At 70.1% G+C, this 57,671-nt stretch carries 51 protein-coding genes (1 of these 51 running past the window's edge); 15 read left to right on the top strand and 36 right to left on the bottom strand.

Annotated features, from left to right (window positions below; genetic code table 11):
* The 9 genes from AB0915_RS10935 to hisD form a co-directional block, all read right to left on the bottom strand.
* A protein-coding gene (locus tag AB0915_RS10935) for a helix-turn-helix domain-containing protein (protein ID WP_366690770.1) crosses the window boundary here: on the bottom strand, positions 1-541 show its 5' portion. 47 nt of this gene lie to the left of the window's left edge; 541 of the gene's 588 nt are visible here — the first part of the coding sequence; the start codon lies at positions 539-541; its stop codon lies beyond the left edge, outside the window.
* Between the two features lie 162 nt (positions 542-703).
* Positions 704-1,459, bottom strand: a complete 756-nt coding sequence (gene hisF / locus AB0915_RS10930) for an imidazole glycerol phosphate synthase subunit HisF (RefSeq protein ID WP_366690769.1) — start codon at positions 1,457-1,459, stop codon at positions 704-706.
* Complete coding sequence (locus AB0915_RS10925) at positions 1,456-1,854, bottom strand: RidA family protein (protein WP_366690768.1); 399 nt, start codon at positions 1,852-1,854, stop codon at positions 1,456-1,458. Before AB0915_RS10925 ends, hisF begins: the two co-directional genes overlap by 4 nt.
* Positions 1,851-2,579 (bottom strand): bifunctional 1-(5-phosphoribosyl)-5-((5-phosphoribosylamino)methylideneamino)imidazole-4-carboxamide isomerase/phosphoribosylanthranilate isomerase PriA, encoded by a 729-nt coding sequence (priA, locus tag AB0915_RS10920; protein ID WP_366690767.1) that lies wholly within the window; start codon positions 2,577-2,579, stop codon positions 1,851-1,853. The genes AB0915_RS10925 and priA overlap by 4 nt, the downstream gene beginning before the upstream one ends.
* Positions 2,579-3,220, bottom strand: coding sequence for an imidazole glycerol phosphate synthase subunit HisH (hisH, locus tag AB0915_RS10915; RefSeq protein WP_366137612.1), 642 nt, complete (start codon positions 3,218-3,220; stop codon positions 2,579-2,581). The genes priA and hisH overlap by 1 nt, the downstream gene beginning before the upstream one ends.
* An 11-nt stretch (positions 3,221-3,231) precedes the next feature.
* Entirely contained in the window at positions 3,232-3,399 is a 168-nt protein-coding gene (locus AB0915_RS10910) for a hypothetical protein (protein WP_358857998.1), read from the bottom strand.
* Entirely contained in the window at positions 3,396-3,992 is a 597-nt protein-coding gene (gene hisB, locus AB0915_RS10905) for an imidazoleglycerol-phosphate dehydratase HisB (RefSeq protein ID WP_277325685.1), read from the bottom strand. Before hisB ends, AB0915_RS10910 begins: the two co-directional genes overlap by 4 nt.
* Positions 3,989-5,110 (bottom strand): histidinol-phosphate transaminase, encoded by a 1,122-nt coding sequence (locus AB0915_RS10900; protein WP_366690766.1) that lies wholly within the window; start codon positions 5,108-5,110, stop codon positions 3,989-3,991. Before AB0915_RS10900 ends, hisB begins: the two co-directional genes overlap by 4 nt.
* Positions 5,107-6,429: a histidinol dehydrogenase gene (gene hisD / locus AB0915_RS10895; protein ID WP_366690765.1), complete on the bottom strand. Its 1,323-nt coding sequence runs from the start codon at positions 6,427-6,429 to the stop codon at positions 5,107-5,109. The genes AB0915_RS10900 and hisD overlap by 4 nt, the downstream gene beginning before the upstream one ends.
* A gap of 158 nt (positions 6,430-6,587) precedes the next feature.
* On the opposite strand from hisD, the gene AB0915_RS10890 reads away from it, so the two are divergent.
* The 4 genes from AB0915_RS10890 to ybaK all read left to right on the top strand — a co-directional run bounded on the left by AB0915_RS10890 (position 6,588) and on the right by ybaK (position 10,741).
* Entirely contained in the window at positions 6,588-8,189 is a 1,602-nt protein-coding gene (locus AB0915_RS10890; protein ID WP_366690764.1) for an oxidoreductase, read from the top strand.
* Positions 8,190-8,421: 232 nt separating this feature from the next.
* The gene (locus tag AB0915_RS10885; RefSeq protein WP_366690763.1) at positions 8,422-9,459 is read left to right on the top strand and encodes a hypothetical protein; all 1,038 of its coding nucleotides are present in this window, start codon (positions 8,422-8,424) and stop codon (positions 9,457-9,459) included.
* Positions 9,460-9,464: 5 nt separating this feature from the next.
* Positions 9,465-10,214, top strand: a complete 750-nt coding sequence (locus AB0915_RS10880; RefSeq protein ID WP_366690762.1) for an LON peptidase substrate-binding domain-containing protein — start codon at positions 9,465-9,467, stop codon at positions 10,212-10,214.
* Between the two features lie 17 nt (positions 10,215-10,231).
* Positions 10,232-10,741, top strand: a complete 510-nt coding sequence (gene ybaK, locus AB0915_RS10875; protein ID WP_366690761.1) for a Cys-tRNA(Pro) deacylase — start codon at positions 10,232-10,234, stop codon at positions 10,739-10,741.
* Positions 10,742-10,997: 256 nt separating this feature from the next.
* Here the strand turns inward: ybaK and AB0915_RS10870 are convergent, their stop codons facing one another.
* From AB0915_RS10870 to AB0915_RS10855, 4 genes are all read right to left on the bottom strand, one after another.
* The gene (locus tag AB0915_RS10870; protein WP_366690760.1) at positions 10,998-11,702 is read right to left on the bottom strand and encodes an ABC transporter permease; all 705 of its coding nucleotides are present in this window, start codon (positions 11,700-11,702) and stop codon (positions 10,998-11,000) included.
* A gap of 34 nt (positions 11,703-11,736) precedes the next feature.
* Positions 11,737-12,630 (bottom strand): ABC transporter permease, encoded by an 894-nt coding sequence (locus AB0915_RS10865; protein ID WP_366690759.1) that lies wholly within the window; start codon positions 12,628-12,630, stop codon positions 11,737-11,739.
* 19 nt (positions 12,631-12,649) lie between these two features.
* Entirely contained in the window at positions 12,650-13,624 is a 975-nt protein-coding gene (locus AB0915_RS10860) for an ABC transporter ATP-binding protein (RefSeq protein ID WP_366690790.1), read from the bottom strand.
* Positions 13,625-13,718: 94 nt separating this feature from the next.
* Complete coding sequence (locus AB0915_RS10855) at positions 13,719-14,972, bottom strand: NYN domain-containing protein (RefSeq protein WP_366690758.1); 1,254 nt, start codon at positions 14,970-14,972, stop codon at positions 13,719-13,721.
* Positions 14,973-15,195: 223 nt separating this feature from the next.
* On the opposite strand from AB0915_RS10855, the gene AB0915_RS10850 reads away from it, so the two are divergent.
* Positions 15,196-15,375, top strand: coding sequence for a hypothetical protein (locus AB0915_RS10850; protein ID WP_366690757.1), 180 nt, complete (start codon positions 15,196-15,198; stop codon positions 15,373-15,375).
* A gap of 88 nt (positions 15,376-15,463) precedes the next feature.
* Here the strand turns inward: AB0915_RS10850 and dnaE are convergent, their stop codons facing one another.
* On the bottom strand, positions 15,464-19,000 hold the full coding sequence (dnaE, locus tag AB0915_RS10845; RefSeq protein WP_366690756.1) for a DNA polymerase III subunit alpha: 3,537 nt from the start codon (positions 18,998-19,000) through the stop codon (positions 15,464-15,466).
* 169 nt (positions 19,001-19,169) lie between these two features.
* On the opposite strand from dnaE, the gene AB0915_RS10840 reads away from it, so the two are divergent.
* From AB0915_RS10840 to AB0915_RS10820, 5 genes are all read left to right on the top strand, one after another.
* The gene (locus tag AB0915_RS10840; RefSeq protein ID WP_366690755.1) at positions 19,170-20,495 is read left to right on the top strand and encodes a DUF2252 domain-containing protein; all 1,326 of its coding nucleotides are present in this window, start codon (positions 19,170-19,172) and stop codon (positions 20,493-20,495) included.
* A gap of 134 nt (positions 20,496-20,629) precedes the next feature.
* On the top strand, positions 20,630-21,361 hold the full coding sequence (locus tag AB0915_RS10835; RefSeq protein WP_366690754.1) for a hypothetical protein: 732 nt from the start codon (positions 20,630-20,632) through the stop codon (positions 21,359-21,361).
* A 45-nt stretch (positions 21,362-21,406) separates the two neighbouring features.
* Positions 21,407-22,222, top strand: a complete 816-nt coding sequence (locus tag AB0915_RS10830; protein WP_366690753.1) for a DsbA family protein — start codon at positions 21,407-21,409, stop codon at positions 22,220-22,222.
* A 69-nt stretch (positions 22,223-22,291) separates the two neighbouring features.
* Positions 22,292-22,483, top strand: a complete 192-nt coding sequence (locus tag AB0915_RS10825) for a hypothetical protein (protein WP_366690792.1) — start codon at positions 22,292-22,294, stop codon at positions 22,481-22,483.
* A gap of 286 nt (positions 22,484-22,769) precedes the next feature.
* A complete protein-coding gene (locus AB0915_RS10820) occupies positions 22,770-23,753 on the top strand; it encodes a zinc metalloprotease (protein WP_366690752.1) in 984 nt (327 codons plus the stop codon).
* A gap of 58 nt (positions 23,754-23,811) precedes the next feature.
* On the opposite strand, the gene AB0915_RS10815 is transcribed toward AB0915_RS10820, so the two are convergent.
* From AB0915_RS10815 to AB0915_RS10790, 6 genes are all read right to left on the bottom strand, one after another.
* On the bottom strand, positions 23,812-24,381 hold the full coding sequence (locus AB0915_RS10815) for a dienelactone hydrolase family protein (RefSeq protein ID WP_366690751.1): 570 nt from the start codon (positions 24,379-24,381) through the stop codon (positions 23,812-23,814).
* A 169-nt stretch (positions 24,382-24,550) separates the two neighbouring features.
* A complete protein-coding gene (locus AB0915_RS10810; protein WP_366690750.1) occupies positions 24,551-26,137 on the bottom strand; it encodes a Na+/H+ antiporter in 1,587 nt (528 codons plus the stop codon).
* Between the two features lie 41 nt (positions 26,138-26,178).
* Positions 26,179-26,658, bottom strand: a complete 480-nt coding sequence (locus AB0915_RS10805) for a GNAT family N-acetyltransferase (RefSeq protein ID WP_366690749.1) — start codon at positions 26,656-26,658, stop codon at positions 26,179-26,181.
* Positions 26,655-27,596 (bottom strand): RluA family pseudouridine synthase, encoded by a 942-nt coding sequence (locus AB0915_RS10800; protein WP_366690748.1) that lies wholly within the window; start codon positions 27,594-27,596, stop codon positions 26,655-26,657. Before AB0915_RS10800 ends, AB0915_RS10805 begins: the two co-directional genes overlap by 4 nt.
* Positions 27,597-27,619: 23 nt before the next feature.
* Entirely contained in the window at positions 27,620-28,240 is a 621-nt protein-coding gene (lspA, locus tag AB0915_RS10795) for a signal peptidase II (RefSeq protein ID WP_366690747.1), read from the bottom strand.
* 58 nt (positions 28,241-28,298) lie between these two features.
* Complete coding sequence (locus AB0915_RS10790) at positions 28,299-29,159, bottom strand: TraR/DksA C4-type zinc finger protein (RefSeq protein ID WP_366690746.1); 861 nt, start codon at positions 29,157-29,159, stop codon at positions 28,299-28,301.
* Positions 29,160-29,920: 761 nt separating this feature from the next.
* On the opposite strand from AB0915_RS10790, the gene ileS reads away from it, so the two are divergent.
* A complete protein-coding gene (ileS, locus tag AB0915_RS10785; protein WP_366690745.1) occupies positions 29,921-33,079 on the top strand; it encodes an isoleucine--tRNA ligase in 3,159 nt (1,052 codons plus the stop codon).
* Between the two features lie 288 nt (positions 33,080-33,367).
* Here the strand turns inward: ileS and AB0915_RS10780 are convergent, their stop codons facing one another.
* From AB0915_RS10780 to rsmH, 16 genes are all read right to left on the bottom strand, one after another.
* Complete coding sequence (locus AB0915_RS10780; protein ID WP_366690744.1) at positions 33,368-34,495, bottom strand: DivIVA domain-containing protein; 1,128 nt, start codon at positions 34,493-34,495, stop codon at positions 33,368-33,370.
* Between the two features lie 49 nt (positions 34,496-34,544).
* Positions 34,545-34,829 (bottom strand): YggT family protein, encoded by a 285-nt coding sequence (locus tag AB0915_RS10775; protein WP_037697102.1) that lies wholly within the window; start codon positions 34,827-34,829, stop codon positions 34,545-34,547.
* 70 nt (positions 34,830-34,899) lie between these two features.
* Positions 34,900-35,517 (bottom strand): cell division protein SepF, encoded by a 618-nt coding sequence (gene sepF, locus AB0915_RS10770; RefSeq protein ID WP_366690743.1) that lies wholly within the window; start codon positions 35,515-35,517, stop codon positions 34,900-34,902.
* A gap of 125 nt (positions 35,518-35,642) precedes the next feature.
* A complete protein-coding gene (locus AB0915_RS10765; protein ID WP_366690742.1) occupies positions 35,643-36,362 on the bottom strand; it encodes a YggS family pyridoxal phosphate-dependent enzyme in 720 nt (239 codons plus the stop codon).
* 6 nt (positions 36,363-36,368) lie between these two features.
* Positions 36,369-37,118, bottom strand: coding sequence for a peptidoglycan editing factor PgeF (gene pgeF / locus AB0915_RS10760; RefSeq protein ID WP_366690741.1), 750 nt, complete (start codon positions 37,116-37,118; stop codon positions 36,369-36,371).
* The gene (gene ftsZ / locus AB0915_RS10755) at positions 37,115-38,329 is read right to left on the bottom strand and encodes a cell division protein FtsZ (RefSeq protein WP_366135005.1); all 1,215 of its coding nucleotides are present in this window, start codon (positions 38,327-38,329) and stop codon (positions 37,115-37,117) included. The genes pgeF and ftsZ overlap by 4 nt, the downstream gene beginning before the upstream one ends.
* 275 nt (positions 38,330-38,604) lie before the next feature.
* The gene (locus tag AB0915_RS10750; RefSeq protein ID WP_366690740.1) at positions 38,605-39,393 is read right to left on the bottom strand and encodes an FtsQ-type POTRA domain-containing protein; all 789 of its coding nucleotides are present in this window, start codon (positions 39,391-39,393) and stop codon (positions 38,605-38,607) included.
* A gap of 50 nt (positions 39,394-39,443) precedes the next feature.
* Positions 39,444-40,538 carry an undecaprenyldiphospho-muramoylpentapeptide beta-N-acetylglucosaminyltransferase gene (gene murG, locus AB0915_RS10745; RefSeq protein WP_366690739.1) on the bottom strand — a complete coding sequence of 365 codons (1,095 nt, stop codon included), beginning with the start codon at positions 40,536-40,538 and terminating at the stop codon, positions 39,444-39,446.
* 6 nt (positions 40,539-40,544) lie between these two features.
* Positions 40,545-41,966, bottom strand: a complete 1,422-nt coding sequence (ftsW, locus tag AB0915_RS10740; RefSeq protein ID WP_366690738.1) for a putative lipid II flippase FtsW — start codon at positions 41,964-41,966, stop codon at positions 40,545-40,547.
* Between the two features lie 113 nt (positions 41,967-42,079).
* Entirely contained in the window at positions 42,080-43,498 is a 1,419-nt protein-coding gene (murD, locus tag AB0915_RS10735) for a UDP-N-acetylmuramoyl-L-alanine--D-glutamate ligase (RefSeq protein ID WP_366690737.1), read from the bottom strand.
* Positions 43,495-44,565 carry a phospho-N-acetylmuramoyl-pentapeptide-transferase gene (gene mraY / locus AB0915_RS10730; protein ID WP_366690736.1) on the bottom strand — a complete coding sequence of 357 codons (1,071 nt, stop codon included), beginning with the start codon at positions 44,563-44,565 and terminating at the stop codon, positions 43,495-43,497. The genes murD and mraY overlap by 4 nt, the downstream gene beginning before the upstream one ends.
* Positions 44,562-45,968, bottom strand: coding sequence for a UDP-N-acetylmuramoyl-tripeptide--D-alanyl-D-alanine ligase (murF, locus tag AB0915_RS10725; RefSeq protein WP_366690735.1), 1,407 nt, complete (start codon positions 45,966-45,968; stop codon positions 44,562-44,564). The genes mraY and murF overlap by 4 nt, the downstream gene beginning before the upstream one ends.
* A 4-nt stretch (positions 45,969-45,972) precedes the next feature.
* A complete protein-coding gene (locus AB0915_RS10720; protein WP_366690734.1) occupies positions 45,973-47,553 on the bottom strand; it encodes a UDP-N-acetylmuramoyl-L-alanyl-D-glutamate--2,6-diaminopimelate ligase in 1,581 nt (526 codons plus the stop codon).
* A gap of 165 nt (positions 47,554-47,718) precedes the next feature.
* Positions 47,719-49,719, bottom strand: coding sequence for a penicillin-binding transpeptidase domain-containing protein (locus tag AB0915_RS10715; RefSeq protein ID WP_366690733.1), 2,001 nt, complete (start codon positions 49,717-49,719; stop codon positions 47,719-47,721).
* Positions 49,720-49,723: 4 nt separating this feature from the next.
* Positions 49,724-50,266 carry a cell division protein FtsL gene (locus AB0915_RS10710; RefSeq protein ID WP_366690789.1) on the bottom strand — a complete coding sequence of 181 codons (543 nt, stop codon included), beginning with the start codon at positions 50,264-50,266 and terminating at the stop codon, positions 49,724-49,726.
* A 103-nt stretch (positions 50,267-50,369) separates the two neighbouring features.
* A complete protein-coding gene (gene rsmH, locus AB0915_RS10705) occupies positions 50,370-51,335 on the bottom strand; it encodes a 16S rRNA (cytosine(1402)-N(4))-methyltransferase RsmH (protein WP_366690732.1) in 966 nt (321 codons plus the stop codon).
* Positions 51,336-51,717: 382 nt separating this feature from the next.
* Between rsmH and AB0915_RS10700 the strand changes: the two genes are divergently transcribed.
* The 4 genes from AB0915_RS10700 to AB0915_RS10685 all read left to right on the top strand — a co-directional run bounded on the left by AB0915_RS10700 (position 51,718) and on the right by AB0915_RS10685 (position 57,384).
* Positions 51,718-52,281 carry a carbonic anhydrase gene (locus AB0915_RS10700; protein WP_366135015.1) on the top strand — a complete coding sequence of 188 codons (564 nt, stop codon included), beginning with the start codon at positions 51,718-51,720 and terminating at the stop codon, positions 52,279-52,281.
* Positions 52,282-52,521: 240 nt separating this feature from the next.
* Positions 52,522-53,574 (top strand): MoxR family ATPase, encoded by a 1,053-nt coding sequence (locus AB0915_RS10695; RefSeq protein WP_366690731.1) that lies wholly within the window; start codon positions 52,522-52,524, stop codon positions 53,572-53,574.
* Between the two features lie 23 nt (positions 53,575-53,597).
* The gene (locus tag AB0915_RS10690; RefSeq protein ID WP_366690730.1) at positions 53,598-54,962 is read left to right on the top strand and encodes a DUF58 domain-containing protein; all 1,365 of its coding nucleotides are present in this window, start codon (positions 53,598-53,600) and stop codon (positions 54,960-54,962) included.
* Between the two features lie 10 nt (positions 54,963-54,972).
* Positions 54,973-57,384 (top strand): DUF3488 and transglutaminase-like domain-containing protein, encoded by a 2,412-nt coding sequence (locus tag AB0915_RS10685; RefSeq protein WP_366690729.1) that lies wholly within the window; start codon positions 54,973-54,975, stop codon positions 57,382-57,384.
* Positions 57,385-57,671: the final 287 nt, after the last annotated feature.

Raw genomic sequence — 57,671 nt, 5'->3', positions numbered from 1 at the left:
GGCCTTCCGTGTCTCCGGCCTCGTCGCGGGCGCGGCCGAGTTGTTCGTACCGGTCGATGAGTTCGTGCACCTCACGGCTGAGCGCGGCGAGTTCGTCGGCGGTGAGCCGGGCCAGGTACTCGGAGCCGGAGGCGGCGCTGCGCCACTCCAGTGGCCAGCTCTGGGCCGAGTCGATGTAGCTGCGGTACAGCTCGACGTGCTGGTCGAACGAGAGCCGGCCGATGGCGGTATGCGTGGCGACCTTCTCGGGCGCGTCACTGAAATCCTCGGCATGGACGTTCAGCCCCTTCGAGGCCGGCTGCCACCAGCGCTCGCGGCCGTCCTTGCCCTGCTGCTCGGCCTCCTCGATCAGGCCGTGGTCGGCGAGCTTGCGCAGGTGGTAACTGACCAGCGAGACCGCCTCGTCGACCTGCTCGGCGAGCTGGGAGGCGGTGGCCTTACGGGAGATGTAGAGCGCCCGGTAGAGCTTCATCCGCAGGGGGTGCCCGAACGCCTTCAGGGTCTCCAGGTCCGAGATCCGGCGAGATTCGTTGCTTGCCATGCCCTCACCGTAGACGGGAAAGAAAAACTGCACAATCTTTATTGTGCAATAAAATTTGTGGAACCTCGGATACCACCCTGAGGCCGTGAGGGGACGGCCCGCAAAACGCCGATCGCCGGACGGGCCACAACGGCCCGTCCGGCGATCGATGGAGTACTGCGGTCAGCGGACCGGGTGCCCGGCCTCCCGCAGCGCGTCCTTGACCTCGGAGATCCGCAGATCACCGAAGTGGAAGACGGACGCGGCGAGCACCGCGTCGGCGCCTGCCGCGATGGCGGGTGCGAAGTGCGCGAGCCGGCCCGCGCCGCCGGAGGCGATGACGGGGACGGTGACGTGTGTGCGGACCGCCGCGATCATCTCGGTGTCGTAGCCGTCCTTCGTGCCGTCGGCGTCCATCGAGTTGAGCAGGATCTCGCCCGCGCCCAGCTCGGCGGCCCGGTGCGCCCACTCGACGGCGTCGATGCCGGTGCCCTTGCGGCCGCCGTGCGTGGTGACCTCGAAGGTGCCCGCGGGGGTACGCCGGGCGTCGACGGACAGCACGAGGACCTGCCGGCCGAACCGCTCGGCGATCTCCCGGATGAGGTCCGGGCGGGCGATCGCCGCGGTGTTGACGCCGACCTTGTCGGCGCCGGCCCGCAGCAGTTTGTCGACGTCGTCGGCGGTACGGACACCGCCGCCGACGGTGAGCGGGATGAAGACCTGCTCCGCGGTGCGGCGCACCACGTCGTAGGTCGTCTCCCGGTCGCCGCTGGACGCGGTGATGTCGAGGAAGGTCAGCTCGTCGGCGCCCTCGGCGTCGTACAGCTTGGCCATCTCGACGGGGTCACCCGCGTCGCGCAGGTTCTGGAAGTTGACACCCTTGACGACCCGGCCGTTGTCGACGTCCAGGCACGGGATGACACGTACCGCGAGACTCATTGCGCACCTTCCCGGTAGGCCTCGATCTCGACTTCGACGACCAGGCTGGGGTCGACGAAACCGGAGACGATGATCATGGAAGCGGCGGGGCGGACGTCATCGAACAGCTCCTTGTGGGCGCGGCCGACCTCGTCCACGTCCCGGGCGTGCGTGATGTACATCCGGGTACGGACGACGTCCTCGCGGCCCAGCCCCACCTGCTTCAGCGCGTCGAAAGCGACCTTGAAGGAGGCGACGGCCTGCTCGTACGGGCCGCCCGCGGAGATCTGTCCGTTGACGATCGACGTGCAGCCGGCGACCAGGACCAGCCCGTTCGGCAGCTGCACCGCGCGGGAGTAGCCGAACTTGTCCTCCCAGGGGGCGCCGGAGGAGATGCGGTTGACGGAGTCGGTCATCCGGAGACCACCTGCAGCGCCTCTTCGAGGGTGAACGCCTTCGCGTACAGCGCCTTGCCGACGATCGCGCCCTCGACACCGTCCGGCACGAGCGAGGCGATCGCCCGCAGGTCGTCCAGCGAGGAGACGCCGCCGGAGGCGACGACGGGCTTGTCGGTGACGGCGCAGACGTTCTTCAGGAGCTCCAGATTGGGGCCCTGGAGCGTGCCGTCCTTGGCGATGTCGGTGACGACGTAGCGGGCACAGCCCTCGGAGTCGAGGCGGGCGAGGGTCTCGTAGAGGTCGCCGCCGTCGCGGGTCCAGCCGCGGCCGCGGAGCGTCGTACCGCGGACGTCGAGGCCGACGGCGATCTTGTCGCCGTGCTCGGCGATGACCTTGGCGACCCACTCGGGGGTCTCCAGCGCGGCGGTGCCGAGGTTGACCCGGGTGCAGCCGGTGGCAAGAGCGGCGGCGAGCGAGGCGTCGTCACGGATGCCGCCGGAGAGCTCGACCTTGATGTCCATGGAGCGGGCGACCTCGGCGATCTGCGCCCGGTTGTCACCGGTGCCGAACGCGGCGTCCAGGTCGACGAGATGCAGCCACTCGGCCCCCGCCTTCTGCCAGGCGAGGGCGGCCTGCAGGGGGTCTCCGTACGAGGTCTCGGAGCCGGACTCGCCGTGCACGAGACGGACGGCCTGGCCGTCGCGGACGTCGACGGCGGGGAGGAGCTCAAGCGTGGTGGACATCAGAGTGTTCCGATCCAGTTGGTCAGCAGCTGGGCGCCGGCGTCGCCGGACTTCTCGGGGTGGAACTGGGTGGCCCACAGGGCGCCGTTCTCCACGGCGGCGACGAACGGCTCACCGTGGGTGGCCCAGGTGACCCGGGGGGCGCGGATCCTGGCGTTCGTGACTTCGAGGCTCCAGTCGTGCACCGCGTACGAGTGCACGAAGTAGAACCGGGCCTCGGGGTCGAGACCGGCGAAGAGCTCGGAGTCCTCGGGGGACCGCACGGTGTTCCAGCCCATGTGCGGGACGACCGGGGCCTTCAGCGGGGCGACGGTGCCGGGCCACTCGTCGAGGCCCTCCGTCTCCACGCCGTGCTCGATGCCGCGCTCGAAGAGGATCTGCATGCCGACGCAGATGCCCATCACGGGGCGGCCGCCGGAGAGCCTGCGACCGATGATCCATTCGCCGCGGGCCTTCTTCAGCCCCTCCATGCAGGCGGAGAACGCGCCGACGCCGGGCACCAGCAGCCCGTCGGCGTTCATCGCCCGGTCGAAGTCGCGGGTGATCTCGACGTCCGCGCCGACGTGGGCGAGGGCGCGCTCGGCGGAACGGACGTTACCGAAGCCGTAGTCGAAGACGACGACCTTCTTCTTCTCACTCACAGGTCGCTCCCTCAGTCCCAGAGTCCCTGGATCCGCATGACACCTGCGGCCAGGCTCATCACGGATGCGATCCCGAGCAGCACGATGACGCCCTTGGGCATCTTCTGCTTCGAAAAGGAGTAGACGCCGCCGGCCAGGAAGAGGCCGAGGACGATCAGAATGGTGTTGAGGCCGGTCACAGCGCGCCCTTCGTGGAAGGAAGAATTCCGGCAGCACGCGGATCGTGCTCACAGGCGTACCGCAGGGCGCGGGCGAGCGCCTTGAACTGGCACTCCACGATGTGGTGGGCGTTGCGGCCGTACGGGACGTGGACGTGCAGGGCGATCTGCGCCTGGGCGACGAACGACTCCAGGATGTGCCGGGTCATCGTCGTGTCGTACGAGCCGATCATCGGCGCGATGTTCTCCGGCTCGGTGTGCACCAGGTAGGGGCGGCCGGAGAGGTCGACGGTGACCTGGGCGAGCGACTCGTCCAGCGGGACGGTGCAGTTACCGAAGCGGTAGATGCCGACCTTGTCGCCGAGCGCCTGCTTGAAGGCGGCACCGAGGGCGAGGGCGGTGTCCTCGATCGTGTGGTGCGTGTCGATGTGCAGGTCGCCGTCGGTCTTGACCGTGAGGTCGAAGAGGCCGTGGCGGCCGAGCTGGTCGAGCATGTGGTCGTAGAAGCCGACCCCGGTCGACACATCGACCTTTCCGGTGCCGTCGAGGTTGACCTCGACGAGCACGGACGTTTCCTTGGTGGTGCGTTCCACGCGGCCTACGCGGGGGCTCATCCGTCGTGCTCCTTCTTGAGTTCGCGTACCGCATCGAGGAACGCGTCGTTCTCTGCCGGGGTTCCTGCGGAGACCCGCAGCCATCCCGGTACACCGTTGTCCCGGACCAGGACGCCCCGGTCGAGGATCTGCTGCCAGGCGGTGTGGCTGTCGGCGAAGCGGCCGAACTGGACGAAGTTGGCGTCCGAGTCCGTCACGTCGAAGCCGAGGGCGCGCAGTTCGGTGACGATCCGGTCGCGCTCGCTCTTGAGCTGCGCGACGTAGCCGAGGAGCGTGTCGGTGTGCTCCAGGGCGGCGAGCGCCGTGGCCTGGGTGACGGAGGACAGGTGGTACGGCAGCCGCACCAGCTGGACGGCGTCCACGACGGCCGGGTCGGCAGCGAGGTAGCCAAGCCGCAGACCGGCGGCGCCGAACGCCTTCGACATGGTGCGCGAGAGCACCAGGTTGGGCCGGCCCTCGATCAGCGGGAGCAGCGAGGGGTGGTGGCTGAATTCGCCGTACGCCTCATCGACGACGACCATCGAGGGCCTGGCGGCCTGGGCGGCGTCGTACAGCGCGAGGACGGTGTCGGCGTCGACGGCGGTGCCCGTGGGGTTGTTGGGCGAGGTGATGAAGGCGACGTCCGGCCGCTGTCCGGCGATGGCCTCGCAGGCCGCGTCGACATCGATCGTGAAGTCGTCCTTGCGCGGCCCGGAGATCCAGCCGGTGCCGGTGCCGCGCGCGATGAGGGCGTGCATCGAGTACGAGGGCTCGAAGCCGATCGCGGTGCGTCCGGGTCCGCCGAAGGTCTGCAGCAGCTGCTGCAGCACCTCGTTGGAGCCGTTGGCCGCCCAGACGTTGGCGAGACCGACCTCGTGCCCGGCGGTGCGGGTGAGGTAGCGGGCCAGTTCGGTACGGAGTTCGACGGCGTCCCGGTCGGGGTAGCGGTTGAGGTCGCGGGCGGCCTCGCGGACGCGCTCGGCGATGCGGTCGACGAGCGCCTCGGGGAGCGGGTACGGGTTCTCGTTGGTGTTCAGCCGTACGGCCACGTCGAGCTGGGGCGCGCCGTACGGGGACTGACCGCGGAGCTCGTCCCGGATCGGCAGGTCGTCGATACGGGTGGTGTCGCTGTTCGTCACTGCTGCGGAACCTTCCAACCGAACCGGGCCTTGAGAGCGGCGCCGTGGGCGGGGAGGTCCTCCGCCTCGGCGAGCGTCACGACATGGTGAGTGACCTCGGCGAGCGCGTCGCGCGTGTAGTCGACGATGTGGATACCGCGCAGGAAGGACTGCACGGACAGGCCCGAGGAGTGGCAGGCACAGCCACCGGTGGGCAAGACGTGGTTGGAGCCGGCGCAGTAGTCGCCGAGCGAGACCGGGGCCCACGGGCCGACGAAGATCGCTCCGGCGTTGCGGACCCGGTCGGCGACGGCGGCGGCGTCGGCGGTCTGGATCTCCAGGTGCTCGGCGGCGTACGCGTCGACGACCTTGAGACCGTCCTCCAGATCGTTGACCAGGACGATCGCGGACTGGCGGCCGGCCAGTGCGGGCTCGATCCGGTCGGTGACGTGTTTGGTCGCGGCGATCTGCGGCTTCAGCTCGGCCTCGGTGGCGGCGGCCAGTTCCTCGGAGTCGGTGACGAGGACGGCGGCGGCCATCGGGTCGTGCTCGGCCTGGCTGATCAGGTCGGCGGCGACGTGCACCGGGTCGGCGGTGGAGTCGGCGAGGATCGCGATCTCGGTGGGTCCGGCCTCGGCGTCGATGCCGATGCGGCCCTTGAGGAGGCGCTTGGCGGCGGCGACATAGATGTTGCCGGGACCGGTGACGAGGTTCACCGGGAGACACTCGGCCGTTCCGTACGCAAACATCGCGACGGCCTGGGCGCCACCGGCGGCGTACACCTCGTCGACGCCGAGCAGGGCGCAGGCGGCGAGGATGGTGGGGTGCGGCAGGCCGCCGAACCCCTTCTGCGGCGGGGAGGCGACGGCGATGCCCTCGACACCCGCCTCCTGCGCCGGTACGACGTTCATGACCACGGAGGACGGGTAGACGGAGCGCCCGCCCGGCACATACAGCCCGACGCGCTCGACGGGCACCCACTTCTCGGTGACGGTACCGCCGGGGACGACCTGCGTGGTGTGCGTGGTGCGGCGCTGCTCGTGGTGGACGAGGCGGGCGCGGCGGATCGACTCCTCCAGGGCGGCCCGTACGGCGGGGTCGAGCCGGTCCAGCGCCTCGGCGAGAGCCGCGGCCGGGACCCGGATCGAGTCGATGCGTACGCCGTCGAATTTCTCTCCCCACTCGATCACTGCCGCTGAGCCACGATGGCGTACGTCCTCGCAGATGGGGCGCACCGTCTCCAGTGCGGCTTCCACGTCGAACTCGGCTCGGGGCAGCAGGTCGCGCAGGTCGCCGCCCTCGGGGAGGGCGTTGCCGCGCAGATCGATTCGAGAGATCACACCCCAATTCTCTCAGACCGACTCCGACGGCAGTTCGCCCGTATCACTGGCTGATACCCACCCCGGCCGTCACGGCCGACTACTCCCGGCCACTCCTGACCACCGGCGTTCACACCGTCACCCAAAGGGAATAACAGCTGCAAGCGGAAGGGGCCCCGGTGACCGAACCGCAGGACAGCGAGATCCCGGACAGCCTCGGCGTGGCGGAACTGGGCATGTGGCGGGCGTTCCGGAACGGCAGCACCTACGATTTGCGCGCCCGCGACCCGATGCGGGACGACCCGTTCGCGCCGACGGTCTGGGGTGCCGAGCGCAGTGTGGACGCCCGTGTGGTCGCCCGGCTGCTGCTGAGCGGGCCGCCCGCCCGGCCGGGACGGGTCGCCGCGCTGAAGCTCCGGGGCATACGGATCACCGGGACCCTCGATCTCGCGGGCGGACGTGTCGCTCCGTACGTGGAGCTGACCGGCTGCCGCTTCGAGGAGGAGGTGGTGCTGCCGGAGTGTCACTTCACGACGTTTCGGATGGTCGGCTGCGCGATGCCGCGGCTGGAGGCGGCGCGGCTGCGCACCGAGGGCGATCTGCATCTGCCACGCTGCCGGATCGAGCGCGGGATCCGGCTCACCGACGCCCATATCGGCACCGACCTGCTACTGAACCAGATCGAGCTCGGGGCCGACCGACAGGGCCGGGCGCTCGCCGGGGACGGTCTGACGGTCGCGCAGGACCTGCAGGCGGAGATGGTCGAGACACGTGGCGAGCTGAGTCTGCGTGGTGCGAAGGTCGGCGGTTCGCTGAGTCTGCGCGGCAGCCGGCTGCGGGCGGGGCGTGGCCGGCGCGCACTGAACGCCCCGCAACTGACGGTGGAGCGGACGTTGTACATGACCGAGGCGTGGGTCAGCGTCGACACGGGGAACCTGGGCACCACTCCCCCGTACGGCGTCGTCATGGCCCAGGCCCCGGCGCACGGCACCCGGGCGCAGGTCTTCGAGTGCCGCGGCGGGGTACGGCTCGACGACGGGCGGTTCGGTGACGCGGTCGACCTGCACAAGGCCAGATTCGTGCTGGCGCCCCCCGAGGAACTGTCGCTGCGCCGGATCGTCACCCCGGAGCTGCGGTTCAACGCGGAACGACCGGAGGAGGGCCGGGTCGTGCTCAACGGCGCGAAGGTCGTCACGCTGATCGACGTGTCGACCAGCTGGCCGGGGCCGGGCGGGCTCGCGATGGGCGGTTTCGTCTACGAGAACCTCGTCCCGTACGGGCACTTCCCACTCTCCCGCCGCCTGGAGTGGCTGGCGGCGGCGACCCCCGAATACGTACCGGAGCCGTACGAACGGCTGGCGACGGTGCTGCGCAACTGCGGGGAGGACGCGGACGCCCGCGAGGTGCTGCTCGCCAAGCAGCGGCGCCGACGCGAGACGCTGCCGCCCGCCGCGAAGCTGTGGGGAATCCTGCAGGACTGGACGGTGGCGTACGGCTACCGGCCCGGGCGGGCCGCGGTGTGGATGGCGGTGCTGTGGGCGGCCGGGACGGTGGCCTTCTCGCAGTACGAGCCGGCGGCGATCAAGCGGGACGAGCACCCGGCGTGGAACGCGGCGCTGTACGCGCTGGATCTGCTGGTGCCCGTGATCAACCTCGGGCAGGACGGGTACTGGCGGATGGAGGGCGGCTGGCAGTGGGCGGCGGCCGCGCTGGTGCTGCTGGGGTGGATATTGGCCACGACGGTGGCGGCGGGCGCATCCCGGCTGCTGCGCCGCGGCTGACCGGGCACGGCCGGGACAGGCTGCCCTCGGCCCGCAGACAAGGGCCCGGTGGACACTCCGACGACCGGTCTCCCCCGGCCGACCAGCACGGACACCAATCACCGGAGCAAAATAATCAAGCCAGATTCCACCCCATCCTTTACTCTTTATTGACCCCACTCAGGGCAACCCGGGCCCTCGGCACCAAAGCTTCACAGTGCCCCTCTGGCGCCGCCTCGACCAGCGCTTTTCAATGATCTGCACCATGTCATTCCTTCGCGCCCTGCTCCGTACCGCGCGCATGATCCGGCACGCGCCACAGCTGTGCGCCGGACTGCCTGCGGACGATGAGGTGCTGCTCGACGCCCCCGACGGGCGGCTCTCCCCCGCGCTCGTCGCCGCCGCCCTCGGGGAGTACGAGCCGGCCGCCAAGCTCCTCGCCACCACCCGGGACGCCGCCGAATGGGAGAACCGCGACCGTTACCTCGGCCGGCTCGTCACCTTCGCCCGCCACCGCGACAGCTGGCTGACCGACTGGCTCGCCGCCGCCCCGCACGACCCGGACGCACTGCTCGTCAGGGCCGAGCTGGCGGTCCGGCGGGCCTGGGAGTCGCCGGCCCGCGCCGAGCAGCTGCGCGACGTGGCACCACTGATCACCGCGGCGGCCGAGAGCGATCCGCGCGACCCGGTGCCCTGGCGGCTCGCGCTCGACCACGCCCGCGGCACACATGCCCCGCACACCGCCTTCGAGGCGCTGTGGGAGCAGGCCGTCCGGCGCTCCTCGCACCACTACGGCTGCCATGTCGCGGCCCTGCAGTACCTCTCCGCCGCCTGGTTCGGCTCGCACCGCGAGTGCTTCGACTTCGCCGAACAGGCCGCCGAGGACTCGCTGCCCAGCTCGCTGGTGCAGGCGCTGCCGGTGCGGGCCGCGTTCGCGCTGCTGAGCGCCGGCCCCGAGGCACGGACCACATCGATGCTGGAGGAGCGGATCGACCGGGCTGCGGATCTGGCGATCGCGCTGTCCGCCACGTACGAGCCGGGCGATCCGTGGCCGGCCGAGGTCCGTAATCTGCTGGCGTACGTACTGGTCGTCCGGGGTCGCTGGGACGAGGCGCTGGAACAGTTCCGGCTGATCGGACCCCATGCGACGTCGTTCCCGTGGTCGCCGGTCTCCGACGATCCGCTCGGCCAGTTCCTGGACGTGCGGGACGGGGTGCGCCTCCAGGTGGCATCCGGGATGCCTTTGCGGTACCGGGCCGACCACGGCGGGTCGCGCGGCCATTACGCTTGACCGTTGTGACCACCGCTCGTCTGCCCCTCTTCCCGCTGAACGCGGTGCTGTTCCCCGGCCTCGTGCTGCCGCTCAACGTCTTCGAGGAGCGGTATCGCGCCATGATGCGCGAGTTGCTGAAGACCGATGAGGACGAACCGCGCCGCTTCGTCGTCGTGGCGATCCGCGATGGCCGCGAGATCGCTCCCACCGCTGCCGGAATGCCGGACGCCACCACGATGCCCTCCGCCACCGAGCGTGGTCCCGCGGACGGCTTCGGCCCCGATCCGATCCAGACGTTCCACCGGGTCGGCTGTGTCGCGGACGCGGCAAAGATCCGGGAACGCGCGGACGGCAGCTTCGAGGTCCTGGCGACCGGCACCACCCGGGTCAAGCTGCTCTCGGTCGACGCGAGCGGCCCCTACCTGACGGCCGAGGTCGAAGAGCTTGACGAGGACGCCGGCGACGAGGCGGGCGCGCTCGCCGAGGGCGTACTGCGGGCATTCCGCAGCTACCAGAAGCGACTGGCCGGAGCGAGCGAGCGTTCCCTGACGACGGGCGCGGAACTGCCGGACGACCCGTCCGTCGTCTCGTACCTGGTGGCCGCCGCCGCGGTCCTCGACATCCCGTCGAAGCAACGACTGCTGCAGGCCCCGGACACGGCGACGCGCCTGCGCGAGGAACTGATACTCCTGCGCTCCGAGACCGCCGTCCTCCGGCACCTGCCGTCCCTGCCCGCAGTCGACCTGACCAGGGCGCCGACCCACCCCAACTGATGCGAGGACCCTGCCCCGTGGCAAAGAAGCCGAAGAAGCACCAGCAGTCCGGCTCCGGCGGCACTCCGGCGACGGTCGCCCTGACCGCGGCGGGCACCCTCTTCACGACCCACGCCTACGAGCACGACCCGGCCTCCCCCTCGTACGGTGAGGAGGCGGCGGAAGCGCTGGGCGTCTCCCCCGACCGGGTCTTCAAAACCCTGGTGGCCGACGTGGACGGCACCCTGACCGTGGCGGTCGTCCCGGTGGCCGGTTCCCTGGACCTGAAGGCCCTGGCAGCGGCGGTCGGCGGCAAGCGGGCCGCGATGGCGGACCCGGTGGCGGCGGAACGCACGACGGGCTATGTACGGGGCGGCATCTCCCCCCTGGGCCAGCGGAAGCGGCTGCCGACGGTACTGGACGAGTCGGCGCAGTCCCACGAGACGATCTGCGTATCGGCGGGCCGCCGCGGCTTGGAGGTGGAACTGGCCCCGACGGATCTGGCGTCGCTGACGGGGGCGGTGTTCGCGGCCATCGGCCGGGCGTAGACCACGCGGCCCCGGGGCGCTCTCAGCCCAGGGGCATGCGCAGCCCGGGGTCGCTTCCCATCCCAGAGCGGTCGCGGCGCCAGGTCACTTCCAGGCCGGGGTCACACCCAGCCCGGGGTCACACCCAGCCCGGCGTCACACCCAGCCCGTCCGGCGACCCCGGACCGGGGTCCTGGGCAGAGCCCCGGCTGTGGGAAGGTGCGGGGTGAGGCCCCGCGCAGCGGCCCTACCCCCGTCGCCCCACCCGCCCCACTCCCTACGGCTTCGTCGGAGGCGGCGGCGAGGACGGAGCCGACGGCCCCGCCGAGCCCGCACCCCCCGGCCCAGCCCCCGGCACCCCCCAGACTCCCCACTCCGGCTCCGGTTCCCGCGGCCCGAACGCCGCGGTCAGCGCCAGATGAACGACCATCGCCGCCACCGACCAGGCCAGCAACGCACCCTTCGCGTGCAGGTCGAGCGGTGCATCGAACACCACGCCCTTGCCGACCTCCCGCGCATGGGCGACCACATCACGTTCCGGTCCGAGCCAGACGCCCACCCCCCAGGCCACCAGCGACCCGAGCAGCCCGCCCAGGGCGAGCCCCACGACCAGCGCGATCCCGCCACGTCGATGGAACCAGAAGGCCAGCGCCGCGGACACCGCCCCGAACGCGAGGGCGAGCAGCACGAACGTCCCGTCGCTCCCGATCGCCTCCTCGCCCTCGCTGTCCTTGAGGAAGACCGCATGGCTGTCGGAGATCAGCGGGACCCGCGGCGAGAGCCACAGCCACAGCAGGCCGAGCCCGAGGCCGGCCACCGTCAGCAGGACGGCGACGACAGCCGCCCGCCGCAGATCCGCCCGCGGATCGCGCTCCTCCTCAGCCCCCAGGAGGGTCCCGGGACCGGAGCCACCGCCCTTCGGCGGCGTCTGCCAGGGGTCATTGGGCGAAGGCTGGTCGGGCGGTGTCAGAGGTGCGCTCACCGTGCCATCGTGCCAGGCGCCCCCGTGCCGCGCCTCACCGGACCGCTGCCCTGCGGTACGCCCAGGTCGCCACGGCCAGTGAGAGGACACCGACGACGGCGCAGACGGCAAGATCGAGGACGACGACCGCCCAGTCGGGATGCGCGTCGAACGACCGCGACAGGGCCTCGACCCCGTACGTCGAGGGCAGCAGATCGCGCGCCCAGCCGATCGGCGCGGGCATCCGGGCGGCCGGCAGCACCCCCAGCAACAGCGCCGCCGACATGCCGAGCTGTCCCAGCAGTGTGGCGAGTTCCTGCCGGGGCGCGAGCAGTCCGAGCGCGGCGCCCAGCCCGGACAGCGCTGCCCCGGCGAGCGGAATGACGGCGACGAGCACCCACAGATGGGCCATCGGCAGCTGGAAGAGCACGCTTCCGGTGACCGCGGTGACGATCGTGCCGGGCACCGTGAAGGAGGCGTACGCCCCCGCCGCACCGAGCACCACCGCGGCGGGCGGTACCGGCAGGGTGGCGTAGTGGTCGAGTCCGCCGCCGGCCCGTAGCTGCCCGAAGTACTGGGCGAGCAGATTGAGCGCGACGAAGGCGACGACGAGAACGCTGGATCCGGCGACGACGGCCCGTGCCTCGGAGCCGCCGTCGACGACCCCGCGCATCAGGATCATGATCCCGACGGACTGGAAGGTCGCCACGAAGAGCAGCGGGATCCGGGCGACTCTGGCCCGGGACAGCTGGGCGCGGTAGACGGCCGCGAGCGAGGGAATCAGCCGGGCCCGCGGTGCCAGCGGCGCGACAGCGCCACCGAGGCGGTCCTCGGTACCGGCCTCGGCGGGAGAACCGCTTCCGGCCGTCGTTCGAGCACCGGCCGCGTCCGCAGGAACAATGCTCGTCACCTGGTGCTGCTCCCGTTCGGTCCCTGCCCGGCCGTACATCCGTACCCGATCACCGCGGTCATGCCTTCACCAGTCCCTGCGTAGCGTCCCCGCCGAGCGCCAGGTAGACGTCCTCCAGACTCGGCGTCGCCAGAGTGAAGTCGTCAAGTGCGGCGAACGCGGCTCCGCCGGTCACCGTGGCGACGGCCGCCCGTGCCTCGTCCGGCCCGAGCCGCAGCACCCAGCGGCGCCCCGACTCCTGCGCGGACTCCCGCAGCGCGGCCACCTCGGGAACGTCCAGCGGCGCGCGGTCGCGCCACACCAGCTCGACCCGGACCTCGCCCGCCACCCGCTCCTTGAGGCCGGTGGGCGTGTCGCAGGCGATGACCTTGCCGCGTTCGAGGACGGCGACCCGGTCGAGGACGGTCTCGGCCTCGATGACGTTGTGGGTGACCAGCAGCACCGTCGTACCGTGCTCGGCACGGCGTCGGTCGACGGCGGCCCAGACGGCGCGCCGGGCGACGGGGTCCATCCCGGTCGTCGGCTCGTCCAGGATGAGGACCGGTCGCTCCCCGACCAGGGTGGCGGCGAAGCAGGCGAGCCGCCGCTGCCCACCGGAGAGCTTCTTCAGGGGGCGCGCCGCGATGTCGGTGAGGCCGAGCTCTTCGAGTACGGCGTCGCGCGCGGCGCGGGCCTCCGGTACCGCGAGTCCGCGCAGCCGCCCGGTGGTCTCGGCGGCGAGCGAAACGGTCAGCTCGTCGAGGGCCGTGGACTCCTGCCCGAGGTAGCCGATCAGCCGGGAGGCCCGCTCGGGGTGGCGCACGAGGTCGTGCCCGAGCATCTCGACGCTGCCGGAGTCGGGCCGCATCAGCCCGGTGAGCTGGCGTACGAGGGTGGACTTGCCCGCGCCGTTGGGCCCGAGAAGTCCGAAGATCTCACCGCGTCGGACGTCGAGGCTGATCCCGTCGGTCGCGCGCACCTCGGGGGTGGCGGGTGTGCCGCGGCGGCCGCGGGCGGCGGGATAGGTCTTGACCAGATCACGCACCGCGCACACGGTCCCGGTCGCCGTCTGCGCCTGTGCTGTGCCCGTACTCACGAGGTACGAGGGTACGGGGTCGAACGCCTCTCATTGCGCCCGGGCTGCCGGACTACTCCACCGCGGGGGCGTGTTCGGCCGCCGCACGTACATCGATCTCGCGCCAGAAACCCGCCCGGATCGCGTATCGGTCGTGTTCGTCGATCTGGTCGTCCTTGTGGGCGAGCAGGCCGAACCGCGCCGCGTACCGCAGCAGCTCGCCGTCGATGCGGTGTGGGATCCGCGGGTACATGGTGGACAGCTTCTGCAGATGGACGGTGTCCGGCAGCCGTTCCATCCAGCGCCGGGCGAAGACCTGACCCACCTCGAACGGGTCGCCGCCGACCGTGGTGATGTCCTCCTCACGGTCCGCCCAGCGCTGCTCGGCGGAGGTGAGCTGGGCGAGAGTGGGCAGCGAGGCCGTCTCGGCGGGTTCGCCGAGTGGTCCGCCGCGCTCCATCCAGCCCTTGTCGGAGGACCAGCGCAGGGTCGCGGTCGCCGGGGGCTGCGCGGCGGCGATCGGGGTGCCGGGGCCGCGCAGGGTGCCCGCCAGATCCTTGGGGGTGGGGACGCCCCTGCCGGCGTGCGCGGCCGGGGCCTGCGCGGTGTCCTCGCCGGTGGCCGCCGCCGCGCCGTCGCGGGCGGCGGCCGCCTGGGCCTCCGAGGCGCGTTCGGCGGAGGCGGCGAGCGCTGCCTCGGGCAGCGGCGCGGAGAGGATCGCGGCGATCTCGGGGCGGGGTGCGGGGGGTGGGGCGCAGCTGCCGCCGTTGTCCTTGGCCCGCACGGCCTGGGTGATCCAGGCCCGGTCGAGCACCCGGCGTTCGTCGGCCTCGGCGACCAGGTCCTCGGACTGGTTGTAGTCGCCGTCGGCGGCCTGCACGGCCCAGAGATGGACAGCCACGCCGTGTTCCTTCGCGGACATCAGTCCGGGCAGCAGATCGCCGTCGCCGGTCACCAGGACGACATCGGAACAGGCGCGGTTCCTGGCCAGTTCGGTGAGTTCGGCGTGCATGGCGGCGTCGACGCCCTTCTGCGCCCAGCGCCCGTCACTGCGTGTGAGCGCGCCGAGCCTTACGGTCACCCTGGGCATGACGCGCAGTCTGCGGTGTTCGGGCTGCGGTACGCGGTCGGGGGCACCGTCGAACCAGTAGATCCGCAGCAGTGGCTGCTCCGTATCGGCTTCGGCTCGCTCGCGCAGGCCCTGAATCAGTGCCGCATGGTCGACGGTGATGCGGGAACGGGCGGGCTCTCCCGCCAGCAGACTCGCGGCTGCGCCCAGCAAGTAGCCGGCGTCCACCAGGACGACGCAACGGTCCACGCGTTCCACCCTCTTCCGGAATTCGGGAATGGGTTCTGCTCAGGGTTTCCTCGAAGTCTGCCCGACGGCGCGAGGGTTGACGGCCGGAACTCGATCATCGGCGTGGCGGAAGCGGAAAACGGCGCATCATACCCCTTCATTACGCACGGTAATGATCCAACATGCGCCGTATATGGCGGTATGTGAATCTGACAGCGGTCCTGGCCCCGAGATTCCGCACAGGAGGAACACCATGGCCAAGAACAAGAACCGCAAGCAGGGCAGCCAGCAGAACCGCACGTCCATACCGGAGCGCGGCGCGGAGGAGACGAAGTCGACGCCTTACGAGTCGCAGTCCCAGTCCCAGTCGCAAGCCCAGGGCAGCCCTGCTGATGTTGCCCGTAAGCATCAGCGGCGCTTCGGCCACAACTGACGGCCGACTCCGGCCCGGCCACAGGCCGGTAGCCGAGAGAGGCGCTCCCTCATCGCGGGGCGCCTCTCTCGTGCGTTGCGGCGGCCGCTCAGCCGGCCAGGCAGGACGGGCCGAGCAACACCTTCAGGTCACCGAAGAGCGCCGGGTCGGGCTGGACCCGGTGCCGGTCGAGCCGGAGGACGGTGGTCTTGCGGGGGCCCTGGAGCTTGATCCGTACCTCGGTGTTGCCCCGGTGGTTGCTGAGCACCTCGCCGAGGCGGGCGACCATCGGCGGGGTGACCCTGACCGTCGGGATGGTGAGTACCACCGGTGCGTTGGTCCCGGTCGACGAGAGGTCGGGGACCTGCATCTCCATGGCGACCAGCCGCGGAATGTCCTCACGCTTGTCGAGCCGTCCCTTGACGAAGACGACGGTGTCCTCGACGAGCTGGGTGGAGACCAGCTGGTACGTGGCCGGGAAGAACATGCACTCGATGGAACCGGCCAGGTCCTCGACGGTGGCGATGGCCCAGGCGTTGCCCTGCTTGGTCATCTTCCGCTGGAGTCCGGAGATGATGCCGCCGATGGTGACGATCGCCCCGTCGGCGTGTTCGCCGCCGGTGAGCTGGGAGATCGCCGCGTCGGACTTGTCGGTCAGCACGTGCTCGATACCGAAGAGCGGGTGGTCGGAGACGTACAGCCCGAGCATTTCGCGCTCCTGGGCCAGCAGGTACGACTTCTCCCACTCGATGTCGGAGAACTCGACGTCGAGCCCGAAGCCCGGCTCGTCGCTGTCCTCCTCGCCGCCGCCGAAGAGGTCGAACTGTCCCTCGGCCTCCTTGCGCTTGACCTGCACCACGTTGTCGATCATCGGCTCGTGGTGGGCGACGAGGCCCTTGCGGGTGTGGCCCATCTCGTCGAAGGCGCCGGCCTTGATCAGTGATTCGACGGTCCGCTTGTTGCAGACCACCGCCTCGACCTTGTCCAGGAAGTCGGGGAAGCTGCTGTACTTTCCCTTCGCCTTGCGGCACCGGATGATCGAGTCGACGACGTTCTGTCCGACGTTACGGATGGCCGTCAGCCCGAAGAGAATGACGTCGTCGCCCTGGGCGGCGAAGTTCGACTCGGACTCGTTGACGTTCGGCGGGAGCACCTTGATGCCCATGCGGCGGCACTCGTTGAGGTAGACCGCGGACTTGTCCTTGTCGTCCTTGACCGAGGTCAGCAGCGCCGCCATGTACTCGGCGGGGTAGTTCGCCTTGAGGTACGCGGTCCAGTACGTGACCAGTCCGTACGCGGAGGAGTGCGCCTTGTTGAACGCGTACCCGGCGAACGGGACCAGTACGTCCCACAGCGCCTGGATCGCCGCGTCGGAGAAGCCGTTCTTCTTGGCGCCCGCCTGGAAGAGCACGAAGTTCTTCGCCAGCTCGTCGGGCTTCTTCTTGCCCATCACGCGGCGCAGGATGTCGGCCTCGCCGAGCGAGTACCCGGCGATGATCTGGGCGGCCTTCTGCACCTGCTCCTGGTAGACGATCAGGCCGTAGGTCAGGCCGAGCGTCTCCTTGAGCGGCTCCTCCAGCTCCGGGTGGATCGGAGTGATCTCCTGGCGGCCGTTCTTGCGCTCGGCGTAGTTCGTGTGCGAGTTCATGCCCATCGGGCCCGGCCGGTACAGGGCCGAGACGGCGGAAATATCCTCGAAGTTGTCGGGCTGCATCTGGCGCAGCAGCGAACGCATCGGACCGCCGTCGAACTGGAAGACGCCGAGCGTGTCACCGCGGCAGAGCAGCTCGTACGTCTTGGGATCGTCCAGCGGAAGGGCGAGCATCTCCAGGTCGATGCCCTTGTTGGCCTTCACCATCTTGATGGCGTCGTCCATGATCGTGAGGTTGCGCAGGCCGAGGAAGTCCATCTTCAGCAGGCCGAGCGACTCGCACTGCGGGTAGTCCCACTGCGTGATGGTGACGCCGTCGGTGTGCCGCACCCAGACCGGGGCGTGGTCGACGATGGGCTCACTGGACATGATCACGCCGGCGGCGTGCACACCCATCTGCCGGACCAGCCCCTCGACGCCCTTGGCGGTGTCGATGACCTTCTTGACGTCCGGCTCGTTCTCGTACATCCCCCGGATCTCGCCCGCCTCGCTGTACCGCGGGTGCTTGGGGTCGGTGATTCCGGAGAGGTCGATGCCCTTGCCGAGGACATCGGCGGGCATGGCCTTGGTGAGCCGGTCGCCCATCGCGTACGGATAGCCGAGGACGCGGGCGGAGTCCTTGATCGCGTTCTTGGCCTTGATCTTGCCGTACGTACCGATCATGGCGACCTTGTCGGCGCCGTACTTCTCCGTCACGTACCTGATCACTTCGACGCGCCGACGCTCGTCGAAGTCGATGTCGACATCGGGCATGGAGACACGCTCGGGGTTGAGGAACCGCTCGAAGATCAGTCCGTGCTCGATCGGGTCGAGGTCGGTGATGCCCATCGCGTACGCGACGATCGAACCGGCCGCGGAGCCACGCCCGGGGCCCACCGCGATGCCGTTGTTCTTGGCCCACATGATGAAGTCGGCGACAACGAGGAAGTACCCCGGGAACCCCATCTGGATGATGACGTCCATCTCGTACTCGGCCTGCTTCTGCCGGTCCTCGGGGACACCGCCGGGGAAGCGCCGGTTCATGCCGGTCCGGACCTCCTCCTGGAACCAGGTGACCTCGGTGAAGCCGTCCGGGATGTCGAACTTCGGCATCAGGTCGCGCTTCTCGAACATCCCGCTGGTGTCGATCTGCTCGGCGACCAGCAGGGTGTTGGCGCACCCCTGCTGCCAGGCGTCGGAGGAGTCGACGGCGTACATCTCGTCCGTCGTCTTGAGGTAGTAGCCCGTGCCGTCGAAACGGAAACGGTCCGGGTCGGAGAGGTTCTTGCCGGTCTGGATGCAGAGCAGCGCGTCGTGCGCGGTGGCCTCGCTGGCGTACGTGTAGTGCGAGTCGTTCGTCACGAGCGGCGGGATGTCGAGCTTCCTGCCGATTTCGAGGAGTCCGTCACGGACCCGGCGCTCGATCTCGATGCCGTGGTCCATCAGCTCCAGGAAGTACTTGCCCTCGCCGAAGATGTCCTTGTAGTCGGAGGCCGCCTGGACCGCCTCGTCGAACTGGCCGAGCCGCAGCCGCGTCTGCACCTCGCCGGACGGACAGCCGGTGGACGCGATCAGCCCCTCGGACCACTGGGCGATGGTCTCCTTGTCCATGCGCGGCCACTTCTGCAGCCAGCCCTCGGCGTACGCGTCCGAGGAGAGCCGGAACAGGTTGTGCAGACCGGTGTTGTTCGCCGCCCAGATCGTCTTGTGGGTGTAGCCACCCGAACCCGAGACGTCGTCGCGCTTCTGGTGGGGCTGGCCCCACTGGATCTTCCGCTTGTGCTTGCGCGACTCCGGGGCGACGTAGGCCTCGATGCCGATGATGGGCGTCACCTCGGCCTTCTTCGCCTGGTGGAAGAAGTCGTACGCCCCGTGCAGGTTGCCGTGGTCCGTCATCGCGATGTGCGACATGCCCATTTCATTGCAGGCAGCGAACATGTCCTTGAGCCGCGCGGCACCGTCCAGCAGCGAGTACTGGGTGTGGACGTGAAGGTGCGTAAAAGGCGGCTTGGTCACGGGTCGGGCCTCCGGGGAAACAAGCAATGACGGACTGGGGCGACAGCGTGGAAGTCTACGTCTCCGGTCCGACAACCGAGGGGCACTCCCGGGTACCGTCGCGCGTTGAGGGGACGGAGACGCCCGCCCCATTTATCCATGCACGCCAGGTACCAGGAGGCACCCAGAAATGTCGGAGGCGCAGACCGGCGCAGCGCAGCGCGGGGAGCAGATTCTCGAGGTTTTCGACACTGCCTTCGGCCAGCTCCTGGCCGCCGATCCGGCTGCCTTCCGGGTCAAGTTCCGCAAGATGGCGGGCTCGGCGTTCGCCTTCTACCGGGGCACGGCATGCCTGTTCTACAACGACCTGGAGCGGGAGCGGCACGGCGGGCCATACCTGGACGACCGAACCGGCCGGGTGTGGATCCACGGCGATCTGCACGCGGAGAACTTCGGCACGTACATGGACGCGAACGGCCGGCTGATCTTCAATGTGAACGACTTCGATGAGGCGTACATCGGCCCGTTCACCTGGGACCTCAAGCGGTTCGCCGCCTCCGTCGCCCTGATCGGGTACGCGAAGGCGCTGGGCGACGACCAGATCAGTGAGCTCGTCCGGATCTACGCGGCGGCCTACCGCGAGCGGATCCACGCGCTCGCAACAGGCGCGAAGAACGACGAGGTGCCCCCGTTCACCCTGGACACCGCCGAGGGGCCGCTGCTGGCCGCGCTGCACGACGCCCGGTCGCTGACCCGGTTCTCGCTGCTCGACTCGATGACGGAGATCCGGGACTTCGAGCGCCGGTTCGCGGACGGCGGCGGCGCGATCGATCTGGACGCGGCAACGCGCTACAAGGTGCTGGCGGCGTTCGACGGCTATCTGGAGACGCTGCCCGAGTCGAGCCTGACCCGCCCCGACTCGTACCGAGTGAAGGACGTCGTCGGCCGTCGCGGCATCGGTATCGGCTCGGCCGGGCTGCCCTCGTACAACATCCTTCTGGAGGGCAACAGCGACGCCCTGGAGAACGATGTGGTGATCTACCTCAAGCAGGCACAGACCCCGGCGGTCTCGCGGCACCTCACCGACGCGGCCGTGCGTGACTACTTCCAGCACGAGGGGCACCGCACGGTCATCTCCCAGCGCGCCCTGCAGGCGCACGCCGACCCGTGGCTGGGGTGGACCGAGCTGGACGGTGCCGGTCAGCTGGTTGCCGAGGTCTCGCCGTACGCGGTGGACCTGGACTGGTCCGACATCGACGAGCCCGACGAAATCGCGGCGGTCGTCGCCGACCTCGGCCGGGCGACGGCGACCATGCACTCCGCCGCGGACGACGAGAGCGGCCACTCGCTGGTGCCGTTCTCCACGGAGCGGGCGATCGACGCGGCGATCGCGGCGGACGAAGAGGGCTTCGCCGGACTGCTGGTGGACTTCGCGCACAGCTACGGGGCTCGGGCGCGGGCCGACCACCAGATCTTCGTGGACCTCTTCCGCAACGGCCGCATCCGGGGGCTGTAGGTCTCCTCGCGGTGCCACAGCTCCTCTCAGGGGCGTGTTTCGAGAGTCCCGCCTGCCATGCTGGGGGACGACGCTCCTTTCGAAACACCCCCTTTAGGCGGCGCTGACAGGTTCACATGGCACACTCTCGGGCGATGGACATATCCGGGACGCAGCTCAGAGTCGTACGCGCGGCGCTCTTCACAGCGCTCGTCGTGACGCTCTCCGCTGCGTCCCATGTGCTGCTCTCCCAGGTCCCACTGCCGCTGACCGTGGTCGGCGGGCTGGCCGGTCTGGTCTTCGCCGTGGCGTACGCGCTGGCAGGGCGGGAGCGCGGTTTCGGCGCGATCGCCGGGCTGCTGGTGCCGCTGGAGCTGGCCGCGGACACGGTCTTCACCACCGGCCAGCACCTCTGTTACGGAGCGGCGGGCGGCCCGATCGCGGGTCCGCTGCGTTCGGTCGGCGTCGATGTCCTGTGCGGCGGCGGCGAGGTCGGTACCGGTGGGGCGCAGCTCGGCGGGGTCGGCGCGGCCGGCACCCCGCTCGCCTCCGTGACCGGTGCCGGACACGGTGTCGCCGCCCTGCTGGCCTCTCCCGGTCCGGCTGTGCCGTGGCTGCTGCTGGCCGCCCATGTGTCGGTCGGTCTGCTGGCCGCGGCGTGGCTGCGGCGCGGCGAGTCCGCGCTCGCCGGTCTGCTGCGGGCTGTCGCCGCCACGGCGTTCCGGCCGCTGCTGATCGCGGTCGCCGTGGCGGGTACGGTCCGCCGCTCCGTACGGCGTGCCGCCCGGCCCGCCCCGTACCGCTCGCACCTGCTCGCGCACGCCCGTCTGCTCGTGCACTCCGTGGGGCGGAGGGGACCGCCGCGCTCGGCCTGCGCCATCGCCTGAGCCCGGACAGTCCCTGACAACCCCACACACCACGGAGAAACAGCCATGAGCAAGCGCAACAGCCAGGCCAACAAGGCAGCCGCCCGTGAGCGGCTGCGCGCGGAGCGCGAGCGCCAGGCCAAGAAGGACAAGATCCGCAAGCAGGTGATCGTCGGCCTCTCGGTGGTCGCCGTGCTGGCGATCGCCGGCGGCGTCAGCTACGCCGTGATGCAGATGAACAAGCCCGGTCACTGGGAGGCGGCCAAGGACGCGAAGAACGTCACGGCGCCCAAGAACACCTCGGGCGACAACGGCACGACCGTCGTCATCGGCAAGCCGACCGCCAAGAAGACCCTCGAACTGTACGAGGACCCGCGCTGCCCGATCTGCGGCCAGTTCGAGCAGACCGTCGGCGAGACGGTCCACAAGGACGTCGACGACGGCAAGTACAAGATCAAGTTCATCGGCGCCACGTTCATCGACAACAGCGACAACGGCGAGGGCTCCAAGAACGCGCTCAGCGCGCTCGGCGCGGCGCTCAATGTCAGCCCGCAGGCGTTCCTCGACTACAAGTACGCGCTCTACTCCGCGAAGTACCACCCGGCGGAGACCGACGACAAGTTCGCCAAGGACTCGTACCTGATCAAGGTCGCGAACACGGTGGCCGAACTGAAGGACAACAAGGCGTTCCAGAAGGACGTCAACGACGGCACGTACGACAACTGGGCGATGAAGATGTCCGCGGCGTTCGACAAGAGCGGCGTGAGGGGCACCCCGACGCTGAAGATGGACGGCAAGACGCTCACCAGCGAGGGCAGCCAGAACGCCCCGATGAGCGTGGCCGACTTCAACACCGCGGTCGACAAGGCACTCAAGGGCTGACAACCGGCAGCGGTTTCCTTGCGGGCGGGCGAACTTCCCTGGTTCGCCCGCCCGTTCGCCTTACCGGTCATGGGCGGGACCGAGAACCACACGCCGGACACCGAGGGCGCCTGGACCGACCGGGTGGCCGGCGCCAAGAAGACGGACTACTACGTGGTCTCCGACAAGACGAAGCGGGACGCGAGCTCCGCCTGGACACGCTCGTACCGGACGCGCAGCGGCACCCAGAAGGTCGAGCGGGTGGACCGCCCGGCGCGCTGAAGCGTCTAGTTTCGGCCACAGCGGGCCATGTTGACGGTGCATTACGTCGCTACGGCGGGTGGCGTGTTCCCTGGATCCAATGGGGACACACCACCCGTCGGGGTAACGCGGGACGTTACGTCCGTGTCTCAAACCCTGGAACGGACAGAATTATTTCTTCCCGTTTCCCCGGTTTGCCCAACGATTGATTGGGCCTGATCAGTGCTCCTCAAGATGTGACATGCGCACGTAATCTCCCGGCGGCGGGTGAGGAAATCCCTCATCCACGCTTCAGCGAGGAGTACTCGTGCGCACTCTTGCCCGTATATCGCCGCGTATACGTCACCGTGCGATCGGCGTCGCCGTCCTGGCCGGAACCCTGGCCCTGGCACCGCTCTCCGCTCCCTCCGGCGCGGCCGCCGCCAAGGTGTCCACCGCCTCCGCCTCGGCGGAGAAGTGCGCGAGTACCGACGCCACCGCGCGCGCGGCCCGTCCTTCGGGCACCAAGCACGCCTCCGACCCCAACGAACTCACCGCGACCCAGGCCAAGGCCATGGACGCGCAGCTCAAGGCGAGACTCGCGGACCGCCGGGTCAGCGGCGCCACGCTCACCGCCGGAGCCACCATCCCGGTCTACTTCCACGTCATCCACTCCGGCACCACCGGCAAGCTCACCTCCGGCGACATCAGCAGCCAGATGAACGTGCTGAACGCGGCATACGGCGGCCAGGGCACCGGCAACACCAGCTCCGGCTTCCAGTTCTCGCTGGCCGGCACCGACTACACCGACAACGCCACCTGGTACAACCTCTCCTCGGGCTCCTCCGCCGAGAAGGACATGAAGACGGCGCTGCGCAAGGGCGGCAAGAACGCGCTCAACGTCTACACCGCCAACCTCGGCGGCGGGCTGCTCGGCTGGGCGACCTTCCCCAGCTCGTACAAATCCAGCCCGAACATGGACGGCGTGGTCATCCTCGACACCTCGCTGCCGGGCGGCTCGGCCACCAACTACAACGAGGGCGACACCGCCACCCACGAGGTCGGCCACTGGATGGGGCTTTACCACACGTTCCAGGGCGGCTGTAACGGCAACGGCGACTACGTCTCCGACACGCCGGCCGAGCAGAGCCCCGCGTTCGCGTGCCCGACCGGACGCGACACCTGCACCAACAAGACCGGGGTCGACCCGATCCACAACTTCATGGACTACACCTACGACTCGTGCATGTACCAGTTCACCGCGGGCCAGGTGCAGCGGATGAGCGACAGCTGGACCGCGTACCGCGCCTGATCCCGGCGTACGGACGAGGGGCCCCGCACACCGTCAGGGTGTGCGGGGCTCCGGCCGTCTACAGAGTGGCGAGGAAGCCGAGGGCGACCTTCCACGTCAGATCGGCCGACGCCGCGTCGTAGTCCGGCAGGTCCGGGTCCGTGAAGAGGTGGCCCGCACCGGGGTACCGGTAGATCTCCACATCGGCGCCGGTTCGCTGCATCTGCAGATACCAGGAGTTCAGCCAGTCGGGCGTCTCGAACGGGTCGGGGTCGGCGACATGGAGCTGCACGGGTAGCTCGTCGACCTCCGCGTTCTCCGCGATGTCCGACGTGCCGTGGAGGAGCAGCAGCCCGCGCGCCTTCTCGTCACCGAGTGCCAGGGTCTGAGCGGTGGCGGCGCCGAAGGAGAAGCCGGCGTAGACGAGACCGCGCTCGGAGTAGGGGGCTGCGGCCAGCACGGCGCGCTTGAGCAACTCGTCCTTGCCCAGCTCGTCCTTGAAGGCCATGCCTTCCTCGACGGTCTCGAACGTGTGCCCGTCGAAGAGATCGGGCACGTGCACCTCGTGCCCCGCGCCGCGCAGCCGGGCGGCGGCCGCGTGCACCGCGGGGCGCAGACCGTACGTCGAGTGGAAAAGCATGATGTTCATGGGAGCAATGGTGCCAGCTACGGTCGACGGCATGGCGAACGACGGGATGGAGAACAAACTGCGTCCGCTGGTCACGGTCGGTGGCGGAGGTGGCGCCCCGGACCGGACGCGGCTGAGGGACGGGGGCCCGGAGCACCGGCCGGAAGCACAGGCCGCGGGAGCGTCCGGGTCAGCGCAGGCTGCGTACGTCCAGCTGCCGCAGCACCCGGTCGACCACCTCCGGGTCCGTCCCCGACTCGCTGCGCGCGGACAGCACCGCGTGCCGGGCGGCGGACATCATCTCGCGCTGCACCCGGTTGACCGCCCGCAACCGCTCGGCGCGCTTCGCGTACGCCTCCCGCCGGTCCTCGTCGACCATGTCGGGGCTGATCCGCGCCCCCACGTCGTACGCCAGCCGATGCAGTCGTTCCACCACCTCCTCCGTGAACTCCTCGACCTCCTGGATCTCCTGGAGCCGGTGCCTCGCAGCCTTCGCGGCACGGAACGCGAGGTCCCGTTCCAGCGCGGCCTCCGCGTCCGTGTCGGCGCGGACGCCGAGCTTCCGTACCAGCCACGGCAGGGTGAGTCCCTGGACGACCAGGGTCGCCATGATCACGACGAAGGCGATGAAGACGATCTCGTCGCGGCCGGGGAACGGTTTCCCGTCGTCCGTCTTCAGCGGGATCGCGAGGGCCAGCGCGACGGAGGCCACCCCGCGCATCCCGGCCCACCACATCACGACGGTCTCGCGCCAGCTGGTGGGGATCTCCTCGCTGTAGTCGCGGCGGGTGTGCAGCCGCTTGGCCAGCCAGGTGGCGGGCAGCAGCCACAGCAGCCGTACGCCGACGACGACCACGACCACCACCAGGCCCCAGCCAACCATCTCCCAGGCGCGCCCGTGCGACGTGCCGAAGACGTTGTGCAGTTCGAGACCGATCAGGCCGAAGGCGACGCCGGTGACGAGGGTGTCGACGATCTCCCAGAAGCTCCGGCCGGCGAGCCGGCCCAGCACGTCGTCCGCGTCGGCGGTGTGCTCGGCGAGGAACAGCGCGGTGGTGAGCACGGCGAGCACGCCCGACCCCTTGAGCTCCTCAGCGAGCACATAGCTCACGAACGGCACCAGCAGCGTCAGCCCGACCTGGAGCGTCGCATCGCCGAGCAGACCCATGAGTTTGATGGTCAGCCAGCCCACCGCGAGACCGACCGCCACGGCGACCACGGCGGAGAGGATCAGCAGCCCGAAGGCCTCCGGCAGCGAGAAGGTGCCACTCACCGCGGCGGCGATCGCCACGTGGTAGAGCACGATCGCGGTCACGTCGTTGAACAGTCCCTCGCCCTCCAGGATGGAGACGAGCCTGCGCGGCAGCCCGAGCGATCCCGCGACGGCGGTCGCGGCGACCGGGTCGGGTGGGGCGACGAGCGCGCCGAGGGCCACGGCGGCGGCGAGGGGCAGGCCGGGGACGATCGCGTTGGCGACGGCGGCGACGGCTGCCGTCGTCACAAAGACCAGTGCCACGGCCAGCAGAAAGATCGGTCGTTTATTGGCGGCGAACTGCCGCCAGGAGGTGCGCTGCACGGAGGCGTAGAGAAGCGGCGGCAGCAGCGCGGGAAGAATGATCTCCGGCGGGATGTCCACATTCGGTACGAAGCTGAGGAACGCCATGCCGACTCCGGCGAGCGTCATCAGCACCGGTGCGGGCAACCCGAGACGTTCCCCCAGTGGCACCGTGACCACGGCTCCGAGCAACAGCAGGAGGAGCAGTGCCAGTTGGTCCACGTTGTGCCTTCCGGAGCGTGCCGAGCGGAATCCGGTGTGGTCTACAGGTTGCGGCGCATCGCCCGGTGGGGGATCCCCGCATCCGGGAACTCGGGGCCGTACGCCACGTACCCGAGCCGCTCGTAGAAGCCGAGCGCATGGGTCTGGGCATGCAGGTCCACAGCGGCCAGACCGAGACCGCGGGCCGCTTCCTCGATGGCCCGGACCAGCGCCGCGCCGACCCCGAGACCGCGCGCCCGGCTGGTCACCGCGAGCCGTCCGAGCGAGCCGACGGTGAGGTCGCCACCGGTCTTGGCGGCCACGCCCACGCCGTGCAGCAACCGTCCCGTGCCGAGCGCCGCACCGTCCGCCGCGACGGCGATCACATGCAGCGCGTCCGCGTCGTAGGTGTCGTACTCGATCTCCTCGGGTACGTTCTGCTCACCGACGAAGACCTCCTTGCGGAGCTGGAAACAGGCCGCGAGGTCGCTCTCGTCAACGGCTGTGCGCGTGGTGTACCGGGCCGGGGTCCCGGTGGTCACTGACTCTCCGCCGCAATCCTGTCGAGGGCCTGCTGCAGGTCATCCGGGTAGCTGCTGGCGAACTCCACCCAGGTGCCGTCCGACGGGTGCTCGAAGCCGAGCCGGACCGCGTGCAGCCACTGCCGTGTCAGCCCGAGGCGCTTGGCCACCGTCGGGTCGGCGCCGTACGTCAGGTCGCCGACGCAGGGGTGGCGGTGGGCGGACATGTGCACCCGGATCTGGTGCGTACGGCCCGTCTCCAGCTTGATGTCGAGGAGGCTCGCGGACCGGTACGCCTCGATCAGGTCGTAGTGCGTCACGGAGGGCTTGCCCTCGGCCGTGACCGCCCACTTGTAGTCGTGCGTGGGGTGGCGCCCGATGGGGGCGTCGATGGTGCCGCTCATCGGGTCCGGGTGGCCCTGGACCAGCGCGTGGTACTTCTTCTCGACGACCCGGTCGCGGAACTGGCCTTTCAGCAGCGTGTAGGCCCGCTCGGACTTGGCGACGACCATCAGGCCCGAGGTGCCGACGTCGAGGCGGTGGACGATGCCCTGGCGCTCGGCGGCGCCCGAGGTCGAGATCCGGTAACCGGCCGCGGCGAGACCGCCGATGACCGTCGTGCCGGTCCAGCCGGGGCTCGGGTGGGCTGCGACCCCGACCGGCTTCACGATCACGACGATGTCGTCGTCGTCGTGCACGATCTCCATGCCCTCGACGGGCTCGGCGATGATCTGCACCGGAGCGGGTGCCTGCGGCATCTCCACTTCCAGCCAGGCACCGCCCTGCACCCGCTCGGACTTCCCGACCACAGCGCCGTCCACCTGCACCTTCCCGGCACCGGCCAGCTCGGCGGCCTTGGTGCGGGAGAAACCGAACATGCGGGAAATGGCGGCGTCGACACGCTCGCCTTCCAGACCGTCGGGAACGGGCAGGGTGCGGACCTCGGGATACGTACTCACCAGTCGAGTATGCCTTGCCGCCGCTAGTCCTTGTGCACGGTGCCGTCGGGGTCCAGGCCCCTGAAGGAAAGGATCACGATCAGGATGCCACCGCAGACGATGGCGGAGTCCGCGAGATTGAAGACAGCGAAGTGCGCGGGGGCGATGAAGTCCACCACCGCGCCCTTGAAGAGGCCGGGCGAGCGGAAGATCCGGTCGGTGAGGTTGCCGAGCGCACCGCCGAGCAGCAGACCGAGCGCGATCGCCCACGGCAGGCTGTAGAGCTTGCGGGCGAGGCGGGCGATGACCACGATCACCGTCGCCGCGATGGCGGTGAAGATCACCGTGTACGCCTCGCCGATACCGAAGGCGGCGCCCGCGTTCCGGATCGCGTCGAAGCGCAGCCACTCTCCGAAGACCTCGATGGGCTGCTGGTGCTCCAGCTTCGCGACCACGATCATCTTGCTGATCAGGTCGAGCAGATAGGCGAAGACGGCCACGACGAAGAGCACCATGATCTTGCGCTTGCCCTTGCCGGGGGTCTCGGCCCGGTCCGTGTCCGCGCCCGTGCCCCCGGGCTCACCCCGCACCTCGTCCTCGGGGCCCCCGGTCCCCTCAGCATCAGGGTTGTCCGGCGTACCGATGATGCGCTCCGCCTCTGCCACGTGAGTCCCTCAACCTAGGTTCCTGACCGAAGACGAGGGTACGACACACCTCCCTGAATCAGCCGCGACGCTCCTGCTTCTGTTTGTCCTCGACACAGAGCGTCGCCCGGGGGAACGCCTGCATCCGCGCCTTGCCGATCGGATTGCCGCAGATCTCGCACAGTCCGTAGGTCCCCGCGTCGAGCCGGGCCAGCGCCCGCTCGGTCTGCTCCAGCATCTCCGTGGCGTTGGCGGCGAGCGCCATTTCGTGCTCACGGGTGATGTTCTTCGTGCCGGTGTCCGCCTCGTCGTCACCGGCCCCGTCACCGGAGTCGCGCATCAGCCCGGCGAGCGCCGCACCCGACGCCTCCAGCTCGCTGCGGAGCCGCATGACCTCGCTGGTCAGCTCGGCCCGCGCCTCGGCAACCTCCTCCGGCATCCAGGGGTCCTCGCCCGGCCGTACGGCCAGATCCCCGGGCGCCGTCGCGGCGGCGACCCGGGCGAGCGGCACCGGTGCCGCGTCCTTCCCGGGCGTGCGGGTCCGGGCTGCGCTCTTCTTGGCTACCACCGTGTGGGCTCCCGTCTGCTCGGCGGCCTCGGCCGCCCCTGTGGCCGCCGCAGCGGCCTTCTTCGAAGCCTTCTTGACCGCGTTCTTCCTCGCCGCGGCCTTCGTGCCAGGTGCCGCGTGCCCGCCGCCGGTGTCACCGTCGGCCGTCCGCTCTCCGTCCGCCTCGTGCGCGGCCGTCTTCCGTGCCGCGGACTTCTTCGCCGCGGTCTTCCTCACCGCAGCCTTTCTCGCCGTGGTCTTCTTCGCCGCGGCCTTCACCGGAACCGGCGCCAGGACGGTCTCCGTGCCCGTGTCTCCGTTCGTCTCCTCGGCCGCCGCGCCCGTGGATCTCGCTGACGCCGACTTCTGTACGGCGGTCTTCTTCGCCACCATGGCCGCGGCCCCTTCACATATTGTGATCTTGCACGCGAATCGTGCTGGGACGATAAATCGACCCCAGCCCCGCGGCAACGGGGCACGCCGCCGAGTCGCCTCTCCCCGTGTCGGATCAGCGCGCGCCTGAAACCGTTGTTCCCAGCTCCCCGCCCGGTAATCCGCCCTCCGCTCCCCCACTGGGACTCCGTCCGCCCGGTCTCGCCATTCGGGTCACGCCCGCACCCCCGGACAAGACCGACCGGCACATGGGGGGTGGGAGAAGGAGCGGGGCTGGGTGCGTGCAGCTGCAAGGCGGAGGAGGGAGGCAACGCGAAGGGGGTCCCCCCATGCCCTCAGGGCTATGGGGGAGTTGTTGACTGACGACAACGCCGGAGGGGGTCCCCCCTGGCCCTCAAGGCCTTGGGGGAGTGCGCACCCAGCCCCGCGACGCCGCCTCCCATGTGCCGGCCGGTCTAAACCGGTCGGCCGTCGCCCGGACGGGCCCGTACACTGGGGCCAGCGAGAGGCGTGGATGGGACGAGTAGCGTCGTACGCAGCCAGGAGCGACCCGGGGACGGTGGAAGCCCGGGGGCGAGCGCGTCGTGAAGATCACCCGGAGCCGTCGGAAGAACGCCGCGAGGCAAGTAGAACCGGCATCGCGACCCCAATGAGGGGGCCACGGGCGCACACCCGGGGCCAAGGAGGGTGGTACCGCGGGAGCCGCACGGTTCTCGTCCCTCCGACGGGAGTGGAAAACGTCCGCCGGAGGAATCTCGCCCATGACATCACCGCAGTACCACCAGGTACCCGCCCAGGTCGACCTTCCCGCGCTGGAGCACGCCGTGCTCGACTTCTGGCGCGAGAGCAAGGTCTTCGCCAAGAGCCTCGAACAGTCCGAGGGCCGCCCCGAGTGGGTCTTCTACGAGGGCCCGCCGACCGCCAACGGCATGCCCGGCGCCCACCACATCGAGGCCCGCGTCTTCAAGGATGTCTTCCCCCGCTTCCGCACCATGCAGGGCTACCACGTGGGCCGCAAGGCCGGCTGGGACTGCCACGGACTGCCGGTCGAGCTCGCGGTCGAGAAGGAGCTCGGCTTCAACGGCAAGAAGGACATCGAGGCGTACGGCATCGCCGAGTTCAACGCCAAGTGCCGCGAGTCCGTGACCCGCCACACCGACGCGTTCACCGAGCTCACGACCCGGATGGGCTACTGGGTCGACCTGGACGACGCGTACCGCACGATGGACCCGTCGTACGTCGACTCCGTCTGGTGGTCCCTGAAGGAGATCTTCAACAAGGACCTGCTGGTCCAGGACCACCGCGTCGCACCGTGGTGTCCGCGCTGCGGCACCGGCCTCTCGGACCACGAGCTGGCCCAGGGGTACGAGACGGTCGTCGACCCCTCGGTCTTCGTACGCTTCCCGCTCACCTCCGGCCCGCTGGCCGGCGAGGCCGCGCTGCTGGTCTGGACGACCACCCCGTGGACCTTGGTCTCCAACACCGCCGTCGCCGCGCACCCCGACGTCACGTACGTCGTCGCGAGCAACGGCGAGGAGAAGCTCGTCGTCGCCCAGCCCCTCCTTGAGAAGGCACTCGGCGAGGGCTGGGAGCTCACCGGCCAGTCCTTCACCGGCCGCGAGATGGAGCGCTGGACGTACGAGCGCCCGTTCGCCCTCGTCGATTTCCCGAGCGACAGCGCCCCGGCGCACTACATCGTCAACGCCGAGTACGTGACGACCGAGGACGGTACGGGTCTGGTCCACCAGTCCCCCGCCTTCGGTGAGGACGACCTCAAGGTCTGCCGCGCCTACGGCCTGCCGGTCGTGAACCCGGTCCGCCCCGACGGCACCTTCGAGCAGAACCTGCCGCTGGTCGGCGGCCTCTTCTTCAAGAAGGCCGACGAGGCGCTCACCGAGGACCTGGACGCCCGCGGCAAGCTCTTCCGCCACGTCCCCTACGAGCACAGCTACCCGCACTGCTGGCGCTGCCACACCGCGCTGCTCTACTACGCGCAGCCGTCCTGGTACATCCGTACGACCGCCATCAAGGACCGGCTCCTCGAAGAGAACGAGAAGACCAACTGGTTCCCCGACTCGGTCAAGAACGGCCGCTTCGGCGACTGGCTGAACAACAACGTCGACTGGGCGCTGTCCCGCAACCGCTACTGGGGCACCCCGCTGCCGATCTGGCGCTGCGAGGACAACCACCTCACCTGCGTCGGCTCCCGTGCCGAGCTCACCGAGCGCACCGGAACCGACCAGTCGGACCTGGACCCGCACCGTCCGTTCATCGACGCGATCACGTTCACCTGCTCGCACGAGAACTGCCAGCTGGAGGCGTACCGCGTCCCGGAGGTCATCGACGCCTGGTACGACTCGGGCTCGATGCCGTTCGCTCAGTGGGGCTACCCGTACAAGAACAAGGAGCTGTTCGAGAGCCGCTACCCGGCGCAGTTCATCTCCGAGGCGATCGACCAGACCCGCGGCTGGTTCTACACGCTGATGGCCGTCGGCACGCTGGTCTTCGACAAGTCCTCGTACGAGAACGTCGTCTGCCTGGGCCACATCCTCGCCGAGGACGGCCGGAAGATGTCCAAGCACCTGGGCAACATCCTGCAGCCGATCCCGCTCATGGACCAGCACGGCGCGGACGCGGTCCGCTGGTTCATGGCGGCGGGCGGCTCCCCGTGGGCGGCGCGGCGCGTGGGCCACAGCACGATCCAGGAGGTCGTGCGCAAGACCCTTCTCACGTACTGGAACACGGTCGCCTTCCAGGCGCTGTACGCGCGCACGTCGAACTGGGCGCCGTCCGCGGCCGACCCGGCTCCGGCGGACCGCACAGTCCTTGACCGCTGGCTGCTCAGCGAGCTGAACGCGCTGGTGGACCAGGTGACGCAGGCACTGGAGGGGTACGACACCCAGCGCGCCGGCAAGCTCCTGTCCGCGTTCGTGGACGACCTGTCCAACTGGTACGTGCGCCGCTCCCGCCGCCGCTTCTGGCAGGGCGACAAGGCGGCGCTGCGCACGCTGCACGAGGTCATCGAGACGGTCACGCGTCTGATGGCCCCGCTGACCCCGTTCATCACCGAGCGGGTCTGGCAGGACCTCGTCGTCCCGGTGACCACGGACTCCCCGGAATCGGTGCACCTGTCCTCCTGGCCGAAGGCGGACCTGACCGCGATCGACCCGGCGCTCTCCACGCAGATGGCGCTGGTGCGCCGCCTGGTCGAGCTCGGCCGCGCCACGCGCGCCGAATCGGGCGTCAAGACCCGCCAGCCGCTGTCCCGCGCCCTGGTCGCGGCGTCGGGCTTCGAGTCGCTCTCCCCCGAGCTGCACGCCCAGATCACCGAGGAGCTGAACGTCTCCTCGCTCGCCTCCCTCTCGGAGGTCGGCGGCTCGCTGGTCGACACGACGGCGAAGGCGAACTTCCGGGCACTGGGCAAGCGGTTCGGCAAGGGCGTCCAGGCGGTGGCGAAGGCGGTCGCGAACGCCGACGCGGCGGCGCTCTCCCTGGCCCTGCGCGAGGGCACGGCGTCGGTCGAGGTCGACGGCGAGACAGTCACCCTTGCCCCCGACGAGGTGATCATCACCGAGACACCGCGTGAGGGCTGGTCGGTGGCGTCCGACTCGGGCGCGACGGTCGCGCTCGACCTGGAGATCACCCCGGAACTGCGGCGTGCGGGCCTGGCCCGTGACGCGATCCGGTTGATCCAGGAGGCCCGCAAGAACAGCGGCCTGGACGTGGCGGACCGCATCGCCGTCCGCTGGACGTCCACGTCCCCCGCGACGGTCGAGGCGCTGACCGAGCATGCGCCGCTCATCGCGGACGAGGTGCTGGCGCTGGACTACGCGCAGGGCGAGGCGGACGGGGCGTACGGCACTCCGTTCGAGGACGAGGGGCTGGCGCTGACGTTCCGCCTCCGCAAGACGGAGCAGTAACCCCACACCATGAGAGGCCCGGCCGGACACGTTCCGGCCGGGCCTCTCGCTGTTCCCCCCGGCCGTCCCTTCCCGAAGCCGGGGGCCCGCCCCACCCCCATACCTCGGTGGCGTTTGAGGCGCGGGGTCCGGGTCGTAGCGCCCCAGTTCGGGAAGGGACGGGTAGCGGAACAGGCCCGCCGCAGGCTCCCTCACCGCCCGCCCACGGCAAAGGGCCGGGCCCCGGGGGTTCCCCGGGGCCCGGCCCTCAGCCTGCCGACGGCTACGCGCTCAGCGCGCGCGCCCCGCTCAGTTGTCGTCCTCGTCGATCAGGAACCCGCGCATCGGCGAGGGCGCCTGCTGCATCGGCTGCGGCGCCTGCGGCCGCACCGGTGCCATCGGCTGAGTCATCGCCGGCGACATCTGCTGCTGACCGCCGTAGGAGGGCCCACCGCCCATGGACGGGTTGCCGCCCATCTGCGGGCTGCCGTGACCACCGTGGTTGCTGCCCATGTTGTGACCCATGGCACCCGCACCGGCCGGAGCCAGCGAGGGCGACGGCGGCAGCGAAGCGGCCGCCGGAGTCCGCGGCGGGGCCAGCGAGTCGTCGGCCTGGGTTTCCAGCTGACGCAGCTGGCTCTCCAGGTACGACTTCAGCCGGGTCCGGTACTCGCGCTCGAAGCCACGCAGGTCCTCGACCTTGCGCTCCAGCGTCGCGCGGGCCGACTCCAGCGAGCCCATCGCCACGCGGTGCTTCTCCTGCGCGTCCCGCTCCAGCGCGTCCGCCTTGGCACGTGCGTCGCGCTCCAGGCCCTCGGCACGGCTGCGCGCCTCGCCGACGATCTTGTTGGCCTCGGAACGGGCCTCCGCGATCGCCTGGTCGGCGGTCTGCTGCGCGAGCGAGAGGACACGGGCGGCACTGTCGCCACCGGGGCCCTGACCGGGCGGCTGCATTTGCGGCTGCTGCATCTGCTGCATCTGCTGCGGCGCGTGACCCATGGGACCGCCCATCGGGCCACCCATGGGACCGCCCTGCATCGGGCCGGGGCCGTGCTGGCCCTGCGGGCCGGGGCCGTGCTGCTGGGGGCCGTGACCACTGGGACCGGCGGGCAGCTGCGGAGCACCACCGGGCAGCTGGGGCGGACCCATCTGCGGGGGCTGCTGCTGGACCGGCGGACCAGATATGGCGGCGGGCACCGGTGCACCGGGACGGTCCTGCGGCTCCGGCTTGCGCATACCCTGCTGCTGCTGGTTCTGCGCAGCGGCACGCGTGGCGGCGGCCAGCTTGGCGCGCAGGTCCTCGTTCTCACGGAGCAGGCGGGTCAGCTCGGACTCGACCTCGTCGAGGAAGGCATCGACCTCGTCCTCGTCATAGCCTTCTCGGAGGCGGACGGTCGTGAACTGCTTGTTCCGCACGTCCTCGGGGGTCAGCGGCATCTCTTCTTCACCTCTACGTAGTCGTCGGCAGTCGGCAAGACCGTATCGCTCACAGCCTGGTCACGATCGAGATCAGGATGTAAACGATGATCATCAGAACGAAGAAGGACAGGTCGAGTGCCACGCCCCCGAGACGCAGCGGCGGAATGAACCGCCGCAGAAGCTTGAGCGGTGGATCGGTGACAGTGTAGGTGGCCTCGAGAAGCACCACCATCGGCTTGCCTGGCTGCCATGAACGTGCGAACTGGAAGACGTAGTCCATGACCAGCCGGAAGATCAGCACGATGAGGAAACACATCAGCGCGATATAGACAACCTGCAGTGCGACGCCCATTTCGCGCTTCCCTCTCCCCTGGCTCTCGTAGCTCCGGCCGTGCGGCCGGGTCGTTCCCGGTGTCGTGTTCTCAGCTCTGGTTGAAGAATCCGCCCTCAGCGATGCGGGCCTTGTCCTCCGCCGTGACATCGACGTTAGCAGGCGACAACAGGAACACCTTCTGCGTCACCCGTTCAATGCTGCCATGGAGACCGAAGACGAGTCCTGCGGCAAAGTCGACAAGTCGCTTCGCGTCCGTATCGTCCATCTCCGTGAGATTCATGATCACCGGCGTGCCCTCACGGAAGTGTTCCCCGATGGTACGGGCCTCGTTGTAGGTCCGGGGGTGCAACGTGGTGATGCGGTAGGGCTCCCGCTCGGACACAACCTTGGGCATGATCACCGGTGCGTTCTTCTCCATGTTCGGGCGTTCAGATGTGATGGATGCCACGGGTGCAATCCGGGCGGGTCGCACGCTCTCCGCCGGGATCTGAACCGGCTCCCGCTGCGCGGGCGGCTGCACCACTCGTACCGGTTCGTCCCGCTCACGGTCCCGCTCCACCTGATGCGCGGGCTGGTGCCTCCGCCGGTCGCGCTCCGGCTCCGGCTCGGGTTCGAATTCGTCGTCGGGGTCGAACCCCGGACCGTCGTACCCATCGTCCTCCACGAGGCCGAGGTAGACCGCCATCTTGCGCATCGCGCCGGCCATGCTCTGAGTCCTCCGCTCTGTGGTGGATCGGCATCTGTCACCAAGTGCCCGCGATCCACTCAGGCCTGCCCGCCATCGGCGGGAATGACCATATTTTCTGCTGTGGTCCGACTTGCTTGGCGACGTTACCGGAGCCCGGGTCGGACTCCGAGTACCGCGGTACCGACGCGTACATGTGTCGCTCCGGCCGCAATCGCTTCCTCGAGGTCCGCGCTCATTCCTGCAGAGACCATGTTCGCAGCCGGATGGCTCCCGCGCAGGCGGGATGCGAATTCCATCAGCCGGTCGAATGCCGCCCGTTGCCGTCCCGCGTACGGTCCCGAGAGCGGCGCCACGGTCATCAGGCCGTCGAGCCGGAGCCCCGGCGCCGCTTCCACCGCGGCAGCCAACTCCTCGATCCCGTCCGGCGCGACGCCGCCCCGGGCCCCGCGCTCGCCGCTCTCCGCGTCGAGTGCGACCTGGATGAGGCAACCGAGTTCGCGCTCCTCGCGCACCGCGGCGGCCGAGAGGGCCGTGACCAACTTTGCCCGGTCCACGGACTGCACGACATCGGCATAACTCGCAACAGAACGAACCTTATTCGTCTGCAGTTGTCCGACAAAGTGCCATGTGAGCGACAGATCCGCACACGCGGCTGCCTTGGGTGCGGCGTCCTGGTCACGATTCTCCGCGACATGACGCACGCCGAGTTCATACAGGATCCGCACATCGCTCGCGGGGTAAGTCTTCGTGACCACGATGAGGGTCACTTCTTCCCTTGTGCGACCGGCAGCGATACAGGCGGAAGCAATGCGTTCCTCCACCTGTGCCAGATTCGCGGCGAGTTGAGTCCTACGATCCGTCATGCCCTATCAGTCCAACCAGACATATCCGGCGAGCCGCCCGGTCATGCGGTCGCGGCGGTACGAGAAATGGTCGCCCGATTCGAGGGTGCAGACCGGCGAGGTGTGCCTGTCGCGCACCCCCAGGGCCTCGAGTTGGGCGTGGACTCCCGCGGTGACGTCCACGGCCGGTGTCCCCCAGCTCGTCTCGGACCACGATGCGGGAACGGCTTCGGCGACATCGGACCGCATCTCCGCCGGCACTTCGTAACACCGTCCGCAGACGGCCGGTCCGGTGTGCGCGGTGATCCTGGAGGTGTCCGCGCCGAGCCCGACCATGGCCTCGACGACGGCGGGGACGACTCCGGCGACCAGGCCGGGGCGGCCCGCGTGTGCCGCCGCCGCGATCCCGGCGACCGGGTCAGCGAGAAGTACGGGGGTGCAGTCTGCGGTGAGAACGGCGAGTGGGAGTCCGCGTCGCGCGGTCACCACCGCGTCCACCGCGGGGACCTGCGCACTCTCTCCCCAGGGTCCGTCGACGACGGCCACGTCCCGCCCGTGTACCTGGTTCATCCAGACGACCTGCGCCGGATCCAGACCGAGACCCCGGGCGGCCGCCTCCCGGTTGGCGAGAACGGCTGCGGGTTCGTCGCCGACCGCGCCGCCGAGGTTGAGATCCCCGTACGGAGCGGCGCTCACCCCGCCCCACCTGTCGGTGAAGGCGAAGTGAGCGCGATACCCCGATGACTCCGGGGTCACTGCGTGGTGCCGAGTTATCACTTCAAGAAGTCCGGGACATCCAGCTCTTCGGCCTGGGAGTCCTGGTAGGGACGGGCCGGCGGGACATGCGGCGTCGAGACCGGCGACATCGGGGTCTCCTTCGCCACCGGTACGGACTCGGCCGGGGCCTGGAGCTCCTCGCGCGGCGTGACGGAACCGAGCCCGCCCGTCTGGCGCACCGGCTCGGCGGCCCGGACCGGCGGCGCCGGCTCCTCGCGCTTCCCGGCACCCGCACCCAGGACGTTCTCGCGACGGGCAGGCGGCTGCCCGCCGTCGAAGCCCGCTGCGATCACGGTGACCCGGACCTCGTCTCCCAAGGCGTCGTCGATGACCGCACCGAAGATGATGTTCGCCTCGGGGTGTGCCGCCTCGCTCACCAGCTGGGCCGCCTCGTTGATCTCGAAGAGACCGAGGTCGCTGCCGCCGGAGATGGAGAGCAGGACACCGCGGGCGCCGTCGATGGACGCCTCCAGGAGCGGCGAGGAGATCGCCATCTCCGCGGCGGCCACCGCGCGGTCGTCGCCGCGGGCCGAGCCGATGCCCATGAGCGCCGATCCGGCCTCGGACATGACCGACTTGACGTCGGCGAAGTCGAGGTTGATCAGACCCGGGGTGGTGATGAGGTCGGTGATGCCCTGGACACCCGAGAGCAGTACCTGGTCGGCCGACTTGAACGCGTCGAGCACGCTGACCTGGCGGTCCGAGATGGACAGCAGTCGGTCGTTGGGAATGACGATGAGGGTGTCGACCTCTTCGCGGAGCTCGGCGATGCCGTCCTCCGCCTGGTTCGCGCGACGCCGGCCCTCGAAGGTGAACGGGCGGGTGACCACGCCGATCGTCAGGGCGCCGAGCGAGCGCGCGATGTTGGCGACGACGGGTGCGCCGCCGGTGCCGGTGCCGCCGCCTTCTCCGGCGGTGACGAAGACCATGTCGGCCCCCTTGAGGACCTCCTCGATCTCCTCACGGTGGTCCTCTGCCGCCTTGCGACCGACGGCCGGGTTCGCCCCGGCGCCGAGGCCACGGGTGAGTTCACGGCCGACGTCGAGCTTGACGTCGGCATCGCTCATCAACAGTGCTTGCGCGTCAGTGTTGATCGCGATGAACTCGACGCCCTTGAGACCGACCTCGATCATTCGGTTGATGGCATTGACACCACCGCCGCCGACACCGATGACCTTGATGACTGCGAGGTAGTTCTGCGGTGCTGCCACGTCGAAGGCCTCTCGCCTCGATTTACGTGTCGTCGCTTCGCGGTAGTCCCGCCGCGACGACGGATGCCGATTGGGACGGTCCGACGCCGACCCAAACCCTAACGTTGAAGTTTAGGGTTACCAGTGTGTCTGCTTCTTGGACTCTTCCGAACAGGACACTAAGTCGACAAGTGGCGCACGTTCAACGAACACGCCGAACCTCCCGTTTTTCTTTTCACCCTATGTGATCACCCGTAGCGCTGACCAACCAGGGTGCTGGCCAGGCCAAATGTGCGTCAACCACCCGAGACGGCGGGAGCAGTGGGTGCACTCACGTCGAAGTGTCCCGCTTTGGGAGCCGCTTTCATGAGAGCGGTGAGAACTCTTGCCTTCACCGCCCCCTCCTCGCTGCTGCCCCAGACCACCGTACGGCCCCCGGTCAGTTGCAGGGAGATCGAGTCGTACGAGGTGACCCGTACGACTTGGGTGTCCTTGGCGACTGCACGGGGAAGTCCGCCCGCGACCCGGACCGCCTCCCGCACCAGCCGGCCACTGCCGAAGCGGCGCAGGCTGGCCGACCGATCGGGCGTCAATTCCAGCAGCGGTACGCGCCCGGGCGCTTTGTCCACCGTGGCGAAGCGGACGCCCTTTGCGTCCACTTCAATGAACTTTGCGCCCTTTTTCACCAACAGGACCGGCTGCCGTTCGGTCACTTTAAGTCCGATTTCGTGCGGCCATGACCGTACGACATCCACCGAGTCGATACGAGGCAACTTCTGGCGCAACCGGGCGGCCATGGCGTCCGTGTCCACCGAGATCAGCGGGGCACCCATCGGCACCGCCGCGGCGGACTCCACTTCCGCGGGAGTCAGCACGTCGACACCGGTGGTCCTGACCTGTTCCACCCGGAACCAGGACGATCCGTAGAGCGCCCAGACGACGCCCGAGGCGAGCAGCAGGACAGCGACGGCGATCACGATTTGCAGTCTGCGGCTGGGCCGCCTGCGCCCGGTGGGGCGCGGTGGGCGGGCCGGGTTGTCCGCCTGCTGCCCTGCACCGCGCTGGGCGGTCGTCGGTCCGGCCACGCTCGCTCCTTATGCCGGGTCCAGGGGCACCACCCCCGGACCCGTCCGCCTCACGCGTTGCGGCGTGCGGCAATCGCCTCGTACACCATGCCGACGAGCAGATCGTCGGCGTCCCGGCGGCCGAACTCGGCGGCGGCGCGGGACATCTCGTACAACCGGTGCGGATCCGCAAGCACCGGCAGAACGTTGCCCTGCACCCACTCGGGGGTGAGCGCCGCGTCGTCCACCAGCAGACCGCCGCCGGCGTTGACCACCGGCTGGGCGTTGAGCCGCTGTTCGCCGTTGCCGATGGGCAGCGGGACGTAGGCGGCGGGGAGCCCGACGGCGGAGAGTTCGGCAACGGTCATCGCGCCCGCGCGGCAGAGCATCATGTCGGCAGCGGCGTACGCAAGATCCATCCGGTCCACGTACGGTACCGGGATGTAGGGCGGCATCCCTGGCATGTTGTCGATGCGCGGCAATTCGTTCTTCGGGCCGACCACATGCAGGATCTGGATCCCGGAACGCTGCAGCAGCGGGGCGACCCGCTGCACCACCTCGTTGAGATGGCGAGCGCCCTGCGAGCCGCCGGAGACCAGCAGCGTGGGCAGGTTGGGGTCGAGACCGAAGGCGGCGCGCGCCTCCGGGCGGACCCGGGCCCGGTCCAGGGTGGCGATGGTGCGGCGCAGTGGGATGCCGATGTAGCGGGCGCCGCGCAGCTTGCTGTCAGGGGTGGAGACGGCGACCCCGTGCGCGTACCGCGAACCGATCTTGTTGGCCAGTCCCGGCCGCGCGTTGGCTTCGTGGACCACGATCGGCACCCCGGCCCGCTTGGCGGCGAGGTAGCCGGGCAGGGCGACATAGCCGCCGAAGCCGACCACGCAGTCCGCCTTGGTGCGTTCCAGGACCTGCTCGGCGGCCTTGATGGTGCCGCGCAGCCGTCCCGGGACGGTGATCAGTTCGGGGGTGGGTTTGCGGGGCAGCGGCACGGCCGGGATCAGCGCCAGTTCGTACCCCCGCTCGGGTACGAGCCTGGTCTCGAGTCCGCGCTCCGTGCCGAGGGCAGTGATTCCCACGCTCGGGTCCTGCCTGCGCAGGGCATCCGCGAGGGCAAGCGCGGGCTCGATGTGGCCGGCGGTCCCCCCACCGGCGAGTACGACATGCACCGAAATTCACCGCTCTCCGGACGGACGCTTCTTGCCGCGCCGTCTCATCGTCTTCCATCTCACCCCGGGCCTCCGCATGGCCAGGGCCGCCTTCGCGGCGGGCTCCTCACGCGCGAACGCGATCAGGAGCCCCACCGCGAACATGGTCGGCAGCAGGGCCGATCCCCCGTAGGAGAACAGCGGGAGCGGGACCCCGGCGATCGGCAGCAGGCCGAGCACCGCACCGATGTTGATCACGGCCTGAACCGTGATCCAGGTGGTCACACCTCCCGCGGCGTACCTCACGAAGGGCTCCTCCGTGCGTCCGGCCACGCGGATACCCGCATAGCCTAGAGCCGCGAAGAGGGCGAGCACCGACAGCGTCCCCGCCAACCCCAGTTCCTCCCCGGTGATGGCGAAGATGAAGTCGGTGTGCGGTTCAGGCAGTTGGCCCCATTTTTCCACACTTGCACCCAGTCCGGATCCGAACCATCCACCGGATGCCAGAGCATAGATGCCGTGCACGGCCTGCCAGCACGAGCCGTCGGGTCCGGGTTCGCTCACGCCCATGCAACTGAGCCGGGACATCCGGTTCGGACTGGTCTTGATCAGCAGGAAGGCCAGCGCGCCCGCGACGGCGAGCACCCCGCCGAACAGCCGGGTGGGCGCACCGGCCAGCCACAGCAGGCCGAACAGGATTGCGGTGAGAATGATCGCAGTTCCCATGTCACCGCCGAGCATGATCAGCCCGAGGAGCATGAACGCGACCGGGACGAGCGGCACCAGCATGTGTTTCCACTGCGTCAGCAGCCGCTTGTCCTGTTTGCGGGCGAGCAGGTCGGCGCCCCAGAGGATCAGGGCAAGCTTGCCGAACTCACTGGGCTGGAGCTGGAAGGGGCCGCCCAGGTAGAGCCAGTTCTGGTTGCCGTTGACCGACATCCCTATCCCCGGCACCTGGACCAGCACCATCAGGAAGACCGTACCCATGAGCAGCGGGTAGGCGAGCGCCCGGTGGAGCTTGACGGGCATCCGGGAAGCCGTGATCAGCAGTCCGGAGCCGATGAGGGCGGCGAGGAACTGCTTGCGGAAGAAGTACGTGCCGGGCTTCGACAGCTCGAGCGCCTTGATCATCGAGGCGGAGTAGACCATCACCAGCCCGAGCACGGTGATCAGAAGCCCGGCGCCGAGGATCAGGTAGTACGCGGTCAGCGGGCGGTCCCAGGCCCGGCGTGCCTGCTCGTACAGCCGCCGCACACCGCCGCCGCGGGGGACGCGGGCGCCGGAACCGCCGCGGCCCCTGGAGCGCGGTACGGCGGGCTGCCGGGTGCCCGCCGGCCTGCCGCGCTTGGCGAGCGCGCCGGGCGCCGGTGGGGCGAGCACCCGGCCGGTCCCCGCGGCCCCCCGTGGGCGGCCCCTGCCGTGCGCGGCGGAGCTCTCGTCGGCCGGCATTGTCGCTGTCCCCTCCACTGCTCGTGCCCAGGGCTGCTGCCGAGGGCCAGGGCGTGCGGCGGAGCCGCCCGAACCCGGTTGTCCGGGACAGTACGGCGCGGCGGCCGGGCCCGTCAGGCGCTCTCGTCGGCGAGTGCGCGGACCGCGTCCGCGAATGCCTCGCCCCGCTTGTTGTAATTGGCGAACATGTCCATCGAAGCGCAGGCCGGGGCCATCAGTACGGTGTCTCCCGGCCGGGCGAGCCGGGCCGCCTCGCGGACCGCCTCGGACATCGCCCCAGTGTCGGTCCGGCCGAGGTCGACGACCGGGACCTCGGGGGCGTGTCGCGCGAGGGCTTCGCGGATCAGCGCCCGGTCGCGGCCGATCAGTACGACGCCCCGCAGCCGCTTGGCGGCGCCGGTCACCAGCTCGTCGAACGTGGCGCCCTTGGCGAGGCCGCCGGCGATCCAGACGATCGGGTCATAGGCCGCGAGGGAGGCCTCCGCGGCATGGGTGTTGGTGGCCTTGGAGTCGTCGATGTACGCCACCGACGCGACGTCCGCGACGTGTTCGATGCGGTGCGCGTCGGGGCGGAAGGCCCGCAGGCCGTCCCGTACCGCCCTGGGTTCGACGCCGAAGGCGCGGGCCAGCGCCGCGGCCGCCAGGGCGTTGGCGATGTTGTGCGGGGCGGGCGGGTTGATGTCCGCGACCTCGGCGAGCTCCTGGGCCTGTTTCTGCCGGTTGGCCACGAAGGCGCGGTCGACGAGGATGCCGTCGACGACGCCCAGCTGGGACGGGCCCGGGGTGCCGAGGGTGAAGCCGATGGCGCGGCAGCCCTCCTCGACGTCCGCCCCGCGGACCAGGTCCTCGGTGGCCGGGTCGGCCGCGTTGTAGACGCAGGCGATCCGGTTGCCCTCGTAGATCCGCCCCTTGTCCGCGACGTACGCCTCCATGGAGCCGTGCCAGTCGAGGTGGTCCGGGGCCAGGTTGAGAACGGCTGCGGAGTGGGCGCGCAGCGAGGGCGCCCAGTGCAGCTGGTAGCTGGAGAGCTCGACGGCGAGTACGTCGTAGGTCTCCTCGCCGAGGACGGCGTCGAGGAGGGAGACGCCGATGTTGCCGACGGCGGCGGTGCGCAGCCCGGCCGCCTCCAGGATCGAGGCGAGCATCCGGACGGTCGTGGTCTTGCCGTTGGTGCCGGTGACCGCGAGCCAGGGCGCCGCATCGGGACCGCGCAGCCGCCAGGCGAGCTCGACGTCGCCCCAGACCGGGACACCCGCCTCGGCGGCTGCTGCGAAGAGCGGCTTGTCCGGCTTCCAGCCGGGGGTGGTGACGATGAGCTCGGTGGACTCGGGCAGGGTCGCCCCGTCGCCGAGGCGCACGGTGATCCCTTGCGCCTCCAGCTCTGCGGCCTGCGCACGGGAACGCTCGTCGTCTCCGTCGTTGACCACCGTGACAACGGCGCCGAGGCCGTGCAGGACACGGGCAGCGGGGATCCCGCTGACACCGAGTCCGGCGACGGTGACGTGCTTGCCCTGCCAGTCCTGGTTGCTCACTTGGCGGCTGCCCACCCTGCGTAGAAGAGACCGAGTCCGACGATCACGCACATACCCTGGATGATCCAGAAGCGGACCACGACAAGGACTTCGGACCAGCCCTTGAGTTCGAAGTGATGCTGGAGCGGCGCCATCCGGAAGACCCGCTTGCCGGTCATCTTGAAGGAGCCGACCTGGATGACCACGGACATGGTGATCATCACGAAGAGGCCGCCGAGGATGGCCATCAGGAACTCGGTGCGGGAGCAGATCGCGAGACCGGCGAGCGCACCGCCGAGTGCCAGCGAACCGGTGTCACCCATGAAGATCTTGGCGGGCGAGGTGTTCCACCACAGGAAGCCGAAGCAGGCGCCCATCAGCGCGGAGGCGACGACCGCGAGGTCGAGCGGGTCGCGTACCTCGAAGCAGGCGTTGGGGTTGGTCAGGGAGACCGCGTTGGCGCAGGACTCCTGGAACTGCCACAGCCCGATGAACGTGTACGCGCCGAAGACCATCACTGACGCGCCGGTGGCAAGGCCGTCCAGACCGTCCGTCAGGTTCACGCCGTTGGACATGGCGAGAATCATGAACAGCGCCCAGACGACGAACAGCACCGGGCCGATCGACCAGCCGAAGTCCGTGACGAACGACAGCTTGGTGGAGGCCGGGGTGTTGCCACGGCCGTCGGCGAACTGGAGCGACAGTACCGCGAAGGCGATACCGACTATCAGCTGGCCGGCCATCTTCGCCTTGGCCCGCAGACCGAGCGAACGCTGCTTGACGATCTTGATGTAGTCGTCGAGGAACCCGACGAGGCCCATCCCGGTCATCAGGAAGAGGACCAGCAGACCGGAGAAGCGCATCTCCTCGCCGGTGATCACCTTCGCCAGGAAGTACGCCATCAGCGTGGCCAGGATGAAGGCGATGCCGCCCATGGTGGGCGTGCCCTTCTTGCTGCCGTGGCTGCGCGGGCCGTCGTCACGGATGAACTGCCCGTATCCCTTGCGGGCCAGGAGCTTGATGAGCAGCGGGGTACCGACCAGGGTCAGGAAGAGCCCGATGGCCCCCGCGAAGAGGATCTGCCTCATCGGCCGGTGACCTCGCCCTCGGTCGAGTTCTCCAGCAGTGCCTGGGCGACCCGTTCCAGGCCGGCCGACCGGGACGCCTTCACCAGCACGACGTCTCCCGCGCGCAGTTCACTGCGCAACAGGTCGACGGCCGCCTGTGCGTCGGACACGTGCACCGACTCCTCACCCCACGAACCCTCGTTGTATGCGCCCAGTTGCAGCCAGGAGGCTTCTCTGCCCCCGACCGCGACGAGCTTGCTGACGTTGAGCCGGACGGCGAGCCGTCCGACCGCGTCGTGCTCGGCGAGCGAGGCGTCGCCGAGCTCGGCCATGGGGCCGAGCACCGCCCACGTACGCCGCCCCTTCCCCATGGCGGCCAGCGCGCGCAGCGCTGCTCGCATGGATTCGGGGTTCGCGTTGTAGGCGTCATTGACGAACGTCACGCCGTCCGGACGCTCGGTGACCTCCATACGCCAGCGGGAGAGGGTGCCCGCCTCGGAGAGCGCAAGGGCGATCTCGTCTACGGGCAGGCCCAACTCATGGGCGACGGCGGCCGCGGCGAGCGCGTTCGACACGTGATGCTCACCGTACAGGCGCATGGTCACATCGCTGCACCCGGTGGGTGTGTGGAGCGTGAAAGCGGGGCGGCCGTCGTCGGTGAGACGGACCTTCTCTCCCCGTACGTCCGCATCCGCGGCTTCACCGAAGAGCAGAACACGGGCCTTCGTGCGGGAGGACATGGCGAGGACGAGCGGGTCGTCGGCGTTGAGGACGGCGACTCCGTCCTCCGGCAGCGCCTCGACCATCTCGCCCTTGGCGATCGCGATCTGCTCGCGGCCGCCGAACTCACCGATGTGCGCGGTGCCGACGTTGAGGACGAGGCCGATCCGCGGCGGGACCAGGCCGGTGAGGTAGCGGATGTCGCCGATGTAGCGGGCACCCATTTCGAGGACCAGGTGCTCGGTCTTCTCGGTGGCGCGCAGGGCGGTGAGCGGCAGGCCGATCTCGTTGTTGAGGTTGCCCGCGGGGAAGACGGTGGGGCCCTTGCGCTCCAGGAGCTGGGCGATCAGGTCCTTGGTGGAGGTCTTGCCCGCGGAGCCGGTGAGGGCGACGACAGTGGTGCCGAGGCGTTCGACGACGGTCCGGGCGAGGGTGCCGAGCGCGGCCATGACGTCGTCGACGACGATCGCCGGAACACCGACGGGGCGGGTGGCGAGTACGGCTGCCGCGCCCGCCTCGGCGGCGCGCTGCGCGTAGTCGTGGCCGTCGACCCGCTCGCCGGCGAAGGCGACGAACAGACTGCCTTGCTGCACCTCTCGGGAGTCGATGACGACAGGCCCGCTGACGGTCACTGCCGGATCCGGTATGTCGTACGACTGCCCGCCGACGATTTCGGCGATCTCGGCGAGGGTAAGGGCGATCACTTGGTCATCCCTGACTGTTGTTCTCGTGGGTGTGGGCGAGCTCCGGGGCGTTCTCGGCGCTCTTGTGCCCCAGGGACCGTGCGATGGCCGCGCGCAGCACCGTACGGTCGTCGAAGGGGCGGACCACTCCGTGGATGTCCTGGCCCTGTTCGTGCCCCTTGCCGGCGATCAGCACGGTGTCGCCGGGCCGGGCACGGGCGACCGCGGCGGCGACGGCGGCGGCCCGGTCGGCGTCGACCAGGACGTCACCGCGCTCGTGTGCGGGCACCTCGGCGGCGCCCGAGAGCATCGCGGCGAGGATGGCCAGGGGGTCCTCGGAGCGGGGGTTGTCGGAGGTCAGGACGGCGGTGTCGGCGAGGCGGGCCGCGGCCGCGCCCATCGGGCCACGTTTCGTCGTGTCGCGGTCGCCACCGCAGCCGAGCACGATGTGCAGCTTGCCCTTGGTCACCTTGCGCAGCGAGCGCAGGACCGACTCGACGGCGTCGGTCTTGTGCGCGTAGTCGACGACCGCGAGGTACGGCTGGCCGGCGTCCACACGCTCCAGCCGGCCCGGGACGCCGGGGACAGCGGCGACGCCGTCGGCCGCGGTCTGGGGGTCGACGCCCGCGACGGCGAGGGTGACGATCGCGGCGAGGGTGTTGGCAACGTTGAACGGGCCGGGCAACGGGGCCCTGGCCGTGATCCGTTCGTCCTTGGGGCCGACGGCCGTGAAGGCGGAGCCCAGCGGTCCGACCGCAACGTCCTCGGCGCGCCAATCGGCGTCCGGGTGGCCCTCGGCGGAGAAGGTGACGACCGGGACGGTTGCCTCCGTGACCAGCCTGCGGCCGTACTCGTCGTCGAAGTTGACGACGCCCTGCCGGCTCCGCTGCGGGGTGAACAGCTTCGCCTTGGCCTGGAAGTAGTCCTCCATGCCGGAGTGGAACTCCATGTGCTCCGGGCTGAGGTTGTTGAAGACGGCGACGTCGAAGACGCAGCCGTCGACGCGGCCGAGTACCAGGGCGTGGCTGGAGACCTCCATGGTGACCGCGTCGACGCCGCGCTCGCGCATGACGGCGAAAAGGGCCTGGAGATCGGTGGCTTCGGGGGTGGTCCGCTCGGACTTGATGCGCTCGTCACCGATCCGCGTCTCGACGGTGCCGATCAGGCCGGTGCTGCGTCCGGCGCCACGGAAGCCGCCCTCGACGAGGTACGCGGTGGTGGTCTTCCCGGACGTACCGGTGATCCCGATCTGGAGGAGGTCGGCGCCGGGCCGCCCGTAGATCTCGGCGGCGAGTTCGCCCATCCGGCCGCGCGGGTTCTTGGTCACCAGCACCGGCAGCCCGGTCGCGGCGGCGCGCTCGGCGCCCGCCGGGTCGGTGAGAACCGCTGCCGCGCCGAGGCCGGCCGCCTGGGCGACGAAGTCGGCGCCGTGCAGCCGGGCGCCGGGCAGCGCCGCGTACACATCGCCGGGCCGTACCGCCCGCGAGTCGTGGGTGATGCCGGTGACCTCACCGGATCCCGGCGGCTCGACTCCCAGCCGGGCTGCCAGTTCACCGAGGGGGGTCGGCCGCAGCCGATCCGGGCGGGGCGCTCCCGGGTAGGTCACAGGGGCGTCCTTCGGAGGGGTTTGGGACTGTTCAGCGTGGGGCACGGCGGTGAGCGTACCGGGCGCACCCGGCGTCTCGCTAAGTGAGGGGGCAAGGCCCAGGTGGTTCCCGTTCCGGTTCCCGGGTTCGGGAGTGATGGTTGTCACTGGCTGGTTTCCCCGAGTTCACTCGCCGGGATTGAAGGACACAGGCAGCCGGGCCGACTCGCTGCCGGACGGTGGGGTCTGGAGCGTCTTCAGTGCGAACTCCATGACCTGCTTGTAGATGGGACCGCAGATCTGACCGCCGAAGTAGCTTCCCTTGGTGGGGTTCTGGATCGCGCAGTAGACGGTGATCTGCGGGTCGTCGGCGGGCGCGAAGCCCGCGAAGGACGCGGTGTAGCCGTGGTAGCCGCCGCGGACCGGGTCGACCCGGTTGGCCGTACCGGTCTTGCCCGCGACCCGGTATCCAGGGATGCGGGCCTTGGTGCCGGTGCCCTCCTCGTCACCGACCACCGACTCCAGCATGCCCGCAAGTGTTTTCGCGGTCTTCTTGCTGATCACCCGGGTCTGTTCGGGGGCGGCAGCGGGGGTGAAGCGGCCGTCCGCGCCCTTGGTTCCGCGGATCAGGGTGGGCTGGATCCGGACGCCGCCGTTGGCGATCGTCGAGTAGACCGAGGCGGCCTGCATGGCGTTGAGCGAGAGTCCCTGGCCGAACGGGATCGTGTACTGCTGCGAGGTCGACCAGTCCTGCGGCTTGGCGAGGATGCCGGGGGTCTCGCCCGGGTAGTTCAGCCCGGTCGGGCGGCCGATGCCGAATCTGCGCAGATACGAGTAGAGGACCTTGTTGGCCTGCGGCTGGGTCCTGCCGAGCTGCCCGGTGGCCAGGATGGTGCCGATGTTGCTGGACTTGGCGAGTACTCCGTTGAGCGTCAGGTACCAGGTGGCGTGGTCGATGTCGTCCTTGAAGAGCCGGTCGCCGCGGTGCAGCCGGTTGGGGACGGTGACATGGGTGCCGGGGGTGGCCACCCCCTCCTCCAGCACGGCAGCCATGGACATGACCTTACTGGTGGAGCCCGGTTCGTACACGTCCTGCAGCGCCGCGTTGCCCAGCGACGCCGCGTCGGCCTGCGAGAGGTCGTTGGGGTCGAATCCCGGGGCGTTGGCCATGGCGAGGACCTCGCCGGTCTTCGCGTTCTGCACGATCACATAGCCGCGGTCCGCCCTGGACTTCTTCACCTGGTCCGTGATGGCCTTCTGCGCGGCCCACTGGATGTCCCGGTCGATGGTCAGCTCGATGTCGGAACCCGCGACCGCAGGGACCTCGCTGGTGCCCGCGGTGGGCACCCGGCGGCCGCCGGACTGGGCGTACTTGATCTTGCCGTCCTCGCCCGCGAGCTCCTTGTCCAGCTGTGACTCGAGGCCGCCCGCGCCCTTGCCCTCGGCGTTGACGTAACCCAGTATCCCGGCGGCCAGCGCGCCATTGGGGTAGACCCGCTTGGTGGTCGCCTCCTGGAAGACACCGGCCAGCACATTGGCCCCGGTGCCGCCGTTCGCCCTGTCCTTCTGCGCCTTCTCGGCGAAAACGGACTTGAGGTCCTTGATCTGCTTCCAGACCTGAGGGGTCTGGCGGCGTGCCAGCACCACGTACCGGCTCTTCGGCTTCGACAGCTTCTTCGCCAGCTCCGCTGCCTCGACGCCGAGGACGGGTGCGAGGAGGGCCGCGGCCTGCTCCGGTGCGTTCGGGGCCTTGCTGTCCTCGGGTGTGAACATCTTGGGGTCGGCGGTGATGTTGTACGCGTCGACGCTGGTGGCCAGGGCGATCCCGCTGCGGTCGGTGATCTCACCGCGCTCGGCGGCGACCGTGTACTCGAGGTAGCGGTTCTTGTCGGCCTTGGCCGCGTACGCACTGGCATCGACGGCCTGCACCTGCAGGAGCCGCACGACGAACACCAGCATGACGAGCGTCAGCGCCAGGCTGACCAGGCGGAGCCGGGGGCGCGGGCTGCCCAGCCGCAGCGGGCGCGCCGATCCCTTGCGCGGAGTGCGGCGCCCCTTTGCGCGGGGCGCGGCCGCTGCGCACGAGGGGCGGCCGGCGGCGGGCCGGGGGCGACCGGAGCCGGCTGCTGCGCTGCGGGGACGCGCGGGGCCGGGGACCCGGCGGCGCGGTGGTTCCTTGGAGGGCACTGCGTCACCTGCCGGGGCTCGTCGAGGGCTGGTTTACCGGGGTGCGCGGCTGCGCGGGCGGGGCTGAGGAGGTGCTGGGCTTCGTCGCGGGCGGGGCTGCCGAGGTGCTGGACTTCGTCACGGGCGGGGCCGACGGCGAACCGGTGGCCGACGCTGTGGACGTGGACGAGGCGGCGGCGGACGGCGGGGGTGCCGCCTGCTGGGTCTGCCGGGGGGCTGCGGGGGCCGGCGGGGCGGCGGCCTCGGAGGGGACACCGCGGACCGTGCCGTCGGGTTCGAGGAAGGCGGGGCCGCCGCCGGGCACCATGCCCAGTTCGCGGGCGCGGCGCTCCAGTGCGTCGGGCTTCGAGTACCCGTCGACGTCGTGCTGGAGCGCCTGCTGCTCGTCGGTGAGCTCGGTGGTCCGCTTCTTCAGTTCACTCAGCCTGAACGAACCTTCGTTGAGCGCGGAGTTCAGCAGCAGCAGGGTGATCAGTCCGCCGCCGAGGAGCAGCACGACCAGCAGGGCGAAGGGCGTACGCGCCGCGTTGCTGGGCCCGGAGGGCATCAGCCGGGCGAGGCGCGCGGCCCGCCCCTTCAGCTGTCCGGCCGATCCGCTCACCGCGCCACCTCGGGCTCTCCCGGTGCCGTGCCGGCCGGACCGGCCGCGCTCACCGCTCCTCCTCGCGGATCCGCTGGGCGCCGCGCAACCGGGCGGGGGCGGCTCGCCGGTTCTCGGCGACCTCCTCCTCCGTGGGCAGTTCCGCGCCGCGGGTCAGCAGCTTGAGCCGAGGCTGGTAACGCTCGGGGACGACGGGCAGACCGGGCGGCGCCGTGTTCGCAGCGCCCGCCGCGAACACCTGCTTGACCAGGCGGTCCTCCAGTGAATGGTACGAGAGAACGGCGATCCGGCCGCCGACGGCGAGGGACTGCACCGCGGCCGGGATCGCCCGCTCCAGGACGGCGAGCTCGCCGTTGACCTCGATGCGCAGCGCCTGGAAGGTGCGCTTGGCCGGGTTGCCGCCGGTGCGCTTGGCGGCCTGCGGCAGCGAGTCCCGGATCAGCTCGACGAGCCGGGCGCTGTTGCTGAACGGCTCCTTCTCGCGCTCGCGCACGATCGCGGAGACGATCCGCTTGGCCTGCTTCTCCTCGCCGTACGCGCGCAGGATCCGGACGAGTTCGCCGGGCGGATAGGTGTTGAGCACCTCGGCCGCGCTGATGCCGGTCGTCTGGTCCATCCGCATGTCGAGCGGGGCGTCCTGGGCGTACGCGAATCCGCGGTCGGCCTCGTCCAGCTGCATGGAGGAGACACCGAGGTCGAACAAAATGCCCTGGACCTTGGGGATGCCGAGCCGGGCGAGCACCTCCGGCAGTTCGTCGTAGACGGCGTGCACCAGTGTGGCCCGGTCGCCGTACGGGGCGAGCCGCTCGCCGGAGAGCCGCAGCGCTTCCTTGTCCCGGTCCAGCGCGATCAGCCGGGCGGACGGGAAGGCGGCAAGCAGCGCCTCGCTGTGGCCACCGAGGCCGAGGGTGCAGTCGACGACCACGGGCTGCTCTGGGCCCGGCGCTTCCAGAGCCGGGGCCAACAGGTCCAGGCATCGCTGGAGCATCACCGGGACGTGTCGGGTCTGGCTCATGCGCCCTCTCAGGCTCAGGTCCCGTGTGGCGGCACGTACGGCCTGGTCCCCGCCCGCTCGGAAGGGGGAGGTCCACCGGCGCCGGGGAAGTGGCGTCAGCCGACCGGCGAGCGGGAGAGGGCCGGGCCGTACGTACGCCGCGCACACAGCGGAAATCTTCGGAATGTGCAGGGTGTCGGTATCTTCCGGTCACTTTAGTCCACCCTGCCATTCGATCGATTCCCGATCAATCAACGGGGCAGCGCGTCGCCCCGCCCTCCCTATCACCCGGTCGAGCTATTCGTTGTGAGGCTTGTGGGTTGCCTCACAACAAGCCTCGTTGACGTTCTTTGTCCGCTCTCACAGCACGCCGGAGCGATCGGTCCGAGCTAACGTCATATCCATGTCGACTTCCGCGCACCCCCACGCCGAGCTCTCCGCATCCGCTGCCGGTCAGGCCCGTACCGGCGGGACCGTCACCGACCGCCTGGTCGAGGCGAACATCCGTTACGCGGCCGAGTTCGACGACCCCGGCATGGACGCGCGGCCGGTGCTGAAGGTCGCCGTGGTCGCCTGCATGGACGCCCGGCTCGACCTGCACGACGCGCTCGGCCTCGCGCTCGGCGACTGCCACACCATCCGCAACGCGGGCGGCGTGGTCACCGACGACGTGATCCGCTCGCTCACCATCAGCCAGCGAGCCCTCGGCACCCGCAGCGTCATACTCATTCACCACACCAACTGCGGCCTCGAATCGATCACCGAGGAGTTCCGGCAGGAGCTGGAGGCGGAGGTCGGCCAGCGCCCGGTCTGGGCCGTGGAGGCGTACAAGGACGCGGATCAAGACGTGCGGCAGTCCATGCAGCGCGTCCGCACCTCGCCGTTCCTGCTGCACACCGACGACGTCCGCGGCTTCGTCTTCGACGTGACCAGCGGCTTGCTCCGCGAGATCCTTCCCGTCGCCTGACCCTGATTGCACGTCCGGCGGGCACCGAAAAGGGCCTGGAGCCTGACATTTCGCATCCACTTGTCCACGGGCGAGTGACACGAAGCGGCAACGGCAACAAGAATGCGGGGGTGACACCCACCGGACCTGTCCGGAGGGTGTCCGCACATCGGGGTGGGCCGGGCCAACTACAGCGCATCGGCCCGTGAATGGGGTATCCCCTGCTCCTTGAGAGCGCGGGGCAGGGCCGAGGAGGGCCGGGTGACGACCTATGACGATCGAGCGAGCCTCACAGATCTGACCGCCACAGCGGAGCGGGTGCGCAGGTCGGTGGAGAGTGTGATCGAAGGCAAGCCTGAGGTCGTACGGCTTTCGCTGACCGTGCTGCTCGCGGAGGGGCATCTCCTCATCGAGGACGTCCCCGGGGTCGGCAAGACGATGCTGGCCAAGGCGCTCGCGCGGTCGATCGACTGCTCGGTGCGGCGCATCCAGTTCACGCCGGACCTGCTGCCTTCGGACATCACCGGCGTGTCGATCTTCGACCAGCAGCGGCGCGACTTCGAATTCAAGCCGGGCGCGATCTTCGCCCAGATCGTGATCGGCGACGAGATCAACCGCGCCTCGCCGAAGACCCAGTCCGCTCTGCTGGAGTCGATGGAGGAGCGCCAGGTCACCATCGACGGGCACAGTTACGAACTGCCGGACCCGTTCATGGTGGTGGCCACCCAGAACCCGGTCGAGATGGAGGGCACCTATCCGCTGCCCGAGGCCCAGCGCGACCGGTTCATGGCCCGCGTGTCGATCGGCTACCCCAGCGCGGAGGCCGAACTGCAGATGCTCGATGTGCACGGCGGGATCTCGCCGCTCGACGATCTGCAGCCGGTGGCGCACGCCCACGACATCGTGAAACTGATCGAAGCCGTGCGGACGGTCCATGTGGCCGAGTCGGTGCGGCGGTACGCGGTGGAGCTGGTCGGCGCGACCCGCAACCACCCGGATCTCAGACTCGGCGCCTCGCCGCGCGCCACCCTGCATCTGCTGCGAGCCGCCAAGGCGTCCGCGGCGCTGACCGGGCGGGACTACTGTCTGCCGGACGATGTGCAGGCGCTGGCCGTCCCGGTGCTCGCGCACCGGTTGCTGCCCACCGCGCAGGCCCAGCTGAACCGCCGCACCGCGGAGCAGGTCGTGCTGGAGATCCTCCAGCAGACGCCGGTGCCGACCGCGGCCGGCGGTACGTCGGTCCCGGCGCCGCAGCACCAGCCGGGCCGGCCGGTGTACGGCCGGCAGCAGCCGCCCGGCGCGCGGCGGGCGTGATGACGGCCGGGGGGTCCGCCTCGATGGAGGATGGCGACGGCAAAGGCGGTCTGCGGGCCGCGCTGGGCGGGCTGACCACGCGTGGGCGGTCCTTCCTCGCTGCCGGAATCGCGGCCGCGATCTGCGCGTATGTGCTGGGCCAGGGTGATCTGCTGCGGGTCGGGCTGCTGCTCAGCGTGCTCCCGCTGGTCTGTGCGACGGTGCTCCTCCGCACCCGCTACCGGGTCGCGGGCACCCGGCGGCTCTCCCCGTCCCGAGTACCCGCGGGCACCGAGGCACGGGTGCATCTGCGGATGGAGAACGTGTCCCGGCTGCCCACCGGGCTGCTGATGCTGCAGGACCGGGTGCCCTATGTGCTCGGGCCGCGCCCCCGGTTCGTCCTGGACCGGGTGGAGGCGGGCGGTCGGCGTGAGGTTTCCTACCGGGTCCGGTCGGATCTGCGCGGGCGGTATCCGCTCGGGCCGCTGCAGCTGCGGCTGAGCGATCCGTTCGGGATGTGCGAGCTGACCCGTTCGTTCAGCGCGTACGACACCCTGGTCGTCGTCCCGCGGACCCAGCCGCTGCCGCCGGTGCGGCTGTCGGGCGAGGCGTCCGGGTACGGCGAGGGGCGGCAGCGCACACTCGCCCTGGCCGGTGAGGACGACGTGATTCCGCGCGGCTACCGGCACGGCGACGACTTGCGCCGGGTCCATTGGCGCTCCACCGCGCGCTACGGCGAGCTGATGGTGCGCCGCGAGGAGCAGCCCCAGCGGGCCAGGTGCACGGTGCTGTTGGACACCCGGCGGATCGCCTATCAGGGGACCGGGCCCGACTCGCCCTTCGAGTGGGCGGTGTCGGGGGCGGCGTCCGCGCTGGTGCACATGCTGGAGCGGGGCTTCGCGGTGCGGCTGCTGACCGACGACGGCAGTTCGGTGCCGGGCGAGGGCGAGGGCGGCTTCGCCGGATCGACCCAGGAGTCCGCCGACTCCGCGGGACTGATGATGGACACCCTCGCGGTTGTCGGCCACTCCGACGGAGGCGGTCTGTCGCGCGCGTACGACGTACTGCGCGGCGGCAACGAGGGGCTGCTGGTCGCGTTCCTCGGCGATGTGGACGACGAGCAGACGGCGGTGGCTGCCCGAATGCGGCAGCGCAGCGGCGGCGCCGTCGCGTTCGTCCTGGACAGTGCCGCCTGGATGCACGGCAGCGCGTCCGACGCGGAGCTCGCGGCGTCCGAAGAGCGCCTGCGACAGCTGCGCGAGTCGGGCTGGACAGCGGTCGCGGTGGGGCCGGGGGCGGATCTCGCCCAGCTGTGGCAGCAGGCGGGACAGCAGAGCTCCGTGACGCAGTCCGCGCTGTCGGGCGGCGCACCGGGCGGCACGACAGGTTTCACCGGTGGATGGTCATGAGGGGACGGTCATGAGCGGTCGCGGTCGGCTGGCGCTGTGCGCCTTTACGGCGACGCTGTTGGCGGCGGGTTCGATGCTGCCGCTGGTCGACCCGACCGGATGGATCCTGCAGGCCGCGGTCCTGCTGGCGATCCAGAGCGGGGTGGGCGCGCTCGCCCGCCGGGTGCCGCTGCCGCGGCTGCTGATCGTCGCGGCACAGTTCCTGGTCACCCTGGTGCTGCTGACCGCGGTGTTCGCACGGGAGCAGGCCGTGGTCGGCTTCCTGCCGGGCCCCGAGGCCGTACGGCATCTGGCGGAGCTGCTGCGGGCGGGCGCGGACGATGTGGGGCAGTACGCCATCCCGGCGCCCGCGACGGCGGGCATCCGGCTGATGCTGGTCGGCGGTGTACTGCTGATCGGTCTGGCCGTGGACACCCTCGCGGTGACGTTTCGCAGCGCGGCCCCGGCCGGGCTGCCGCTCCTGGCGCTCTACTCGGTGGCCGCGGGGCTGTCCGGCGGCGGCGGCGCGGGCTGGCTCTGGTTCCTGCTCGCCGCCTGCGGCTATCTGCTGCTCCTGCTGGCCGAGGGCCGGGACCGGATCTCCCAGTGGGGACGGGTCTTCGGTGGCGCGGGACGGTCACCGAGCGGTGCGGCGGCCGGCCTCGACGTGTCGGGCGGCCGGGCGCTCGCCCCGGTCCGCACCGGGCGGCGGATCGGTGCGCTGGCGCTGGGCATCGCAGTGGCCGTACCGGCGGCCCTGCCCGCTCTCGACGGCGGGTTCCTCGCGGGGACCGGCAGCGGGAACGGCAAGGGCAGGGGCGGCGGCACGATCTCCGCGGTGAACCCGCTGGTCTCGCTGCAGAACAATCTGAACCAGCCGGAGAACCGGGAGGTGATGTCGTACCGCACCAATTCCCGGAACCCGCAGGACTTCTATCTGCGGATCCTGGCCCTGGACCAGTTCAACGGGAGCGAGTGGCGGGCCTCCCGGCGCAGCCTGAAGGACGTGCCGAAGCGGATCCCGGGGCCGGACGGCCTGAGTCCGGATGTCGCTGTCACGGAGATCCGGTCGAACATCTCCTCCTCCCGCTCCTACCAGCAGAGCTATCTGCCGCTCCCCTACCCCGCGACCGAGGTGAAGATCGGCGGGCACTGGCGGTACGAACCCGCGGGGCGCACCCTCGTCGGCGACCGCGGCCAGACGACCAGCGGCGCGCGATACGAGGTGTCGAGCCTGGTCGTGCAGCCGACCGCGGACCAGCTCGCCGCGGCCCCCGACGCGCCCTCCGAGATGCTGCGGGAGTACACCAAGGTGCCGGGCTCGCTGCCGGAGGTGGTCAAGAAGACGGCGGACCGGCTGACGAAGGGCGCCGCCAACAACTACGAGCGAGCGGTGAAGCTGCAGAACTACTTCGCTTCGGAGGGCGGCTTCAGCTACGACACCACGGTGACCTCCGGCACCGGCTCGGCCGCGATCGGCCGGTTCCTGAAGGAGAAGAGGGGCTTCTGCGTCCACTACTCGTTCACGATGGCCGCGATGGCGCGGACGCTGGGCATTCCGGCCCGCGTCGCGGTGGGCTTCACTCCCGGCACGGTGCAGTCGAACGGTGCGGTGTCGGTGGGGCTGCGCGATGCGCACGCCTGGCCCGAGCTGTATTTCGAGGGCGTCGGATGGACCCGGTTCGAACCGACCCCGACGCGTGGCAACGCGCCCGGCTATACCCGTCAGGACGCTCCTTCGGGCAGCGCGGCCGACCCGAGCCTGCCGGAGCAGGGCGCCTCGGCGGCGCCGTCCGCCGCACCGTCCGCCTCGGAGAGCTGCCCGGCGCAGCTGCGCAAGCAGGGCGATTGCGGCAACGCGGCGGCGTCGGCCGCCGCGGGTCCCACGGACTCGGGGACCCCGACGAGCACCGTTGTCTGGGTGGCTCTGGCCGCGCTGGTGGTCGTCACGCTGCCATTGCTGCCGATGGTGTGGCGGGTACGGGTGCGTAAGCGGAGGCTGGCGTCGTCCGCCGGGCGCACGCCGGCCGATGTGACGGCCAGAACGCTGGCGGCCTGGCTGGAGATCATCGATTCGGCGTGGGACCACGGCGTCGAGCCGGACGACTCACAGACCCCGCGGAAGACGGCGGCCCGGGTGGTCCGGCTGGGACAGCTCGACACGGAGGCGGCGGCCGCGGTGCACCGGGTGGCGGGGGCGGTGGAGCAGGTGCTCTACGCCCCGCAACCCCTGGCGGGCGCCGGGTTCGCCGAGGACGTGCAGACGGTGCGGAACAGCTTGCGGATCTCCGCCGACCGCTTCTCCCGGATCCGGGCGGTCGTGGCACCGCGATCGGCCATTCGGGTGATGGACGCGCTCGCGGAACGCCGATCGGCTGTCGGCGGCAGGTGGGCTGCGCGGTGGGGCGGTTGGCTGCGGTGGCCGTCCCGGCAGCAGAGCTGAGGCATGGCGCGCGGCCTCCGGCTGCGCCGTGTCCTGGAGCCCCCATGGCCTCAAGGGCATCAAGGGCCTGAGGGGGGCTCCCTTCGACGGGCTCGATTGCGCAAGCCCGTCCGGCGGCCGCGGGCCGTCCGGCGTTCGAAGACACCTCGTGAGCGGTCACGGCACTGGTGCGGACATGGGTGAGGGGGCGGCCGCCTCTGGGCTGCCGGGATCTTCCTGCTCGCCGCGGTGGTGGTCGCGGTGTTGCTGCGGCCCGATCCGTTGCTCACCGCGCGTGCGCTGGCCCC

Source organism: Streptomyces sp. NPDC048411 (assembly GCF_040704695.1).
In the GTDB taxonomy this organism is placed as follows: Bacteria; Actinomycetota; Actinomycetes; order Streptomycetales; family Streptomycetaceae; genus Streptomyces.
This window is presented reverse-complemented; position numbering and strand designations above follow the sequence as displayed.

What these genes read in the sequence shown, in the direction of transcription:
- hisF (WP_366690769.1), bottom strand. Translation starts at nt 1,459, where the DNA reads ATGAGTCTCGCGGTACGTGTCATCCCGTGCCTGGACGTCGACAACGGC.
- AB0915_RS10925 (WP_366690768.1), bottom strand. Translation starts at nt 1,854, where the DNA reads ATGACCGACTCCGTCAACCGCATCTCCTCCGGCGCCCCCTGGGAGGAC.
- priA (WP_366690767.1), bottom strand. Translation starts at nt 2,579, where the DNA reads ATGTCCACCACGCTTGAGCTCCTCCCCGCCGTCGACGTCCGCGACGGC.
- hisB (WP_277325685.1), bottom strand. Translation starts at nt 3,992, where the DNA reads ATGAGCCCCCGCGTAGGCCGCGTGGAACGCACCACCAAGGAAACGTCC.
- AB0915_RS10885 (WP_366690763.1), top strand. Translation starts at nt 8,422, where the DNA reads ATGATCTGCACCATGTCATTCCTTCGCGCCCTGCTCCGTACCGCGCGC.
- AB0915_RS10865 (WP_366690759.1), bottom strand. Translation starts at nt 12,630, where the DNA reads ATGTACGGCCGGGCAGGGACCGAACGGGAGCAGCACCAGGTGACGAGC.
- AB0915_RS10850 (WP_366690757.1), top strand. Translation starts at nt 15,196, where the DNA reads ATGGCCAAGAACAAGAACCGCAAGCAGGGCAGCCAGCAGAACCGCACG.
- AB0915_RS10840 (WP_366690755.1), top strand. Translation starts at nt 19,170, where the DNA reads ATGTCGGAGGCGCAGACCGGCGCAGCGCAGCGCGGGGAGCAGATTCTC.
- AB0915_RS10835 (WP_366690754.1), top strand. Translation starts at nt 20,630, where the DNA reads ATGGACATATCCGGGACGCAGCTCAGAGTCGTACGCGCGGCGCTCTTC.
- AB0915_RS10830 (WP_366690753.1), top strand. Translation starts at nt 21,407, where the DNA reads ATGAGCAAGCGCAACAGCCAGGCCAACAAGGCAGCCGCCCGTGAGCGG.
- AB0915_RS10825 (WP_366690792.1), top strand. Translation starts at nt 22,292, where the DNA reads ATGGGCGGGACCGAGAACCACACGCCGGACACCGAGGGCGCCTGGACC.
- AB0915_RS10815 (WP_366690751.1), bottom strand. Translation starts at nt 24,381, where the DNA reads ATGAACATCATGCTTTTCCACTCGACGTACGGTCTGCGCCCCGCGGTG.
- AB0915_RS10790 (WP_366690746.1), bottom strand. Translation starts at nt 29,159, where the DNA reads ATGGTGGCGAAGAAGACCGCCGTACAGAAGTCGGCGTCAGCGAGATCC.
- ileS (WP_366690745.1), top strand. Translation starts at nt 29,921, where the DNA reads ATGACATCACCGCAGTACCACCAGGTACCCGCCCAGGTCGACCTTCCC.
- AB0915_RS10780 (WP_366690744.1), bottom strand. Translation starts at nt 34,495, where the DNA reads ATGCCGCTGACCCCCGAGGACGTGCGGAACAAGCAGTTCACGACCGTC.
- AB0915_RS10775 (WP_037697102.1), bottom strand. Translation starts at nt 34,829, where the DNA reads ATGGGCGTCGCACTGCAGGTTGTCTATATCGCGCTGATGTGTTTCCTC.
- sepF (WP_366690743.1), bottom strand. Translation starts at nt 35,517, where the DNA reads ATGGCCGGCGCGATGCGCAAGATGGCGGTCTACCTCGGCCTCGTGGAG.
- AB0915_RS10765 (WP_366690742.1), bottom strand. Translation starts at nt 36,362, where the DNA reads ATGACGGATCGTAGGACTCAACTCGCCGCGAATCTGGCACAGGTGGAG.
- ftsW (WP_366690738.1), bottom strand. Translation starts at nt 41,966, where the DNA reads ATGCCGGCCGACGAGAGCTCCGCCGCGCACGGCAGGGGCCGCCCACGG.
- mraY (WP_366690736.1), bottom strand. Translation starts at nt 44,565, where the DNA reads ATGAGGCAGATCCTCTTCGCGGGGGCCATCGGGCTCTTCCTGACCCTG.
- AB0915_RS10710 (WP_366690789.1), bottom strand. Translation starts at nt 50,266, where the DNA reads ATGCCCTCCGGGCCCAGCAACGCGGCGCGTACGCCCTTCGCCCTGCTG.
- rsmH (WP_366690732.1), bottom strand. Translation starts at nt 51,335, where the DNA reads ATGAGCCAGACCCGACACGTCCCGGTGATGCTCCAGCGATGCCTGGAC.
- AB0915_RS10700 (WP_366135015.1), top strand. Translation starts at nt 51,718, where the DNA reads ATGTCGACTTCCGCGCACCCCCACGCCGAGCTCTCCGCATCCGCTGCC.
- AB0915_RS10690 (WP_366690730.1), top strand. Translation starts at nt 53,598, where the DNA reads ATGGAGGATGGCGACGGCAAAGGCGGTCTGCGGGCCGCGCTGGGCGGG.
- AB0915_RS10685 (WP_366690729.1), top strand. Translation starts at nt 54,973, where the DNA reads ATGAGCGGTCGCGGTCGGCTGGCGCTGTGCGCCTTTACGGCGACGCTG.